At 68.2% G+C, this 50,094-nt stretch carries 45 protein-coding genes (1 of these 45 cut by a window edge); 15 read left to right on the top strand and 30 right to left on the bottom strand.

Annotation, left to right across the window (positions count from 1 at the left end; translation table 11 throughout):
* Positions 1 to 414: calcium-binding protein (locus tag LRH25_RS30005; RefSeq protein ID WP_310742451.1), on the top strand; the 414-nt coding region annotated here is incomplete at its 5' end.
* A gap of 75 nt (positions 415 to 489) precedes the next feature.
* Here the strand turns inward: LRH25_RS30005 and LRH25_RS30000 are convergent.
* The 8 genes from LRH25_RS30000 to LRH25_RS29965 all read right to left on the bottom strand — a co-directional run bounded on the left by LRH25_RS30000 (position 490) and on the right by LRH25_RS29965 (position 8,286).
* On the bottom strand, positions 490 to 1,620 hold the full coding sequence (locus LRH25_RS30000; protein WP_141291592.1) for an acyl-CoA dehydrogenase family protein: 1,131 nt from the start codon (positions 1,618 to 1,620) through the stop codon (positions 490 to 492).
* Positions 1,621 to 1,738: 118 nt separating this feature from the next.
* The gene (locus LRH25_RS29995) at positions 1,739 to 2,434 is read right to left on the bottom strand and encodes an SDR family oxidoreductase (protein ID WP_231013092.1); all 696 of its coding nucleotides are present in this window, start codon (positions 2,432 to 2,434) and stop codon (positions 1,739 to 1,741) included.
* Position 2,435: 1 nt separating this feature from the next.
* Positions 2,436 to 3,098: a phosphatase PAP2 family protein gene (locus LRH25_RS29990; protein WP_231013091.1), complete on the bottom strand. Its 663-nt coding sequence runs from the start codon at positions 3,096 to 3,098 to the stop codon at positions 2,436 to 2,438.
* Between the two features lie 40 nt (positions 3,099 to 3,138).
* Positions 3,139 to 3,801, bottom strand: a complete 663-nt coding sequence (locus tag LRH25_RS29985; protein ID WP_231013090.1) for a LysE family translocator — start codon at positions 3,799 to 3,801, stop codon at positions 3,139 to 3,141.
* A gap of 1 nt (position 3,802) precedes the next feature.
* Positions 3,803 to 4,981, bottom strand: a complete 1,179-nt coding sequence (locus LRH25_RS29980) for an acetyl-CoA C-acyltransferase (protein ID WP_231013089.1) — start codon at positions 4,979 to 4,981, stop codon at positions 3,803 to 3,805.
* A gap of 44 nt (positions 4,982 to 5,025) precedes the next feature.
* Positions 5,026 to 6,846 carry a bifunctional isocitrate dehydrogenase kinase/phosphatase gene (gene aceK, locus LRH25_RS29975; RefSeq protein ID WP_141287631.1) on the bottom strand — a complete coding sequence of 607 codons (1,821 nt, stop codon included), beginning with the start codon at positions 6,844 to 6,846 and terminating at the stop codon, positions 5,026 to 5,028.
* Positions 6,847 to 6,888: 42 nt separating this feature from the next.
* On the bottom strand, positions 6,889 to 7,653 hold the full coding sequence (gene can, locus LRH25_RS29970) for a carbonate dehydratase (protein ID WP_141287628.1): 765 nt from the start codon (positions 7,651 to 7,653) through the stop codon (positions 6,889 to 6,891).
* Positions 7,654 to 7,788: 135 nt separating this feature from the next.
* Positions 7,789 to 8,286 (bottom strand): MerR family transcriptional regulator, encoded by a 498-nt coding sequence (locus LRH25_RS29965; protein WP_141287627.1) that lies wholly within the window; start codon positions 8,284 to 8,286, stop codon positions 7,789 to 7,791.
* A gap of 160 nt (positions 8,287 to 8,446) precedes the next feature.
* On the opposite strand from LRH25_RS29965, the gene LRH25_RS29960 reads away from it, so the two are divergent.
* Positions 8,447 to 9,571: an MBL fold metallo-hydrolase gene (locus LRH25_RS29960; protein ID WP_141287626.1), complete on the top strand. Its 1,125-nt coding sequence runs from the start codon at positions 8,447 to 8,449 to the stop codon at positions 9,569 to 9,571.
* Here the strand turns inward: LRH25_RS29960 and LRH25_RS29955 are convergent.
* The 5 genes from LRH25_RS29955 to LRH25_RS29935 all read right to left on the bottom strand — a co-directional run bounded on the left by LRH25_RS29955 (position 9,496) and on the right by LRH25_RS29935 (position 14,573).
* Positions 9,496 to 10,287, bottom strand: coding sequence for a GntR family transcriptional regulator (locus tag LRH25_RS29955; RefSeq protein WP_141287625.1), 792 nt, complete (start codon positions 10,285 to 10,287; stop codon positions 9,496 to 9,498). The two genes, LRH25_RS29960 and LRH25_RS29955, sit on opposite strands and share 76 nt — an antisense overlap.
* Positions 10,288 to 10,351: 64 nt before the next feature.
* Positions 10,352 to 11,236 (bottom strand): ABC transporter permease, encoded by an 885-nt coding sequence (locus LRH25_RS29950; protein ID WP_141287624.1) that lies wholly within the window; start codon positions 11,234 to 11,236, stop codon positions 10,352 to 10,354.
* Positions 11,236 to 12,141, bottom strand: coding sequence for an ABC transporter permease (locus LRH25_RS29945; protein ID WP_141287623.1), 906 nt, complete (start codon positions 12,139 to 12,141; stop codon positions 11,236 to 11,238). Before LRH25_RS29945 ends, LRH25_RS29950 begins: the two co-directional genes overlap by 1 nt.
* Positions 12,142 to 12,157: 16 nt before the next feature.
* Positions 12,158 to 13,471, bottom strand: coding sequence for an ABC transporter substrate-binding protein (locus tag LRH25_RS29940; protein WP_141287630.1), 1,314 nt, complete (start codon positions 13,469 to 13,471; stop codon positions 12,158 to 12,160).
* Between the two features lie 82 nt (positions 13,472 to 13,553).
* Positions 13,554 to 14,573, bottom strand: coding sequence for an ABC transporter ATP-binding protein (locus LRH25_RS29935; RefSeq protein ID WP_231013088.1), 1,020 nt, complete (start codon positions 14,571 to 14,573; stop codon positions 13,554 to 13,556).
* A gap of 155 nt (positions 14,574 to 14,728) precedes the next feature.
* Between LRH25_RS29935 and LRH25_RS29930 the strand changes: the two genes are divergently transcribed.
* Positions 14,729 to 15,457 carry an aspartate/glutamate racemase family protein gene (locus LRH25_RS29930; protein WP_141289832.1) on the top strand — a complete coding sequence of 243 codons (729 nt, stop codon included), beginning with the start codon at positions 14,729 to 14,731 and terminating at the stop codon, positions 15,455 to 15,457.
* Positions 15,458 to 15,650: 193 nt separating this feature from the next.
* On the opposite strand, the gene LRH25_RS29925 is transcribed toward LRH25_RS29930, so the two are convergent.
* On the bottom strand, positions 15,651 to 16,367 hold the full coding sequence (locus tag LRH25_RS29925; protein ID WP_141289833.1) for a GntR family transcriptional regulator: 717 nt from the start codon (positions 16,365 to 16,367) through the stop codon (positions 15,651 to 15,653).
* A gap of 84 nt (positions 16,368 to 16,451) precedes the next feature.
* On the opposite strand from LRH25_RS29925, the gene LRH25_RS29920 reads away from it, so the two are divergent.
* Entirely contained in the window at positions 16,452 to 17,513 is a 1,062-nt protein-coding gene (locus LRH25_RS29920) for an aromatic ring-hydroxylating dioxygenase subunit alpha (protein ID WP_141289834.1), read from the top strand.
* An 11-nt stretch (positions 17,514 to 17,524) separates the two neighbouring features.
* On the top strand, positions 17,525 to 18,511 hold the full coding sequence (locus LRH25_RS29915) for a PDR/VanB family oxidoreductase (RefSeq protein WP_141289835.1): 987 nt from the start codon (positions 17,525 to 17,527) through the stop codon (positions 18,509 to 18,511).
* On the opposite strand, the gene LRH25_RS29910 is transcribed toward LRH25_RS29915, so the two are convergent.
* From LRH25_RS29910 to LRH25_RS29875, 8 genes are all read right to left on the bottom strand, one after another.
* Positions 18,508 to 19,443, bottom strand: a complete 936-nt coding sequence (locus tag LRH25_RS29910) for an alpha/beta hydrolase (protein ID WP_231013087.1) — start codon at positions 19,441 to 19,443, stop codon at positions 18,508 to 18,510. The genes LRH25_RS29915 and LRH25_RS29910 overlap by 4 nt on opposite strands.
* A gap of 17 nt (positions 19,444 to 19,460) precedes the next feature.
* Positions 19,461 to 20,588 (bottom strand): ABC transporter substrate-binding protein, encoded by a 1,128-nt coding sequence (locus LRH25_RS29905; protein WP_231013086.1) that lies wholly within the window; start codon positions 20,586 to 20,588, stop codon positions 19,461 to 19,463.
* Positions 20,589 to 20,598: 10 nt separating this feature from the next.
* Entirely contained in the window at positions 20,599 to 23,133 is a 2,535-nt protein-coding gene (locus LRH25_RS29900; protein WP_231013085.1) for an efflux RND transporter permease subunit, read from the bottom strand.
* Positions 23,134 to 23,148: 15 nt separating this feature from the next.
* Positions 23,149 to 24,174, bottom strand: coding sequence for a WD40/YVTN/BNR-like repeat-containing protein (locus LRH25_RS29895; protein ID WP_231013084.1), 1,026 nt, complete (start codon positions 24,172 to 24,174; stop codon positions 23,149 to 23,151).
* Complete coding sequence (locus tag LRH25_RS29890) at positions 24,174 to 25,538, bottom strand: DUF1329 domain-containing protein (RefSeq protein WP_231013083.1); 1,365 nt, start codon at positions 25,536 to 25,538, stop codon at positions 24,174 to 24,176. Before LRH25_RS29890 ends, LRH25_RS29895 begins: the two co-directional genes overlap by 1 nt.
* Positions 25,539 to 25,561: 23 nt before the next feature.
* A complete protein-coding gene (locus LRH25_RS29885) occupies positions 25,562 to 27,301 on the bottom strand; it encodes a DUF1302 domain-containing protein (RefSeq protein WP_231013082.1) in 1,740 nt (579 codons plus the stop codon).
* Between the two features lie 96 nt (positions 27,302 to 27,397).
* Positions 27,398 to 28,165 (bottom strand): coniferyl-alcohol dehydrogenase, encoded by a 768-nt coding sequence (locus LRH25_RS29880; protein WP_141290435.1) that lies wholly within the window; start codon positions 28,163 to 28,165, stop codon positions 27,398 to 27,400.
* A gap of 31 nt (positions 28,166 to 28,196) precedes the next feature.
* On the bottom strand, positions 28,197 to 29,660 hold the full coding sequence (locus LRH25_RS29875; RefSeq protein WP_231013098.1) for a benzaldehyde dehydrogenase: 1,464 nt from the start codon (positions 29,658 to 29,660) through the stop codon (positions 28,197 to 28,199).
* On the opposite strand from LRH25_RS29875, the gene LRH25_RS29870 reads away from it, so the two are divergent.
* On the top strand, positions 29,659 to 29,892 hold the full coding sequence (locus tag LRH25_RS29870; protein ID WP_231013081.1) for a hypothetical protein: 234 nt from the start codon (positions 29,659 to 29,661) through the stop codon (positions 29,890 to 29,892). The two genes, LRH25_RS29875 and LRH25_RS29870, sit on opposite strands and share 2 nt — an antisense overlap.
* A gap of 61 nt (positions 29,893 to 29,953) precedes the next feature.
* Positions 29,954 to 31,786, top strand: coding sequence for a sigma 54-interacting transcriptional regulator (locus tag LRH25_RS29865; protein WP_231013080.1), 1,833 nt, complete (start codon positions 29,954 to 29,956; stop codon positions 31,784 to 31,786).
* On the opposite strand, the gene LRH25_RS29860 is transcribed toward LRH25_RS29865, so the two are convergent.
* The 7 genes from LRH25_RS29860 to LRH25_RS29830 all read right to left on the bottom strand — a co-directional run bounded on the left by LRH25_RS29860 (position 31,787) and on the right by LRH25_RS29830 (position 39,846).
* A complete protein-coding gene (locus LRH25_RS29860; protein ID WP_231013079.1) occupies positions 31,787 to 32,725 on the bottom strand; it encodes a M48 family metallopeptidase in 939 nt (312 codons plus the stop codon).
* Positions 32,726 to 32,744: 19 nt separating this feature from the next.
* Positions 32,745 to 33,503 carry a lysophospholipid acyltransferase family protein gene (locus LRH25_RS29855; RefSeq protein WP_141291431.1) on the bottom strand — a complete coding sequence of 253 codons (759 nt, stop codon included), beginning with the start codon at positions 33,501 to 33,503 and terminating at the stop codon, positions 32,745 to 32,747.
* 34 nt (positions 33,504 to 33,537) lie between these two features.
* On the bottom strand, positions 33,538 to 34,176 hold the full coding sequence (gmhB, locus tag LRH25_RS29850; RefSeq protein ID WP_141291433.1) for a D-glycero-beta-D-manno-heptose 1,7-bisphosphate 7-phosphatase: 639 nt from the start codon (positions 34,174 to 34,176) through the stop codon (positions 33,538 to 33,540).
* 20 nt (positions 34,177 to 34,196) lie between these two features.
* Positions 34,197 to 36,338 (bottom strand): glycine--tRNA ligase subunit beta, encoded by a 2,142-nt coding sequence (glyS, locus tag LRH25_RS29845; RefSeq protein WP_231013097.1) that lies wholly within the window; start codon positions 36,336 to 36,338, stop codon positions 34,197 to 34,199.
* 5 nt (positions 36,339 to 36,343) lie between these two features.
* Positions 36,344 to 37,297, bottom strand: a complete 954-nt coding sequence (gene glyQ, locus LRH25_RS29840; protein WP_141290170.1) for a glycine--tRNA ligase subunit alpha — start codon at positions 37,295 to 37,297, stop codon at positions 36,344 to 36,346.
* Between the two features lie 84 nt (positions 37,298 to 37,381).
* The gene (gene lnt, locus LRH25_RS29835) at positions 37,382 to 38,935 is read right to left on the bottom strand and encodes an apolipoprotein N-acyltransferase (RefSeq protein ID WP_231013078.1); all 1,554 of its coding nucleotides are present in this window, start codon (positions 38,933 to 38,935) and stop codon (positions 37,382 to 37,384) included.
* The gene (locus tag LRH25_RS29830; RefSeq protein WP_375142191.1) at positions 38,932 to 39,846 is read right to left on the bottom strand and encodes a CorC family transporter; all 915 of its coding nucleotides are present in this window, start codon (positions 39,844 to 39,846) and stop codon (positions 38,932 to 38,934) included. Before LRH25_RS29830 ends, lnt begins: the two co-directional genes overlap by 4 nt.
* Before the next feature lie 339 nt (positions 39,847 to 40,185).
* Between LRH25_RS29830 and LRH25_RS29825 the strand changes: the two genes are divergently transcribed.
* The 6 genes from LRH25_RS29825 (at position 40,186) to LRH25_RS29800 (ending at position 47,109) form a co-directional block, all read left to right on the top strand.
* Positions 40,186 to 41,235 (top strand): CobW family GTP-binding protein, encoded by a 1,050-nt coding sequence (locus tag LRH25_RS29825; RefSeq protein WP_141290148.1) that lies wholly within the window; start codon positions 40,186 to 40,188, stop codon positions 41,233 to 41,235.
* A gap of 483 nt (positions 41,236 to 41,718) precedes the next feature.
* Entirely contained in the window at positions 41,719 to 42,198 is a 480-nt protein-coding gene (gene dksA, locus LRH25_RS29820; RefSeq protein ID WP_141290147.1) for an RNA polymerase-binding protein DksA, read from the top strand.
* A gap of 68 nt (positions 42,199 to 42,266) precedes the next feature.
* The gene (locus tag LRH25_RS29815) at positions 42,267 to 44,081 is read left to right on the top strand and encodes an STAS domain-containing protein (RefSeq protein ID WP_231013077.1); all 1,815 of its coding nucleotides are present in this window, start codon (positions 42,267 to 42,269) and stop codon (positions 44,079 to 44,081) included.
* A gap of 205 nt (positions 44,082 to 44,286) precedes the next feature.
* Positions 44,287 to 44,838, top strand: a complete 552-nt coding sequence (gene hslV / locus LRH25_RS29810) for an ATP-dependent protease subunit HslV (protein ID WP_141289822.1) — start codon at positions 44,287 to 44,289, stop codon at positions 44,836 to 44,838.
* Positions 44,835 to 46,187 (top strand): ATP-dependent protease ATPase subunit HslU, encoded by a 1,353-nt coding sequence (hslU, locus tag LRH25_RS29805; protein ID WP_141289821.1) that lies wholly within the window; start codon positions 44,835 to 44,837, stop codon positions 46,185 to 46,187. Before hslV ends, hslU begins: the two co-directional genes overlap by 4 nt.
* 97 nt (positions 46,188 to 46,284) lie before the next feature.
* Positions 46,285 to 47,109, top strand: coding sequence for a potassium channel family protein (locus LRH25_RS29800; RefSeq protein WP_231013076.1), 825 nt, complete (start codon positions 46,285 to 46,287; stop codon positions 47,107 to 47,109).
* Here the strand turns inward: LRH25_RS29800 and LRH25_RS29795 are convergent.
* Positions 47,106 to 47,876, bottom strand: a complete 771-nt coding sequence (locus LRH25_RS29795) for a type III pantothenate kinase (RefSeq protein WP_231013075.1) — start codon at positions 47,874 to 47,876, stop codon at positions 47,106 to 47,108. The genes LRH25_RS29800 and LRH25_RS29795 overlap by 4 nt on opposite strands.
* 470 nt (positions 47,877 to 48,346) lie before the next feature.
* On the opposite strand from LRH25_RS29795, the gene LRH25_RS29790 reads away from it, so the two are divergent.
* Together LRH25_RS29790 and icmF are read left to right on the top strand one after the other, a co-directional pair.
* Positions 48,347 to 48,745: a DUF2846 domain-containing protein gene (locus LRH25_RS29790; protein ID WP_231013074.1), complete on the top strand. Its 399-nt coding sequence runs from the start codon at positions 48,347 to 48,349 to the stop codon at positions 48,743 to 48,745.
* Positions 48,746 to 49,021: 276 nt separating this feature from the next.
* On the top strand, positions 49,022 to 50,094 hold the 5' end (the start) of the coding sequence (gene icmF / locus LRH25_RS29785) for a fused isobutyryl-CoA mutase/GTPase IcmF (RefSeq protein ID WP_231013073.1). Its footprint extends 2,221 nt past the window's final position; 1,073 of the gene's 3,294 nt are visible here — the first part of the coding sequence; it begins with the start codon at positions 49,022 to 49,024; its stop codon lies off the right edge, out of view.

The raw sequence follows: 50,094 nt of genomic DNA, 5'->3' as shown, positions 1-50,094 counted from the left end.
GGTCTGGGCAATGACGCCATCGACGGCGGCGCAGGCAACGACACCTTTGTCTTCGCCCGCGGCGATGGCGCCGACACCGCCTCCGACTACGACACCACGGCCGGCAATGTCGACCTCTTGTCGTTCGGAGCAAACATCGCCACCGATCAGCTTTGGTTCCGCAAGGTGGGCACCAACTTGGAGGTCAGTGTCATTGGCACAAGCGACAAAGTCTCGATTACCAGCTGGTATTCGAGCACTTCTTATCACATCGAGCAGTTCCAAACAGCGAACGGCGCAGTGTTGCTGGACAGTCAAGTGAACGCGCTGGTCGACGCCATGGCGGCATTCAGCCCGCCCGCGGCTGGACAAACAACGCTGCCTCCGGACTATCAGTCGTCTCTGACACCCGTCATCGCAGCCAACTGGCATTGAAGAGGCGCAAGGTCGTACCCTGCGACCACACAACCCAAGGCCGCGCTGAGTCAGCGCGGCTTTTTTCTGGGCATCTCAGACCAGTGCCCTCCCGATCAGGATCTTCTGCACTTCGGAGGTGCCCTCGTAGAGCTGGCACACGCGCACGTCACGGTACAGGCGCTCGACGGGAAAGTCGCTGACATAGCCGTAGCCGCCGTGCACCTGGATGGCCGCGGAGCAGACCTTCTCGGCCATTTCGCTGGCGAACAGCTTGGCCATCGCGGCTTCCTTCAGGCAGGGCAGACCGGCGTCCTTCAAGGTCGCGGCATGCCAGACCAGCTGGCGCGCGGCTTCAAGCTGGGTGGCGCAATCGGCCAGCTTGTGCTGCACGGCCTGGTGCTCGTAGATCGGCACGCCGAAGGCCACGCGCTCCTTGGCGTAGCGCAGCGCCGCTTCCAACGCGGCGCGCGCCATGCCCAGGCTTTGCGAGGCGATGCCGATGCGCCCGCCTTCCAGCCCGCCCAGCGCAATCTTCAGGCCCTGGCCTTCTTCGCCCAGCCGGTTCGCCGCCGGCACGCGGCAGTTCTCGAACAGGATTTGTGCGGTGTCCGAGCTGTGCTGGCCCATCTTGTCTTCGAGCCGCGCCACCGTGTAGCCGGGCGTTTTCGTGGGCACCAGGAAGGCGCTGATGCCCTTCTTGCCGGCGGCCTTGTCCGTGACCGCCATCACGATGGCCACGTCGCCGTTCTTGCCGCTGGTGATGAACTGCTTGACGCCGTTGATGACGTAGTCGTCCCCATCGCGCACGGCCATGGTCTTCAGCCCGCCGGCTTCGGAGCCCACGTGCGGCTCGGTCAGGCAGAACGCGCCCAGCATGTCGCCGCGCGCCAGCGGTTTGAGGAACCTCTGTTTCTGGTCCTCGTTGCCAAAGGCCATCAGGATGGAGCAGACCGGGCAGTTGTTGACGCTGACCACGGTGGAGGTGCCGCCGTCACCGGCGCCGACCTCTTCCAGGATCAGTGACAGCGCAAGGTAGTCCAGGCCCGCGCCGTCGTACTCGGTCGGCACCGCCACGCCGTAGCAGCCCAGCCCGGCCAGTCCCTTCAACTCTTCGGCGGGGAAATGGTGTTCCTTGTCCCAGCGCGCGGCGTGCGGGGCGATCTTGTCCTGCACGTAGGCGCGCACCGCCTCCTGCACCGCCTGGTGCTCTTCGCTCAGCAGCATGGTTCTTGTCTCCGGATGTGTTGTGTGCGGGGCAAATCAAGAAAGCGAGGGGCCGCTCCCGAGCTTTCTTGACCCCCTCGGGGGGCCTGACGCGCAGTGGCAGGTATGGGGGCACCATTTACCAGGGGATGGTGGCGCCGCTGTAGTCGTAAAAGCCGCCGTGGCGCTTGGCGTCCAGCCCGGTCAGCACCTGGCGGATGCCGGCGGCGCTTTCTTCGGGCGAGATGTCGGCGCCGCTGCCGCCCATCTCGGTGCGCACCCAGCCGGGGTGCAGCGCGCAGCAAAAGGCCTTGCCCTTGAGCGCCAGCGCGGTGTCGGCCAGCACCGAATTGACCGCCGCCTTGGAGGCGCGATAGAGCCAGCCGGCGCTGCTGGCCCGCGTGCCAATGGAGCCCATGCGCGACGACAGCACGCCCACGCGCGCGCCCGGCGCCAGCGCGTCCAGCATCTGCGGCAGCACCTGCATGGGGCCCAGCACATTGGTGTGCATGACCTGGTCGAAGTCCGCCGCGGTGGGCGACTGCAGGCCGCTGGTCTGCGGGCCGTAGACACCGGCATTGACGATGGCGACGTCGAAGCATTCGCCGTCGACCTGCCAGGCCAGGCCGGAGACGCTGGCGGCCGAGGTCACGTCCAGCCGAAGGCCCTTGGCACCCAGCGCGTGCAGCCTGGCCAGGCCGGCGTCATCACGCGCGGTGGCGACCACCTGCGCGCCGGCCTCGCGGTACTGGCGCACCAGTTCCAGGCCGATGCCACGCGAGGCGCCGATGACCAGCACCGCGCGGGGCGAGAAGTTCGAAACAGCAGAGGTCATGTCAGAGCCTGGCGGTGGGCAGATCCAGTGGCTCGCGCAGCGTGTGCAGCAGCTGGGCCCGGGTGTAAGGGTGCTCGTGGCCTGAGAGCCGCAGCGCGATGCGGGTCACCAGCGCATGCGTGGGGGACGGCGGTGCATAGGAGGTGGCACCGAACAGCCACAGCGCCATCGCCGCCAGCGCGCCGCCCTGCAGCCAGCGCTGCAGCCGCGGCGTGTGCCAATGTTCGGCGAACAGCACCGCCAGGCTCACCGCTCCGCCAACCACGAAGCCGGCGATGACCTCGCTGACCGAATGCGCATCCACCGCCAGGCGCGAGACGCCGACCACCAGCGCGATCACAGCGCCCAGCAGCGCGGCGGCCATGCGGCCCCGGCCCAGCAGCAGTTCGGCGCAGGCGGCGAGCAGCACCGGGTAGATCGCCGAGGCGTACATCGAGTGGCCCGAGACGCCGGTGAAGTTCAGGCTCGCCGAGCCGATGCCCCAGCCGATGAAGGCGATCTTGGTCAAGGTGGTGAGCCCCGTTGCCAGCACCAGCCCGGCCAGCCAGCGTGATGCGGCCGGCCGGCCCTCCGGGCGGCTGGCGAGCAGCAGGCCGACCAGCAGCGCGGCCGGCAGCAGGATCTGGGCTTCACCGAAGCGGGTCACGAAATGCCAGGCGTTCACAGCGGTATCAGTCAGTGCAGCGGAAGGCCCGCATTCTTCATCAAACCCTGTGCTCGACCAGCGCGAGCCGCGCCGCCAGGCCCAGGAACAACGCACCGCCCAAGCCGTTCAGCCAGCGCGACAGCGTGGGCGAGCCGCCCAGCCGGCGCAGCCGTGCCGACACGGCCACCAGCGCCAGCAGGAAGACTGTGCCCTGCGTCACCATCAAGGCGCCCAGCGCCAGGAAGGCCAGCGTCTTGTGCGGCGCGTCCGGCGCGATGAACTGCGGCAAGAAGGCCAGGAAAAACAGCGCCACCTTGGGGTTCAGCACGTTGGTGACCATGCCCTGGCGGAACACCGCGGGCAGCGAGCGCTGCCGCGCCTCGGCCGCCTGCGCGGCCTGCGTTTCGGCGGGCCGGGCTGCGCTGCGCAACATCTGCAGCGCCACCCACGCCAGGTAGGCCGCGCCGGCCCACTTCAGCGTCGCAAACGCGAGGCTGGAGACGGCCAGCAAGGCAGCCAGCCCAAACGCCGCGAGCAACGCATGCACCACGCAACCGGCCGACACCCCCAGCGCCGCGGCCACGCCGGTGCGGGCGCCGCCGGTCAGCGTGCGCGAGACGGTGTAGAGCATGTCCACGCCGGGCGTGGCGTTCAGCACCAGCACCGTCAGCGAGAACAGGCCCAGGCTGTGCAGGCCCAGCGCGGCGGCGAGTTCGCTCATGTCACAGCAGCTCGATGGCCATCGCCGTGGCTTCGCCGCCGCCGATGCACAGCGCCGCAACGCCGCGCTGCAAGCCCCGCTTCTTCAGCGCGCCCAGCAGCGTGACGACGATGCGCGCGCCGGAAGCGCCGATCGGGTGGCCCAGCGCGACCGCGCCGCCGTGCACGTTGACGATCTCGTGCGGCAGCTTGAACTCGGCCATCGCGGCCATGGTCACCGCGGCGAAGGCTTCGTTGACTTCCCACAGGTCGACCTGCTCGGCCGTCCAGCCGGCCTTCTTCAAGGCCTTCTGGATCGCGCCGACCGGTGCGGTGGTGAACCACTCCGGCGCCTGCGCGTGCACGGCGTGCGAGACGATGCGGGCAATCGGCGTGAGGCCACGCGCCTTGGCGGTGGACTCGCGCATCAGCACCAGCGCGGCGGCGCCGTCGGAAATGCTGGACGAGGTGGCGGCGGTGATGGTGCCGTCCTTCTTGAACGCGGGCTTCAGGCCGGGGATCTTGTCCAGTTTGGCCTTGAACGGGGCCTCGTCGCGCTTGAACAGGGTCTCGCCGCCCTTGCCGGCCAGCGCCACCGGGGCGATCTCCCAGTCGAAGCTGCCGTCTTCGTTGGCCTGCTTGGCGCGCTGGGTGGAGGCGATGGCGAACTGGTCCATGGCCTCGCGGGTGAAGCTGTACTTGCCCACGCACTGTTCGGCGAACACGCCCATGGCCTGGCCGCGCTGGTAGGCGTCTTCCAGGCCGTCGATGGCCATGTGGTCGTACATGGCGGTGGCGCCGTACTTCACGCCCTTGCGCGCGAACATCAGGTGCGGCGCGTTGGTCATGCTCTCCATGCCACCGGCCACCATCAGCTCGGCCGAGCCGGCGGCCAGCATGTCGTGCGCGAACATCATCGCGCGCATGCCCGAGCCGCACATCTTGCTCAGCGTGACGGCGCCTGTGCTGTCCGGCAGGCCAGCCTTGCGCAGGGCCTGGCGCGCGGGCGCCTGACCCTGGCCAGCCATCAGGCAGTTGCCCATCAGCACTTCGTCGATGGCGTCGCCCGGCACGCCGGCGCGCTCGACGGCAGCCTTGATCGCGACGGCGCCCAGTTCCCAGGCAGCCAGTGATGAGAAGTCGCCCAGCAGGCCCCCGATGGGGGTGCGGGCAGCGGATGCGATGACGATGGGATCGGCCATTTTTCGAGTCTCCTGTGATTGCCGTGATGAAAGAGCCGCGGCCCTCAGGCTGCCGCCTGGGCGCGCTGCACGGCGAAGCGCTTGCCCGGCTCATAGGGAAAAACGTCGTGCACATGGCCTGCGGCAATGCGCTGCTTGTGACCTTGCCAGAACGCAGCGTCCAGCAGGTCGGCATGGTGTTTCATGAAGACTTCGCGCACCTGCGGGTTGCCCAGCAGGAAAGGCGCGAAGGTTTCGGGGAAGACGTCCCGCGGCGCGACCGGCCACCAGACCTCGCCGGACATTTCCTCTTCCTCGTTGCGCGGCGCAGGCACGCGGCGGAAGTTGCAGTCGGTCAGGTACTCGATCTCGTCGTAGTCGTAGAACACGACCTTGCCCGCGCGGGTCACGCCGAAGTTCTTCCACAGCATGTCGCCGGGAAAGATGTTGGCCGCGACCAGGTCCTTGATCGCGTTGCCGTATTCGATCACCGCGTTTTCGAGCTGGATGGGCGTGGCGTCCTGCAGGTAGATGTTCAGCGGCACCATGCGGCGCTCGATGTAGACGTGCCTGATGACCAGTTCGCGCGGGCCTCCATGGCCTCCGTCGGACGCTCGCTCGGAAAACTCCAGCTGGCTGGGCGCGAAGTGGCGCAGTTCGGCCAGCAGCGCTTCGTCGAAGCGCGAGAGCGGGAAGGCCACGTTGGAGAACTCCAGCGTGTCGGCCATGCGGCCCACGCGGTCGTGCTGCTTGACCAGCAGGTACTTGCGCTGCACCTGCTCGCGCGTGGTGTCCTTCTGCTCGGGGAAAAAGTCCTTGATGAGCTTGAACACGAACGGGAAGCTCGGCAGGTCGAACACCAGCATCACCATGCCCTTGATGCCGGGCGCGATGCGGAAGCTGTCGCTGGAGTGCTGCAGATGGGCCAGGAAATCGCGGTAGAACAGGTTCTTGCCGTGCTTCTGCAGACCCAGCGCGTTGTAGAGCTCGGCGCGCGGCTTGCGCGGCATCAGCGAGCGCAGGAACTGCACATGGGCGCTGGGAATTTCCATGTCGACGAGGAAATAGGCCCGCGCGAAGCTGAACAGCATCTGCAGGTCGTCCTCGCCGAACAGCACCGCGTCGATCACCAGCTTCGGCGCGGCGCCCTCCGGCCGGTCCAGGTGCAGGATGGGCAGCGCAAACGGCGCTTCGCTGTAGCCGTTGACCACCTTGCCCACCACATACGCGCCCTTGTTCCGGTAGAACAGCGAGGACAGCACCTGGATCTGGAAGTTGGCCCGCGCACGGAACGGGCCGTCCTGGTCCAGCCGCAGCAGCATGGCGGCCAGCACCGCGTCCACGTCGCGCGCCAGGTCCTCGAACGCGACCTGCAGCCGGAAGTTGGTGATGACGCGCATCAGCGTGTCGCGCAGCGACTCGCGCGTCGGGTAGTAGCAGCGGTAGGTGGGCGTGGCGGCCGGCTCGTCGTTCTCGATGTATTCGGTCGAGATGGCGGGGCGCACGAAGATGAAGTCGTTGTGGAAGTAGTGCCGGTGCAGGATCTTGGTCGTGACCGAATTGAAGAAGGTCTCGGCCAGCTCGGGCTGGTGGTGATGGGTCAGCAGGCCGATGTAGTGCAGCTTGACCTGCTGCCAGATGCCCATCGCCAGCGTGCCGGCTTCGAACTCTGCCTGCAGCCGCTCGGCGGCCTCGGCCACGCGCAGGTCGTAGAACTCGATGCGCTCTCGCTGCGCGCGCTGCTGGCCGTGCCAGTCGGCCTGCTCGAAGCGCTGCTTGGCACTGGCGCTGGCCTCGCGGAACAGCCGGTAGTGCTTGTCGAAACCGTCCAGCAGCGCGCGGGCGATCTCATGGCCGCGGCTGTCGTCAAGCTGCTGCGGGAACAGGGTTTGACGGACAGGCGGGCGCATGCACGACTGAAGTTGCAATCAGCCCGCGGGCTGTTCGGCCATGTCGGGCGCGGCGCTGCTGTCTGCCGGCAATGCGGGCGACAAGGGCGCGGCAGCGGCCTGCGTTGACTCTGCCGCCAGCGGCGCGCCGAGGAAGCGGCGGTGGATGCCGGCCAGCGCCTTGGCATAAGCCTCGCCCACGTCAGTGGTGCCGGAGACGGTCATGCGCAAGTCGTCCAGCAGGCCGTTGTGCAGGCCGTAGACCCAGCCGTGCACGACCACTTCCTGCCCGCGCGCCCAGGCGTCCTGCACGACGGTGGTGTAGCAGGTGTTGCGGGCCTGCTCCAGCACGTTCAGCTCGCACAAGGCGTCCACGCGGTACTCGGCGGGCAGGCTCTCCAGGAAGCCATGGTGCATGCGGCGAACGTCCTTCACGTGGCGCAGCCAGTTGTCGACCAGGCCGTTGCGAGTGTCCAGCATCGCGGCCTTGACGCCGCCGCAGTTCGAGTGGCCGACGATGATGATGTGCTGCACGCGCAGGTGGTCGACCGCGAACTGGATCACCGAGAGCGCATTCAGGTCCGAGTGCGCCACCACGTTGGCCACGTTGCGGTGCACGAACAGCTCGCCGGGCAGCAGGTCCACCAGCTCGTTGGCCGGCACCCGGCTGTCGGCACAGCCGATCCACAGGTACTGCGGCGTCTGCTGCTTGAGCAGACGGCTGAAAAAGCCAGGCTCGCGGGCCTCGGTGGCGGCGGACCAGCGGCGGTTGCTTTCAAAGAGTTCTTCGAGGTGTTGGCTCATGGCAGGACGGCTTCAAAAGTCGATTCAGGCACAAGGCGCCAGCGGGACGGTGCCGGCTGGGCCACCGCGTTTGCTGCATTGCACCAAACGCCGGACGCGAGTGTAAGCACGGGGGCCTCTGGAAAGCATCAGGACTCAAACAGCCGCAGCACGGCGCGCAGCCTTGGCCCGGCCCGCCGGTTTCGCAACCGGCTCGGGCTTTGCCAGCAACTGCCGGCAACGGGCCTCATGCTGCTCGATTTCCGCCAGCGTGACCTGGATGTCCTCCAGTTGCTGGGCCAGCTGGCGCCGGTGTTCGGCCAGCACGCCGAGGAAAGCTTCCAGCTGCGGGCGGGCGTCTGTGCCGGAGTCGTACATGTCGACCAGCTGCTTGATCTCCTGCAGCGACAGGCCCAGGCGCTTGCCGCGCAGGGTCAGCTTGAGCCGGGTGCGGTCGCGCAGCGTGTAGACGCGGTTGCGACCGGCACGCGCCGGGGTCATCAAGCCCACGTCTTCGTAGAAGCGGATCGCGCGCGGCGTGATGTCGAACTCCTGCGCCAGCTCGGTGATGGTGAAGGTCGCAGCGGCTTCCGCACGGCCGTCGCCACCGGTGGCTTGGGCACGTGCGCGGGAGGGACGATCGGAAGCAGGCATGACGTGGATTGACGTTTACGTTAACGTGAACCGAAGTCTACGCGACTTGCCGTCTCGCAGGCGACAGGCAGGCTGGCAAAGTTGGCGGACCATCGCCTACCGCGCCGGGGCCTTGCCGTCGTGGTCGCGTCTCCAAGTTTTCTTTGTCGGATTCCCTGCCATGGCCAATGCCCTAGAAGCCCAGTTGCGCTACCCCTGGGGCGACACCCTGCCCGAGACCGGCCACGCGATGGAGGTGGCACCGGGGGTGCGCTGGCTGCGCATGCCGCTGCCGTTTGCGCTGGACCACATCAACCTCTGGCTGCTGCGCGACGAGGCCGAAGACGGCAGCCCCGGCTGGGCCGTGGTCGACTGCGGGCTGGACATTCCCGAGGCGCGCGAAGCCTGGACCCGGCTGTTCGCCCACGGGCTGGACGGCCTGCCCATCCTGCGCGTGATCGTCACCCACATGCACCCGGACCACCTCGGGCTGGCGCACTGGCTGTGCGCGCAATGGGGCTGCAGGATGTGGATCAGCGCCACCGATTTCTACTCCGCCGGCCAGGCCTGCCGCAGCGACCCCGAGCTGATGCGTGCGCAGGCCGAGAAGCTGTTCTCGCGCCACGGGCTGACCGACCCGCAGCGCCTGGCCGCCGTGCGCGCGCATGCCACCGGCTACGCGCACCTGGTGCCGCAGCTGCCCGATGAATACCGCCGGCTGCTGCACGGGCTGACGCTGCGCATTGGCCCGAACGACTGGCACTGCATCGTCGGCCACGGCCACGCGCCCGAGCACATCGCGCTGCACTGTCCTGCGCTGAACCTGCTGATCTCGGGCGACATGCTGCTGCCGCGCATCTCGACCAACATCAGCGTCTACGGCCACGAACCGGAGGCCAACCCGCTGCCGCTGTTCCTTCAGTCCATCGAGCGCTTCAGGCCACTGCCGGCGGACACGCTGGTGCTGCCCTCGCATGGCAAGCCTTTCACCGGCGCGCACCAGCGCATCGACCAACTGCAGGCCCACCATGCGCTGCAGTTCGACCTGCTGGTGGCCGCCTGTGCAGAAGCGCCGCGCTCGGCCGCCGAGCTGCTGCCGGTGCTGTTCAAGCGCACGCTGGACGTGCACCAGACCAGCTTTGCCATGGGCGAGGCGATTGCCCACCTGCACGCGCTGCAGGAGGCCGGCCGGCTGCGGGCGCTGCCGAGCGACGAAGACGGCGTGCTGCGTTACGTGCCAGTGCTGCCTGCAGCGCCCGCCATGCCTTCGCCGGCTGGCGCCGAGGTGTTGCTCGCTTCTCGATAAGGCGCGAACACATCGCGCAAGGCCGTGCCACCCTGCCCGCCGACCAGCGACTTCTCCAGCTCGGTCAGGTGGCGCCGCATCTCGGCGGCGGCCTGGGCGGGTGTGCCGACGGTGAGCGCGGCGATCAGCTCCTGGTGCCGGTGCGTGACGCAGCCCGGCCGGTCGCCGCGCTGGTAGAGCGCGATCAGCAGCGAGGTGGTGGGCAGCAGCTCGTCGATCAGGTCGATGAAGACAGGATTGCCAACCAGCTCGGCCAGTGCCTGGTGGAAGCGGCCGGACAGGCGGATGGCAGCGGCTGCGTCGCCGCGCACATGGGCCGCGGCTTCGGCCTGCACCAGACCGTTCAGCTCGCTGACCTGGGCAGCGCTGAGCTTGCCGGCGAGGCGGCGCGCGATGTCGCATTCGACGACGCGGCGCGCATCGAACACATGCGCCGCATGCGCCAGGTCCGGATGCGGCACCTGCGCGCCGCGGTTGTGCTGCAGCACGATGATCTGGTCGGCCGCCAGGCGTTGCAGCGCCTGGCGCACGACGGTGCGCGAGACACTGAAGCTCTCGGCCAGCTCCTCTTCGCGCAGCCGCGCGCCGGGCGCCAGCCGGTGCTCGATGATGGCTTGATAGATGCCCTGGTAGACCCGCTGGGTCGCCGTGTCGGCAGCTTCTGCCTTGCCGGCCTGGCGGCGGCGCGTGGCGCCATGGGCGACATGGGTGGGCATCTCGGCATTGTCCTCAATCACAAGCGCCCGGCGCAGCGCTTGGCTGGTGGCGCGCAAGGTCGCCTCAGGCCGCGCCACGGCGCCGCCAAAGCGCGACCAGCAGCAGCGTCAGGCCCATCACCGCAAACGAGATCACCGTGGTGACGGTGCCGAGTGCGTAAATCACCGGCGTGGTCACGGTCGTCGTCAGGCCCTGCAGCTCCAGCGGCAAGGTGTTCAGGTCGCCCATGACCTGCGAGCTGCGGGCGATCTCGTCCCAGCTCAGCGTGAAGCCGAACATGCCGATGCCGACCAGGCTGGGCGCGATCAGTGGCAGCACCACGTGGCGCAGCGCCTGCCAGGGCGTGGCGCCCTGGTCGCGCGCGGCTTCTTCGTAGGCCGGGTTGAAGCGGTTGAAGATCGCGAACATGATCAAGAGGCCAAACGGCAGCGTCCAGGTCAGCTGCGCGCCCAGGCCGGAACTGAACATGCCCAGCGTGCTGGTGAAGCCTTCGAGGAGGCTGGGCGCATGGGCTTCGAGCACGGTCTTGATGCCCGTGTCCAGCAGCCGGAACATCAGGCCCACGCCCAGCGAGACGATGATGCTGGGCATGATCAGGCTGGCGACCACGACATAGAACAGCGCGCTGCCGCCCGGCAGCTTCTTGCGGTAGGCCAGGCCCGCGAGCAGCGAGCAGACCACCGTCAGCACCATCACCGTGAGGCCCAGCGCCAGCGAGCGGCGCAGCGCGGCGCCGATGTCGATCACGCCAATGCCTTCCCACAGCTGCGCGAACCAGTGCAGCGACCAGCCGCGCATCGGGAAGGTCAGCCCGCCCTCGGGGCCCTGGAAGCTGAGCAAGAAGATGGCCAGCATCGGGCCGTAGAGGAACAGCACAAAGGCGGCGAAGACGGCGCCAAGCAGCCAGAAGCTGAGCGGTCTCGATTCACGACGCGGGACGGCGGCCATCAGAGTTCCTTCCTCAGGTTCACCAACCGCATCAAGGCCACGATCATCATCAGCACCACCGCCAGCAGGATCATCGCGTTGGCCGCGGCCAGCGGGAACTGCAGGTAGCTGGTCTGCACCTGGATGACCTTGCCGACCGAGGCGATCTGCTGGCCGCCCATCACGCCGACCGTGACGAAGTCGCCCATCACCAGCGCCAGCACGAAGATGGAGCCGATGATCAGCCCGGTCTTGGACAGCGGCAGCACCACGTGCAGCACCGTCTGCCAGGGCTTGGCGCCGTTGTCGCGCGCGGCCTCCAGCAGCGAGCGGTCGATGCGCATCATCGAGTTGAAGATGGGCACGATCATGAACATCGTGTAGAGGTGCACAAAGGCCAGCACCACCGAAAACTCAGAGAACAGCAGCCACTCGATGGGCTGCTCGATGACACCCATCGCGACCAGCGTGCTGTTGATCAGGCCGTTGCGGCCCAGCAGCGGCACCCACGAGATCATGCGGATCACGTTGCTGGTCCAGAAGGGCACGGTGCAGACGATGAACAGCACCGTCTGCATCAGCTGGCTCTTCACGTGGAAGGCCAGGAAATAGGCGATGCTGAAACCCAGCAGCGCCGTGATCAGCCAGGTCAGCAGGCTGAACTTCAGCGTGGAGCCATAGGTCTTCAGCGTGACGCAGACGTCTTCGCCGGCGGTGACCAGGCTGTGGCCGCAACCATTGAAGACATCGAGGTAGTTCTGGCCGGTGAAGGCCGGGATCAGTTCGTAGTCGGTCGCCTGCCAGGTGCTGACCATCGCGATCAGCGCCAGCGGCACGACAAAGAAGATGACGAACACCGCCGCCAGCGGCGCGGCCTGCAGCCAGGCCAGCAGGCTGCGGGACGAAGAGCGGCGTGTGCGAGTCATCTCGGTTCTCAGGACATCAGGCAGCCACGAACTCGTTCCACTTCTGAACCATGTACGTGTTCTCGTCCATGATCGCGTTCCAGCAGGCGATGCCGCCCATGCGGGCCTCGTAGCTGCCACCGTCACGCACCGCGCCGGCCTTGGCCAGCACGTCGCCGTTGGGCGACTTGATGTCCTGCGTGGCCGGCTTGCCTTCCATCCAGTAGGCCCACTCGTAGGCCTCCATCTTGGCCTTGGCGGTGTCCAGCACGGCGCTGTAGTAGCCCTGGCGGTTCAGGTAGGCGCCAGCCCAGCCGTCGAGGAACCAGTTGATGAATTCGTAGACGGCGTCAGCCTTCTTGCCGGTCACCGTCTTGGGAACGCCGAAGCCGGCGGCCCAGGCGCGATAGCCTTCCTTCAGCGGCTGGAAGGTGCAGGCAATGCCCTTGGTGCGCACCGCCGTGACGGCCGGGCTCCACATGGACTGGATCACCACTTCGCCCGAGGCCATCAGGTTGACCGACTCGTTGAAGTCCTTCCACAGCGAGCGGAACTGGCCGGCCTTCTTCGCCTCGATCAGGGTCTTGATCGTCAGGTCGATTTCCTTCTTGGTCATGTTCCCCTTGTCGGGGTACTTGTAGAGGCCCATGGCCTCGACCACCATCGCCGCGTCCATGATGCCGATGGACGGGATGTTCAGGATCGCGGCCTTGCCCTTGAACTCGGGGTTCAGCAGCTCCTTCCACGAGTCGATCGGGCGCTTGATCAGGTCCGGGCGGATGCCCAGCGTGTCGGCGTTGTAGACCGTGGGAATCAGCGTCATGAAGCCGGTCGCGTCCTTCGCGAAGGTCTTGCTGTCCGGCTTCTCCAGGTACATCACCTTCTTGGGCGCGGTGCCCTGGTCGCCGACCTTCTTGCCGGCGACTTCGCCCTTGGTGAACAGCGAGGTGATCTTGTCGGCGTTCTTGATGCGCTTCACATCAATGCCCAGCAGGTTGCCGGTGGGGATGATTTTCTTCAGCGAGAAGTACTCGGTGTCGATCAGGTCGAAGCTGTTGGGCGCGGTGACGGCGCGCTTGGTCACGTCATCGGTCGTGACCGGGATGTACTGGATCTTGATGCCGGTGTCGGCCTCGAACTTCTCGGCGATCTTCTTGTCCTGGTTCACCGCGGTGCCCAGGTAGCGCAGCGTGATCTTTTCCTGCGCGTGCACGTAGGGGAAGCCGGTGATGCCGACCGCTGCAACGCTGGCGTTCTTCAGGAAACTGCGGCGGCCGGCCGACGAGGCCTCGCCGGTCTGGGGCGTCGCGTCGACGGACGGCGTGACGGGCTGCGGCGGGGTCTGGTCCATATCGCTCATCGGGTTCTCCAGCAAACAGGCTGTGTGTGGGTGGGACGGAAAAGAGGGATCTGAATTCAGGCGGCCAGGCGAATCAGGCCGCCAGCGAGTGCGCGTCGGCCTCGGTCCAGTGCAGCGAAAGCTGCTGGCCGGGCGCGATGGGCTGCTGGTGGAACTTGGCGTCGGGCATGCTGGCGACCCAGGCGGCGGACGGCGCGTCGTCGTCCGCGGTCTCGGTGGTGCCCGGCTGCACCAGGTGCACCAGCACATGGTTGCCCTGGTATTCGATGGCGCGCACGACCACCGGCAGGCCACCAGCCGACGCTTCGCCGCCCGAGAGTTCGCAGCGGTCGCTGCGCACCGCGAGCTTGCCGCCGGGTGTGGTGATGACGTTGTGCGCGCCGATGAAGCGGGCCACGAATTCGGTGCGCGGGCGCTCGAAGACTTCGCGCGCCGGGCCGGCCTGCTCGATGCGGCCGTGGTTCATCACGACCACCAGGTCGGCCAGCGCCATCGCCTCCTCCTGCGAGTGCGTCACATGGACAAAGGTCATCCCGAGTTCCCTGTGCCAGCGCTGCAGCTCGGCGCGCATCTTGATGCGCAGGAACGGGTCCAGCGCCGACAGCGGCTCGTCCAGCAGCAGCACGCGCGGCTGCGTCATCAGCGCGCGGGCCAGCGCCACGCGCTGCTGCTGGCCGCCGGAGAGCGCGGCGGGCAGTCGCTGGGCGTAAGGCGTCATCGCCACCAGTTCCAGCAACTGCCCGGCCTTGGCCTCGCGCTCGGCCTTGGCCACGCCTTTCATCTGCGCGCTGAAGGCCACGTTCTGCAGCACCGTGAGGTGCGGGAACAGCGCGTAGCTCTGGAACATCATCGCGGTGCCGCGTTCGGCCGGCGAGAGCTCGGTGATTTCACGGCCGGCCAGCAGCACGCTGCCTTCGGTCGGCAGCTCGTGGCCGGCGATCATGCGCAGCGTCGAGGTCTTGCCACAACCCGAGGGCCCGAGCAGGCAGCAGTAGGCACCGCCGGCAATCTTGAGGTCGATGCCTGCCACCGCCACGGCATCGCCGTAGTGTTTGACAAGGCCCACGAGTTCCAAGTCGGTGCGTGCATTCATGTGCCACTTTGTATGCAATGCGTGTGCCAGCTTGTGCACCGCCCGGCCCATGTCTTGCTGCACCAGGGCAGTGAGACAAGGGCCACGGCCCGGCCCGCACCAGCGCCAGCCGGTTTGGTGCGTCGCCCTCATTTTGTATGCAAAATCGCACCACCATGAAGCTGCTGCTGATCAATCCGAACACCACCGCGGCGATGACCGCGAACATTGCCGAGGCCGCGCGCGCTGCCGCTTCGCCAGGCACCGAGGTGCTGGCGGTGCAGCCCAGCTTCGGCCCGGCGTCCATCGAAGGCTTCTTCGACGAGGCGATTGCCGCGGCCGGCGTGGCCGAGCAGATGCGCCTGGCCGGCGACCGCATCGACGCCGCGGTCATCGCCTGCTTTGGCGACCCGGGCCTGGACGCCGCACGCGAGGCCACGCGTGCGCCGGTGCTGGGCATTGCCGAGGCGGCCTTCCATATCGCGTCGATGATCTCGACCGGCTTCTCTGTCGTGACGACGATGACCCGCACCTGCGTGATCGCCGAACACCTGCTGCACAAATACGGCTTCGAGCGGCGCTGCCGCGGCGTGCACGGCACCGACATCCCGGTGCTGGCGCTGGAAGACGGCGGCCTGGGCAGCATGGCGCAGATCGAGGACTGTGCCCGCCAGGCGCTGGCACGCGACCGCAGCGGCGCCATCGTGCTGGGCTGCGCCGGCATGGCGGGCTTGTGCGCCGCGCTGCAGCAGAAGCTGGGCGTGCCGGTGATCGACGGCGTGGCCGCCGCAGTGCAACTGGCGCAGGCGCTGCATGGCCTGGGTTTGAAGACCAGCGCGGTGGGCGACTATGCACCGCCGCTGCCCAAGGCCTACACCGGCTGGGCAGCACCGCTGGGCTGGTGAACGAAAAAGCCGGGCGAAAAAATAGGCCGGTCAGAAACCTGACCGGCCTGACTCAGTGCGACCTTCCCTGATCACGCTTATTCGCGGTTGACAGCGATGTTTGTACTTTGCCTGTAAGACCTGTTGCGAACCATCCCCCTTTGGAGGGTTCGGTAATCCTCACACTCGATGATGGCAGCGCATTTCAGCAAGCTCACGCAGCCGAGGCGCCCTGCAGGCCGAACAGTGGCGCATACCGCAGGCCGACGTAGGCATGCTCGCGCATCAGCATCTCCGCCCGGGCCGACTCGCCGCGCGCCAGCGCATCCACGATCAAGCGGTGGTGCACCTGTGCCAGGCGGATCTTTTCGTATTCGCCGGCCAGCGCCGAGCGATCGATGACGATGGAGTCGGCCGAGGCAAACGGCAGGTGGTTGTTGCGGGCAATTGCATCGGCAATCACCTGACTGCCGACGGCATGCACGATGGCGCCATGGAAGCGCTCGTTGAGACGGGACCAGCGGTCGATCTCGGGCTCGCCCAGCGTGCCGCCAGCCAGCACCGCCTCGCCCTCGGCCAGGCAGGCCTCCAGCGTCGCGCGGGTGACGGGATCCAATCCCCGCTCGGCCAGGCGGCGCGCCGCCAGCCCTTCCAGCACCCCGCGCACCTCGATGCCGCACAGCACGTCGGCTTCCGAAAACGCCCGCACGACAAAACCCCGCTTGCCCGCAGGCTGCAGCAAGCCCTCCTGCGCCAGCGTGCGGAAGGCCAGGCGCACGGGCGTGCGTGAGACCCCCAGCAGCTCGGCCACCGCCACCTCGGCCAGACGCGTGCCGGCGGCATAGCGCCCCGCCATGATCAGTTGGCGCAGCGAGGCCACCACGCTGGGCGCGCCACCCGAGGGTAAATCCCGAGTCTCAATTGGATCCATCGAAAGCCTTTTACCTTGCTGTCAACCCATCGTTTCTGCACAATTGGATCCATTCGAATGGATCCAATTGAACAGGAGACCGCCATGTTCCCTCAAAACGCCTGGTATGTGGCCGCCACCTCGGCCGAGCTGGCCGGGCAGCCGCTGGGCCGCACGATCTGCAACCAGCGCCTGGTGTTCTATCGTGGCGAGCAAGGCCAGGTGCATGCGCTGGAGGACTTCTGCCCACATCGCGGGGCGCCGCTGTCGCTGGGCCGGGTCTGCGAAGGCAAGCTGGTCTGCGGCTACCACGGACTGGAGATGGGCTGCGATGGCAAGACCGTGGCCATGCCGGGCCAGCGGGTGCGCGGCTTCCCGGCGATCCGCAGCTTCCCCGTGGCCGAGCGCCACGGCTTCGTCTGGATCTGGCCTGGCGATCCCGCGCAGGCCGACCCGGCGAAGATCCATCGCCTGCACTGGGCGGAAGATCCAGGCTGGGCTTACGGCGGCGGGCTCTATCGCATCGGCTGCGAATACCGGCTGATGATCGACAACCTGATGGACCTGACGCACGAAACCTATGTGCATGCCACCAGCATCGGCCAGAAGGAGATCGACGAGTCGCCCTGCACCACCCGGGTCGAAGGCGACGAGGTCATCACCAGCCGATTCATGCACGGCATCGAAGCCCCGCCCTTCTGGAAGATGGCGCTGCGGTCCAATGGACTGCCCGACGATCAACCGGTGGACCGTTGGCAGATCTGCCACTTCACGCCGCCCTCGCACGTGATGATCGAGGTCGGCGTGGCGCTGGCCGGCCGCGGCGGCTACGACGCGCCGGACGACTGCAAGGCCTCCAGCATCGTGGTGGACTTCATCACACCCGAAACCGATCACTCGCACTGGTATTTCTGGGGCATGGCCCGCCACTTCCGGCCTGACGACAAGGCACTGACTGCGCAGGTGCGCGAGGGCCAGGGCCGCATCTTTGCCGAAGACCAGGAAATCCTGGAGCGCCAGCAGTCCAACCTGCTGCGCTGGCCCGAGCGCAAGCTGCTGATGCTCAACATCGACGCCGGCGGCGTGCAGTCGCGCCGGGTCATCGAACGACTATTGGCCGCCGAGCAGGCCCAGGCCGCGGCCGGCCAGCCGGCCAACGCAGCCTGATGAGCGCCGCGATGAAAACCCCGGATCTGCCGCTGCTGCACGTCAGGGTGGCCCGCAAGCAAGCCGTGGCGGCCGACATCTGCGCCTTCGACCTGGTGCCCTTGGACGGCGGCACGCTGCCGGCCTTCGGCGCGGGCGCCCACATCGACGTGCACCTGGCCCCGGCCGGCGCCAGCGCATTGGTGCGCCAGTATTCGCTTTGCAACGCACCGGGCGAAACCCACCGCTACCAGATCGGCGTGCTGCGCGAGGCCAGCTCGCGCGGCGGTTCACGCACCCTGCACGATGATGTGCACGAAGGCCAGTTGCTGAGCATCAGCGCGCCCAGGAATCACTTCCCGCTGGCGCCGCAGGCCAGCCACAGCCTGCTGCTGGCCGGCGGCATCGGCATCACGCCCATGCTGGCCATGGCCGAACATCTGGCGGCCACAGGCGAAGCCTTCGCGCTGCACTACTGTGCCCGTTCACGCAGCCGCGCGGCCTTCCTCGACCGGCTGGACAGCGCACGACATGCGGCCCAGGTTGCGCTGCATTTCGACGACGAAGCGCCGGCGCAACGGCTGCAGCTGCCGGCCTTGCTGGCCGGGCAGCCGCCGGGCACCCACCTCTACGTCTGCGGACCCAAGGGCTTCATCGACGCGGTGCTGGGCACCGCACGATCGCAAGGCTGGCCCGAGGCCCAGCTGCACTGCGAGTTCTTCAGCGCCGATGCCGGCCCGCGCGACAGCGATGCCGGCTTCGAGGTTGAACTGGCCAGCAGCGGCCGGGTGGTGCAGGTGCCCAAGGGGCAGAGCATTGCGCAGGCCCTGACAGCCGCGGGCGTGCCAGTGATGGTCTCGTGCGAGCAAGGGGTCTGCGGCACCTGCCTGACCGGCGTCAAGTCCGGCCTGCCGGACCACCGCGACGCTTACCTGACACCCGAAGAGCAGGCCGCCAACGACCAGATGCTGATCTGCTGCTCGCGCTCGAAATCGGCCTGCCTGGTGCTGGCGCTTTAGGGCAATGCCTGCCGCAGCGCTGCTGCCAGCTGCAACTGCGCCAGCCGCGCCGCGGCGACGCCGCCGCCCATGCTGACGAAACCGTGGGCCAGGCCGTGGTACTCGACGATGCTCACCGCGCTGCCGGCCGCGAGCAAGGCCTGGCCATAGGCCATGGCTTCATCGCGCAGCGGGTCGTGGGCGGCCAGCTGCAGCAGCGCTGGCGGCAGGCCGGCCAGGCTGGGCGCCAGCAGCGGCGCGCCGCGGTAGTCGGCCGCCTTGGCCGCGGCACCGAAGTACAGCTCGTTGAAGGACGCCACCGTGCGCAGCGTCAGCGTGGGGCCGGCCGCGTGCGCCTCGCGCGACGGGAAGTCGCCATCGTGGCCACCGGCTGCCGCTGGGTACATCAAGGCCTGGTAGGCGATGGCGGGGCCTCTGGCATCGCGTGCCCGGATCGCCGCCACCGTGGCCAGCACGGCACCGGCGCTGTCGCCGGCCACGGCCAGGCGGGAGGCGTCGCCACCGAAGCGATGCGCGTGCTCGGCCACCCAGTTCAACGCGGCCCAGGCATCTTCCGGCGCCGCCGGGAAGGGGTGCTCGGGGGCGAGACGGTAAGCAGCCGAGGCGACGATCACGCCGGTGTCGTGGCACAGCTGCCGGCAGACGGCGTCGTATCCATCAAGATCGCCCAGCGCATAGCCACCGCCATGCCAGTACACGACGACTGGCAGCGCGGCGGTGGCGCCGTGCGGCGTGTAGACGCGCAGGTGCACCGGCGAGTCACCGAGCTGGTCGCGAAACTCGCTCACGCCCACATCGGCCGGCGCCACATCGGCGGACGCCAGGATCTGCCGGTACAGGCCGCGCGCGGCCTGTACCGGCAGATCGCACAGGTCCGGCATGCCGGCGGCCTGGGCCTGCGCCATCATGGCGCCGAGTTGAAGATCAAGCATGGGGTTCTTTCCTTTGTTCAACGTCTCAATTTGCCGTCACGGCCACGCAGGCCGATCTCGACGCGGTCGGATCCCTGGTGCTGGCCAGGGCCGAAATGCAGCGGCCAGCCCCCCAGGTCCACATGGCCGAGGGACTCGATGGCCTCGGGCAGGCCCGAGCCGTCGGCAGGCGGCCGGGCGCGGCGCAGGGCTTCCGCGCAGACACGCAGGGTCAGGTAGGCCGCCAGGCCCTCGAAGCTGAAAGCCTCCGGGCCGACGAAGGCCTCTGCGTCGCGCTCGAATTCGCGCGCCAGCGGCAGTTGCGACAACTCCGGCACGGGCACGACGCTGGTGAAGCCGATCACGCGGTCGCGCAGCAGCCGGGTGAGCTGGGTCAGGCCCGGCGACGACAGCGCCGCAAGGGTGCCGGGCATGGCCTGGCGCGCCGCCTCCTGCTCGTTGGCCAGCAGTTCCAGCGAGGCCGGGCCAAGGTTGAGAACCAGCGCCTGCGGGCCGAGATCGGCCAGGTCATGCAGCGCGGTCAGCAGAGCGGCGCGCTGGGGCGTCATGGTCAGGCGTTGTGCAGCGATGCCGGCCGCCTGCAGCGCATCGGCCAGTGCCTGCTCACGCGCCGGCTCGTCGCCATCGACCAGCAGGGCCACGCGGCCGATGCCCACGGAGCGCAGCTGGCGCACCAGTGCATCGGCCTCGGCGCGGTCGTCGGGCCTGAGCGTGAAGACATGGCGCAGCATCGGCGCACGCAGGGCCGCCGCACCGGAGAACGGCCCGATCAAGGGCACGCCCAGTTCGCGGGTCACCGCAGCGGCCTCCAGGCAGGCGCGCTCGCCCAGACAGTTCACGACCGCAACGGCGCCCTGTTCGCGCACCAGCTTGCCGAGGTTCGCCGCGAGGCGTCGGCGGTCTCCGCCATCGTCGAGCGTCAACAGATCCAGCCTGCGGCCGTGGATGCCCCCGGTCGCGTTGACCCGGTCGACCAGCGCCTTGGCCCCGGCCTGCACCCGGTTGGCAACCGGAAAGCCAGGCCCCGTCAGCGGCAGCGACTGGCCAATGACGATGGCCGATGCCGCCTGCGCGGCCTCCACCGTGAGGGCAGCGACGGCCCACAGCAACAGCAGGCTCAGCAGGCGGAAACAGCGCATCCGCATGGCGTGCACTTCAGGCCACCGCACAAGCGGGCAGCGCCGCCACGGCGCGAGCAGCCGGACGCAACAGGAAGTGCGCCAGGGCCGGCAGCAGCACCAGGGCACCCACCATGTTCCAGACGAACATGAACGCCAGCAGGATGCCCATGTCGGCCTGGAACTTGATGGGCGACAGCGCCCAGGTGCCCACCGCCAGGGCCAGCGTGACGCCGGTCAGCATCACCACGCGCCCGGTGAAGCGCAACGCGTGCAGGTAGGCCGACGAAAGCGTCTCGCCTGCGCGCAGCCGCGCCAGCATCACGCTGAGCACGTACAGCGCATAGTCCACGCCAATGCCCACGCCCAGCGCGATCACCGGCAGCGTGGCCACCTTCACGCCTATGCCGAGGCCGACCATCAGCGCCTCGCACAGGATGGAGGTGAGCACCAGCGGCAGCACCGCCACCACCACCGCCCGCCACGAGCGGAAGGTCACCCAGCACAGCAGCACCACCGCGCCGTAGACCCACCACAGCATCTCGCGCATGGCCTGCTTGACGACGATGTTGGTGGCCGCCGCAATGCCCGCCGGGCCCGCGGCCAGCATAAAGCGTTCAGGTGGCGCCCCTTGCCCCGCGAATACGCGGGGCGATCCCCCGAGGGGATCGGGCCTTGCTTGGGGCGGCCCGGCGCGGCGGCCCGCCTCCGCGGCGTCGTTCGCGATGAAGTGTTCGACTTCTTCGACCACGCTGCTCAGCGTCTCGGCCTTGTGATCCTTCAGGTAGACGTACAGCGACAGGAACGAGCAGGCCTGGTTGAACAGCTCGCGCGGCGCGCGGGTCTGCACGCCGCCCAGCGCGCTGTCGTTGGGAATCAGCTCGAACCACTTCAGCTGCCCTTCGTTGTAGCCCACCATCGCGAGCTTGGACAGCGCGGCCATCGAGTTGGTGGACTCGACCCCGGGCAGCTGTTCCAGCCGCCAGGCGAGCCGGTCCACCTGGGCCAGCGTGCCGTAGCGGGTGCACTGGTCCTCGGGCGTCGAGACCATGACCACCAGGATGTCGCTGGAGGCGGCGTAGTGGCTGGTGACGTAGTCGTTGTCGCGGTTGTAGCGCGAGTCGGCCCGCAGCTCGGGTGCGCCTGGGTCCAGGTCACCCACGTGCAGCCGGGTGCTGACGGCGTAGCCCGCCAGGGCCAGCCCGCCGGCCACGGCAAGGGCGGCCAGCGCCGGGCCGCGGCGGGTGAAGGCGTCCAGCAGCGACCAGAGCCGCCCCGAGGCGGGGCCATCGCCGGCTGCCTTGCCGGCCTCGCCGACTTCGTCGCGCAGGCTGCGCAGCGCCGCCTTGGGACTCACGCCGATGTACGACAGCAGGATGGGCAGCAGCACGAGGTTGGTGAAGATCAGCACGGCCACGCCGATGCTCGCCACCAGCGCCAGCTCCTGGATGGCCTGGATGCGGATCAGCGCCAGCACGGCAAAGCCCACCGCGTCGCACAGCAGCGCAGTCAGGCCCGCCACGAACAGGCGCCGGAAGGTGTAGCGCGCGGCCACCACGCGGTGCGTGCCGCGGCCCACGTCCTGCATGATGCCGTTCATCTTCTGCGCGCCATGGCTCATGCCGATGGCAAAGACCAGGAACGGCACCAGCACCGAGTACGGGTCCAGCGCATAGCCCAGCAGCGCCAGCAGGCCGGCCTGCCAGACCACGGCAATGAGGGAGCAGGCCACCACCAGCACCGTGCTGCGCACGCAGCGGGTGTAGCCGTAGAGCACGCCGGCGCAGATCACCAGGGCCACGCCAAAGAACAGCAGCACCAGCTTCAGGCCTTCGATCAGGTCGCCCATCACCTTGGCAAAACCGGTGATGTGTATGCCGATGGCGTCACTGTCGTACCTGGCTCGCAAGGCTTCGAGCTGGCGGCCGAGTTCACCATAGTCCAGCGCCTGGCCGGTCTTGGGGTTGCGGTCCAGCAGCGGCACGAAGACGATGCTGGACTTGGCGTCGCCGGCCACGAGTTGCCCGATCTCGCCCGAGCGCTCGACGTTGGCGCGCACTTCGGCCAGCGCCTTGGGCGAACCGTCGTAGCTGTCGGCCATCACGGTGTTGCCGTCCAGCCCGTCTTCGGTCACGGCCACCCAGCGGGTGTTAGGAGTCCACAGCGATTTCATGAACGGCCGGTCAACGCCCGGCATCACGTAGAGCTCGTCGCTGATTTTCTGCAGCACGGCCAGGTAGTGCGGGTCGTAGATGGTGCCGGCCTTGGCCTGGGCCGTGGCCTTGGCCTCCACCACGATGCGCACCGCATTGCCCTGCCCACCCAGGTCGGCCTGGTGGCTCAGCGCATTGGCGATGTAGGGGTGCTGCGTGGGGATGGTCTTTTCGAAGCTGGCGCTGAGCGTCAGGCGGGTGGCCTGCCAGCCCAGCAGCAGCGTGGCCAACAGGCACACCAGCATCACCCAGGGGCGATGGTTGAACAGCAGCCGCTCAGGGGCTGAACCGGAGGCGGTGTCGAAGTCTTCGAGCCGGGCCACCACCGGTGGGGCGGCCAGCGTGTCGGGGGCGTGCATGAGGGTATCCGTTGTTCAGGGCGCGGCGCGGCGGATGCCGCGCAGGCTGGCGATGACCCAGGCGCCGTCAGGCGCAGTGGCCAGGCCGGCGGCAGGCAAGGGGCCTGCGGGGGTTTTGAGCGAAGCGAAGCTGCGGCCGTCGTCCTGGCTGGCGAAGAGCTCGCCGGTCTGGCCGAGCAGCACCAGTTGGCCCGGCGCACGCTCGATGCCGGCCTGCAGCGTCACGGCGCTACCGAGTTCGATCCTGTCCCAGCTGTTTCCGGCATCGGCCGAGCGCCAGGCGCTGCCGCGCAGGCCATAGGCGATGAGGGCCCCCTCGCGGGTGGCCAGCAGGCCGAAGAAGCTACCTTTGTAGGGCGAGGCCAGCGGCGCGAAGCTGGCGCCGCCATCGGTCGAGTGCAGCAGCAGGCCTTGCTCACCGGCCATGAACCAGCGCTCGCCCTGTACCCGCACGCCGTAGAGGTGCAGGCTTTTGGGGTTGGCGGATGCGGTGGGCAGCGGCGCCCAGTGCGCGCCGCCATCGGAGGTGGCGAAGGCCAGGCCGTAGGCGCCCACCGCCACGGCGTGTCGCGCATCGATCACCTCCAGGTCGAAGAAGGGCTTGTCGGGCCCCTCCTCCACCATGCGCTGGGCCTGGCGCTGCGCACGGTCGTCGGCGCCCGCGGCGGCCTGCAAGGCCGCGGCAGCCTGCACGCCATCGAGCTGCCTGGCCCAGCTGCGGCCGCCGTCCTCGGTCTTGAGGATCACCCCCAGGTGCCCCACGGCCCAGCCCGCCCGCGCATCGGCAAAGCGCACCGCCGTGAGCGCGGCCTGCACCGGCACCTTGGCCTGCTGCCAGCGTGTACCGCCGTCGTCGGACCACAGCACCGTGCCGCGTTCGCCCACCGCCACCAGCCGCTCGCCGGCCCGCGTCACCGCCAGCATCGCCGCGCCCAGCGCCTTGGGCGTGACCAGCGCCGGTTCGGCAAGCGCGGCCGGCGCTGCGGCTTGCGCAAGCGCGGCACATGCCGCCAGCGCAATGGCCAGCACATGCCGCTTCATCACCGTGCTCCTTCGTTGGCGAGTTCTTCTGGGCTGAAGAACGAGCGCGGCAACGGCGGCACAGGCTTGTACTGCGAGGCCAGTTCGTTGCTGGCCATGTTCAGGTAGTAGGCGCCGGTCTGCAGGTCGTAGCCGCCCCAGAACATGTTGCCCACCAGCGCCGGAATGTCGGGCGCCAGCAGCGTGAGCGTGTAGTTGGTGCGCCAGAGTTCACCCTTGGCGTCCCAGCCGTCGAACAGGATGATCTGCCAGGAATCCTCGTCGACGTAGTACTTGCGCTTGGGCACCACGTGGCGCTTGCCCTCGGCCAGCGTGGCCTCGACCTCCCACACGCGGTGCAGTTCCCAGCGCACCAGGCTCGGGTTGAGCGTGTTGGGCGTGACGAGATCCGCGACCTTGGCGGAGGCGGCGCGGTTGTTGTTGTAGGGGATGTAGAGCTCGCGCTTGCCGACCAGCTTGAGCTTGTGCTTGTCGTTCGGGCCGAAGAGCATGAAGGCTTCGTCGAACAGGCCGATGCCGGAGGTCACCGAGTCGGGCGTGTCATAGGCCACGGACGGCGCCTTGCGCACGCGCCGCTGGCCCACCAGGTATTGCCACAGGCCGCGCGGGTTGCTGGCGTTCAGGTTGTCGTGCGCCAGGATGGCCTCGCCGGCCTTGGAGCCCGGCTCGCTGACGGAGAACTTGCCGAGCTGGGAGTAGCCGTCGAATTTCTCCAGGCTGCCCTCGGGGTCGTAGAACTGTTTGCGAAAGCTTTGCGTGCCCCCGGAGGCCATGGCGCGGCGGCCATCGGCGGTGACGACCCAGACCCGCACCGGTGCCTGGATGTAGGTGCCGGTCCAGGCCAGGCGGTGGTTCTGGAACACCTCGTCGCCATCCTTGGGAATGGGGAATGGCGTGCCGCCATAGGCGCCTTCGGTGCCCTGGCCATCGTCGACCAGCTTGGCCCGCGTGGCGTTCTTGAAGGTGTTGTCGTAGACCCATTGCGGCGCTGCGGCGCTGCGGTGCGTCGGGTAGACGTCGATGCGGAAGTCGGGGTAGCGCTTCATCAGCGCCTTGACGCCGTCGCTCAGCCGCGCGTCGTATTGCGCCATGTTCTTCGCGCTGATGGCGTAGAGCGGCTTCTCGCCGGGGAAGGGGTCTGGCCGGGGTTCACCAGGCTTGTAGCCTGCGGGTGCCTTGGTCACGCCGCCGTCCCAGGCGGGGATGCTGCCGTCCTTGTTGCCGGCGCGCTCGGCACCCAGCGGGGTCAGCGTGGTCTTGAGGCGTGCGGCTTCGTCGGCCGAAACGGCGGCGCCGGCATTGCCGGCCCAGGCCAGCGCCACAGCGGCGGCCAGCAGGGATGCGTGGAATTGCTTGCGGATCATGCGAATACTCCGTGGAGCGCGGTTCAGAAGGTGCGCGAAACGCTGAAGGCAAGGTAGGCCCGATCCTTCAGCGACTGGCCGAAGCTGAGCTGGCGCGGCGTGCCACTGCCGGCAACCAGCGTCTCGGTGAAGGTCTTGGCGGTACCGAAGTAGTCGGTGCAGGTCAGCGCCAGCTTCCAGTCGTTCTGGTAGGTGCCCTTCAAGCCGATGCTGTAGTCGCCGGCGCTGCTGGCACCGCCGGCGAAGTTGAAGATGGCCGACGAACGGCCGCCGAAGTTGTAGCCCACGCCCACAGGGATCGACAGGTCCAGTCCCGGCAGCACCTGGAAGTACTGCGGCTCGAACAGCATGCGCAATGCGAAGGCGCCCTTGGTGGTGTTCGGGTCCAGCCCGCCAATGCCCTGGCTGCTGCCGTCGGCCGCCGCGAAGATGTCGCGCGTGACGGCCAGGGTGCGGTTGTAGGCCAGCTCGGCCACCACCGCACCGCCGCCCCACAGCGGGCCTGGCTGCAGCACGTAGATGCCGGAGACCTGCGCATGCGCGGTGCGGCCGACGGCGAAGCACGGATCGGCGCTGGTGCTGCCGCAGCTGGCGACCGGCCCCAGGCCCAGCACCGCCGGGTCGCTGGTCAGCGGTGCGTTCCAGCGCAGCGAGGCCTCGGCCGCCCAATTGAGCTGGCCGAGCGACGAGGTGACGCTGGCGCCCACTGTGCGCACGTCTTCTGCATAGGCCAGGTGCACATTGCCGCCCACGAAGTCGAACACCGGCACGGCCGGCGTCTTGTCGTGGTATTGCGCAGCGTACAGGCCGAACTCGTAGTCGCTGCCGGTGGGGCTGAAGCGCAGCTGCAGGCCGCCCTGGCCGTTGTTGCGCGGCCGCAGGTCCTGGTGCTTGTCGTAGGCCAGCAGGATGGGGTTGCCATTGCCATCGACGCCGAAGTTCACCGTGCCGGTGCCGACGTAGTCCTGGTTGGAAAAATAGCTGCCGACGCCGGGAATCCTGCTGGGCCGCCAGCGCAGTTGGTAATAGGCCCCCAGCGACACGCCCTCGGCCACCTGCAGCGAGCCGGAGACCTGCTCGACCGGCAGCAGCACTTCCTTGAACTGCCAGCCCGGCACCGAGACGATCTTGGCCACGTCCACCGGCCCCTGGGCGTTGGCAATGCCGTTCTGGCCGAAGAACACGCTCTCGCCCCACTGCAGCGTGTGGCGGCCGACACGCAGCGTGGCCTTCATGCCGGCGAGGTCGCCTTTGGCATAGACGAAGGCGTCCAGCAGCTCGCTGCCGCGGCCGTGCTGGCGCACCGTGTCGGGCAGGAATTCGTTGGCAGCCTGGTCGCTGAAGTTGTTCGAGCTCGAGGTGCTGGCGCCAATGGGCACGCCGCCTGCATAGATCGGGGTGCCGCCGTAGCTGCTGGGGCGCAGGTAGACGCTGTCGTGCCAGGCGCTGCCCGACAGCCGCATGCCGTAGCTCGGCCCGGTCAGGTCCAGTTCGCCGAGCAGGTCCCAGCGGCTGGAGATCAGTCCCTTCTTGAAATTGTGGTCGCCATCGTCCTCGTTGACGGTGCCTGGATCGGCCGCCACGTCGAACCGGGTCAGCGCGGCCGAAGGGTCCTTCAGCCGGTAGCCGGCGCTGTACTTTGGCGTCAGGTCCAGGCGCAGCTTCAGCTCGCTGTCGTCCGGCATGTCGATCTGGAAGGCGTGGCTGGCAGCGGGCAGCGCGAGCGCGGCCGCCACCGCGATCACGCGACGGGTGGGTTGCATGGGAGTCTCCGTGGTTTTGAGTCGAACGGCTTCTGGTGCGCCGCTTGCTTCGGCCGGGTGCTGGTGCGCCGGCCTTGTTCCGTCCCTGGCCTGGGATCAGAGGTAGGTCGAGGCGAGGCCGCCGTCGACCGGCAGGTTGACGCCGCTGACCCAGCGCGATTCATCGGCGCACAGAAAGGCCACCACCGGCGCGATCTCGTCGGCCAGGGCCGGGCGCTTCATCCGGTGCGCGTCCTTCTGCACCCGTTCCTCGCCCAGCATCTGCACGAAATCGCCCAGGATGGGTGTCATCACCGGCCCGGGGGCGACACAGTTCATGCGCACCCCCTTGCTCAGGAACCATGGCTGCGACTGCACGGCGTTCCAGACGATGAGCGCTTCCTTGAAGTACTGGTAACAGCTTTCCTGCGGCACCGGGTGCCGGGCCAGGAAGGCCAGGCCGGCCTCGAAGCTGGTGGCCTCGGCCAGCGCCTTGTGCTGCGCCAGACGCGCAGGCCATTCGGCGCCGAGGATGGAGGCGATGTTGACGATGGCGCCGCCGGCCGGCAGGCGCTCCAGCGCCAGGCCGCAGAGGTGGCGCAGGCCCAGGTAATTGACGCGCGCCACCAGGTCGACCGGCGCGGTGCCAGGCACGCCGGCCACGTTACACAGCGCGTCGAAGCGTTCGGGCAGTTGCCGGAAGGCCGCATCGATCGCGGCCTGCTCCGCCAGATCGACCTTGATGAAGCCGTCCAGCGTGAGGGTCGGCGCATTGCGGTCCATGCCGATCACGCGGGCGCCCTTCAGACGCATCAAACGGGCGGTCTCGGCGCCGATGCCGGAACAGGCGCCGGTGATGACGATGGTCTTGCCTTGGAAATTCACGGCTATCTCCTTGGAATGTGTGGGCGAGGCATCAGAACGGGAACGGCGTGGCGGCGTCCTTCACCGTCAGCCATTGCCAGGTGGAGAACTGCTCCCAGTCGCCAGGGCCGCCGTGCGAGCTGCCATTGCCGGCGATGCCAGGGCCGCCGAAGGGGTTCACCGCGTCGTCGTTCACCGTCTGGTCGTTGATGTGGACCATGCCGGCGCGCAGCTGCCGGCCCAGCGCCAGTGCCCGGCCCACCGAGGCCGAGATGACGCCGGCCGCCAGGCCGCCCTGGCCGAGGTTGGCCAGGGCCACCGCCTCTTCGTCGGTCTGGAAGCTGACCAGGTTGACCACCGGGCCGAAGGTTTCGTGGTCGAAGGTGGGCATGCCGGGCCGCACGCCGGCCAGCACCGTGGGCTGGTAGAACAGCTGCTCGTACTGGCCACCGGCCAGCAACCGGGCACCGGCCTGCACGCTGGCCATGACCGCGGCGTGCACCCGGTCGCGCTGGCGGGCATCGATCAGCGGGCCGATGGCGACCTGGCCGGTGGCGCCATTGCCCACCGGCAATTGCCTGGCCTTGGCCACCAGGCGCTCCGCAATGGCAGGCGCGATGGCGGCGTGCACCAGCACCCGGTTGCTGGCCATGCAGATCTGGCCCTGGTGCAGCCAGGCGCCCCAGGCGATGTTGCTGGCGGCGATGTCCAGGTCGGCGTCGTCCAGCACGATCAGCGAATTGCTGCCGCCCAGTTCCAGCGACACCTTCTTCAGGTGCTGCCCCGCCAGCTGGCCGATGTGGCGGCCCACGCCGACCGAGCCGGTGAAGGAGATCATCGCCACCTGGGGATCGGTCACCAGCGCCTCACCGACCTCGGCCCCGCCCGGCAGCACATGCAGCACGCCGGCTGGCAGCCCGGCCAACTCGAAGATGCGGGCGATCAGGAAGCCGCCGCTGACAGGCGTGCGCGGGTCCGGCTTGACGATCACCGCATTGCCCGCGGCCAGCGCTGGCGCCACCACGCGCAGCGTCAGGACCAATGGGAAATTGAACGGCGAGATCACGCCGATCACACCGTGCGGCACTCGCCGGGCCAGGCTGAGGCGGCCTGGCGTGGCGGGCAGCACCTGGCCCTGGGCCTGCAGCGGCATCGCAGCGGCAATCTGGCAGAAGGCCACTGCTTCACGCACTTCATGCTGGCCCTTGGGCAGGATGCCGCCGGTTTCGCGGGTGACGTAGAGCGCCAGCTCATCAAAATGCTGCTGGAACAGCGCCGCGGCCCGGTGGAATACCGCAGCGCGCTCGCGCGGCGCCATCGCGGCCCAGGACTGCTGGGCGGCTGCGGCAGCCTGTGCCGCACCGGCCACGTCGCCGGGCGAGGCCAGGCCGACACGGACCAGGGTTTCGCCGGTGGCCGGCTCGACCACGTCGGCCGCCGCCGAGGCCTCGCGCCAGCCACCGCTGAACACATGCTCGCGCCACGGCGCAGCTTGAAGAAGAGAGGTCGTCGTCATGGTCATGGGTTGGGGCTTCCTGGCGCTTGGCTGGTGCAGGCGAGGCACGGCTCGCTCAAGCCCAATTTGCAACGCCTGTGCCATGGACCTGCGCTGCGGCAGCCGCAGCGCCGGCATGGCCGCCCTGCCGCGCTTTGCTTTCACAGTGAAACTATTACCCAACCAGGCACTTACCCTTGTACCCAGTATTGCGGCGCATCAAAGGGTTTTACCGGAGGCTGAATATTTATGAAATGAAAACAATTTCAGCTCGCCGCGACCCGCGGTATTGATGATTTGATGAACAGGCAAGCATGGCCAAGCCCCCGCGCATTTCCCTCGCCGAGGTGGCCCGGCAGACCGGCGCGATGCTGCGGCGCGGCGACAGCGGCCACTACGTCGACGACCAGGCGCCCACGCTCGCCGACCTGACCGAGTCCTTGTTCTTCTCGCCCGGCGATGGCCGGATCTGGCTGAACGACCAGCGCATGCTGTTGATGCACAGCTCGGCCATGGGCCACATGCGGCGCGAGTTGATCGACACGCTGGGCACCGAGCGGGCCCGCGGCCTGCTGACCCGCGCGGGCTACGTGGCCGGCGCCCGCGACGCGCAGCTGGTGCGCGAGCGCTGGCCGCAGGGCGAAGCCGCCAATGTCTTCATGGCCGGCACCCGGCTGCATGCGCTGGAAGGCGCGGTCAAGGTCACGCCGCTGAGCTTTGCCTTCGACATCGACGGCGGCACCTACGAAGGCGAATTCCTCTGGGAGCATTCCAGCGAGGACGACGAGCACATCAGCGCCTACGGCATCGGCACCGAGGCTGCCTGCTGGTCGCAGGTGGGCTATGCCACCGGCTATGTGACCAGCCTGTTCGGCCAGCTGGTGGTCTTCCGCGAGATCGAATGCCGCTCGATGGGCGCCAGCGCTTGCCGCGTGGTGGGCCGCCATGCCGCTGCCTGGGGCGACGTCAGCGAAGACTTGCGCTACCTGGAGGCCAAGGACTTCCGCCGGCTGGGCGCCGCGCAAGCTGGCTCGGCCGACGAAACGCGCCCGCTGGCCAACATGATGGCCAGCCAGGCGCCGGCCGCAGCCACCGGCGACGACCACCACCAGATCGTCGGCGCGTCTTCGGCCTTCAACTCGGCCTGCCACCAGCTCGCCCGCGTGGCCGCCACCCGCGCCACGGTCTTGTTCACCGGCGAGTCAGGCGTCGGCAAGGAGGCTTTTGCACGCCGGCTGCACCGCATCAGCGCGCGCGCCGAGCAGCCCTTTGTCGCGGTGAACTGCGCCGCCATCCCCGAAACCCTGATCGAAAGCGAGCTGTTTGGGGTCGAGCGCGGCGCCTTCACCGGCGCCAGCCAGTCGCGCCCCGGCCGTTTCGAGCGCGCCGATGGCGGCACCCTGTTCCTCGACGAGATCGGCACGCTGAGCCTGGTCAGCCAGGGCAAGCTGCTGCGCGCGCTGCAGGAGGGCGAGGTGGAACGGGTGGGCGGCACCCGCACCCTGCGCGTGGACGTGCGCGTGGTGGCGGCCACCAATGTCGACCTGCAGGAGGAGGTGCGCGGCGGGCGTTTTCGCGAAGACCTCTACTACCGGCTGAACGTCTACCCGATCCACCTGCCGCCGCTGCGCGAGCGGCGCGACGACGTGCCGCTGCTGATGAACCACTTCCTGCGCCGCGAAGCCGCGCGCCACGGCCGCCACCCGACCGGCTTCACGCAGCGCGCCGTGCGCGCAATGCTGCACTACGCGTTTCCCGGCAACATCCGCGAGCTGCAGAACCTGATCGAGCGGGGCGTGATCTCGGCCGAGGACGGCGCCGCCATCGACGTGGCCCACATGTTCCGCCGCGAACAGCTCAGCGACGCGGCCCTGCTGGCCATCGGCGCACATGGCACGCTGACCACGGCCAGGGACGGCGGCGAACCGCGGCAACTGCTGGCGTTGCTCAGCGGCGCGCTCAATGGCAGCACCGGCGACGGCGCAGGCGGCGGCCCGTTTTCGCTCGAGGCGCTGGAGCGGCGGCTGCTCAACGAGGCCGCCGAGGCAGAACATGGCAACCTGGCAGCGGCGGCGCGCCGGCTGGGCTTGACCCGCGCGCAGTTTGCCTACCGGCTGGAGCGGGCACGCGACCCCGCCGCCGGCTGATCAGTCCAGCAGCGGCACCACCGGCGAGCGCAACTGCGCCTTGCGCTCATCCAGGTCCGGGATGACCGAACGCACCACGTCCCAGAAGGCCGGGCTGTGGTTCATCTCGCGCAGGTGGGCGAGTTCGTGCGCCACGACATAGTCGATCACCGACAGGCCGAAGTGCACCAGCCGCCAGTTCAGGCGGATCGAGCCATCGGCCGAGGCGCTGCCCCAGCGCGTCTGTGCCGACGACAGCCGCATGCGCGTGACCCGCACGCCCAGGCGCTGCGCGAAGTGGGCGCAGCGTTCTTCGAACAGCTTGCGGGCTTCGCGCTGCAGCCAGGCCTGCACCGTGTCGCGGATCTGCTCGGCGCTGGCGTTGTGCGACAGGCCCAGGTGCAGCGTGAGCCGCGGCACGCCGGGCAAGGCCTGGGCGTCGCTGTTCAGGCGGGCACCGGTGGCGCGCGGGTCCAGCACGACGATCAAGGTCTCGCCGAGGTAAGGCAGGCTGGTGCCGTCATGCCATTCGATGCGCGCAGCCTGCAGCCGGCGGCCGCGCTCGCGCTGCTCGGCCAGCTTGCGCAGGATCCAGCCGGACTTGTCGCGCAGCGCCTGCTCGATGTCGCCAATGCCGACCCAGCGCGGCGCGCTGACGGCCAGCCCGTCCGGCCCGATGGAAAAGCCGATGGATTTTCGGCGCGCACGGCGCAGCAGGTAGCCCACCCGGCAGTCGCCCAGCCGGATCTCGCGGTCGGCCTTGGCATGGGTGTAATCGAACGGCCGCGGGCCGGGGGGCGGCGCAGGCGGTGGGGGCTGGACAGCTGGGGGCTGGGACAGCGCGGCTGGTGCCGGGGTTGACGGCGCGGTGAACGCACCGGTCAGCGACGGGAACGCCGCGTCGATCAGGTCGAACAAGGACATCTGGCGCGGCAAGGCGGCGTCACGGCGTGGGGCCATGAGCGGCGATTCTAGTGACTCAACGGCTTGCGTAGGCTTCGGGGTCGATGCGCCGCATCTCGGTTTCGATCCAGGCTTCGACTTCGCGCATCAATTCGTCGGGCTTGCGGCCAACGGAGGGGATGGGCGGGCCAATGGAGACGTCGATCATGCCGGGGCGCAGCAGGAAGCTCTTGCGTGGCCAGCACTTGGCCGAGCTGACGGCAATCGGCACGACAGGCACGCCGGCCGTGATGGCCAGCCGCGAGGCACCGGTCTTGTAGTCGCCCTGCTCGCCGCGAGCCGAGCGTGTGCCCTCCGGGAACATGATGACCCAGTTGCCCTTGGCCATGTGCTGCTGGCCCTGCTCGGCCACCTTGCTCCAGGCCTGGTTGCGCTTGCTGCGGTCGATGTGGATCATGTCCAGGCTGCCGATGGCCCAGCCGAAGAATGGGATCCACAACAGCTCGCGCTTGAACACATAGCACAGCGGGTGCGGCATGATCGCCGGGAAGGCGAAGGTCTCCCAGGTCGACTGGTGCTTGGGCGCCAGGATCACGGCAGCCTTGCTGTCGGCCGCGGTCGGCACGTGTTCCATGCCGGTGATGCGGTACTTCACGCCGCAGATCACCTTGGCGCCCCAGATCGCAGTGCTCAGCCAGCCGGCGCACATCCAGTACAGCGGCGTGCCCTTCATCACCACCGAGACCAGCACCACGGCCAGCGCCCAGGGGATGACCGTGACGGTCATCCAGAGGAAAAACAGGGCCGATCGAATCATCCATCCCAAACGTTGCATGTACTTCCAGGCTCCTGCCTTGCGGGTTCTAATTTCAAACGCTGGGCTTCAGGCCCGCGGCGGGCGCCCGCTGGCCGTGCGTGCCGGCCGGGTGGAGCAGCTTTTGGGCAGCTTCTTTCGCGAGCAGCCAGCGAGCGAAGGAGGCCAGGTCGTCATGCACCTCGGTGCTGGGCACCGCGGCCATCCACTGCGCCAGTTCGGCCTCGGTCACCAGCGTGGCGCGCCCGCTGCGCACCAGGTGCGGCGGGCAGCCAGCGGCGCGCGCTGCTTCGAGGTCGCGCAGCGTGTCGGCCACCATCGGCACCAGCTTCAGGTCCACGCCGTAGCGCAGCGCAATGTCATGCATCATGCCCGGCAGCGGCTTGCGGCAGTCGCAGGCCTCTTCGGGGGCGTGCGGGCAGAAGAAGACCGCATCAATGCGGCCACCCTTGGCCATCAGCAGCTTCATCATGTGCTGGTGCACCGCATTGACCGAAGCCATGTCGACCAGCCCGCGGCCGATGCCGGACTGGTTGGTCGCCAGCACCACGTGCCAGCCGGCATGGTTGAGCTGCGCCACCGCCTCCAGCGCGCCGGGAATCGGCTCCCATTCGTCGGGCTCCTTGACGTGGTCCTCGCGGAAGCGATTGAGGATGCCGTCGCGGCCGATGATGATGAGCTTGGGCGCTTGCATGGTGATGAAGGTTCAGTCGCTCAACTCGCCAGGCGCGACAGGTCGGCCACGCGGTTCATCGCCGCGTGCAGCCGGCCCAGCAAAGCCAGGCGGTTGTTGCGCAGCGCCAGGTCTTCGGCGTTGACCATCACGTCATCGAAAAACGCATCCACCGGCGCCTTCAGCCCGGCCAGCGCCTGCAGGCTGGCGGCGTAGTCGTGCGCGTCGAACAACGCGTCGGCCTTGGGGCCCAGCTCGGCCAGCGTGGCGGCCAGCGCCTGCTCGGCAGGCTCCTTCAGCAGCTCGGCGGAGACCTCGGTCGGCAGCGTGCCTTCGACCTTCTTCAGGATGTTGCCGACGCGCTTGTTGGCCGCAGCCAGCGAAGCCGCTTCCGGCAGCGCGGCAAACGCGCGCACCGCTTCAAGCCGGCGCGGCACGTCGCCCAGGCGCGCAGGCGCGAGCGCCAGCACGGCGTCCACCTCCTGCGCGCTGTAGCCCTGGTCGCGCAGGCCCACGGCCAGGCGGTCGGCCAGGAAGGTGCCTAAAGCGGCGCTCGGGTCCTGGATCAGCTCGCCGAAGACCGGCACCGCGGCCTTGACCAGTGCCGGCAGTTCCAGCGACAGGTTCTTCTCGATCAGCAGCCGGATCACGCCCAGCGCATGGCGGCGCAGTGCAAACGGGTCCTTGTCGCCGGTGGGCAGCTGGCCGATGCCGAACAGGCCGATCAGCGTCTCCAGCTTGTCGGCCAGCGCCAGCACCGTGCCGGTGTGGTTGCGCGGCAGCGCGTCGCCGGCAAAACGCGGCTTGTAGTGGTCCTCGATGGCGATGGCCACGCCGTCGCGCAGGCCCTCGGCCCGGGCGTAGTAGCCGCCCATGATGCCTTGCAGCTCGGGGAACTCGCCGACCATGTCGGTCAGAAGATCGGTCTTGGCCAGCAGCGCAGCTTCGTGGGCCTTGTGTTCGAGCATGTCCAGCTCGTCCTTGGCCAGCACGGTGTACGGGTACACGGCCATGCGCAGCTGCTGCACGATCTCGTGCGCAATGCGGGCCACGCGCTCGCTGCGCTCGCCCTGGGTGCCGAGCTTGCCGTGGTAGACGACCTTGGCCAGGCCCGGCACGCGCGAGGCCAGCGTCTTCTTGCGGTCCTGGTCGAAGAAGAACTTGGCGTCGGCCAGGCGCGGGCGCACCACGCGCTCGTTGCCACCGATCACCGCGCTGGCGTCTTCGGGGCTGATGTTGCTGACCAGCAGGAAGCGGTTGGTCAGCTTGCCGTGGCCGTCGAGCAGTGGGAAGTACTTCTGGTTGGCCTTCATCGTCAGGATCAGGCATTCCTGCGGCACGGCCAGGTACTCGGCCTCGAACTGGCAGGTCAGCACGTTCGGCCGCTCGACCAGCGCCGTCACTTCGTCCAGCAGCGCGTCGTCCTCGATGGGCTTCAGGCCGAGCTTGGCGGCGGCGGCATCCAGCTGGCGGCGGATCTCGTCGCGCCGCTCGTCGAAGCTGGCGATCACTGCACCCTGCTCGCGCAGCTGCGTGGCGTAGCTGTCGGCGCTGTTGAGCACCACCGGGCTGACGGCAGCCTCGAAGCGGTGGCCTTGCGTCTCGCGGCCGGCCGTGAGGCCCAGCGCCGCGAGCTTCAGCACCTGTTCGCCATGCAGCGCGACCAGGCCGTGGGCCGGGCGCACGAACTTGACGTCGCTCCAGCCGTCGGCCAGCTGGTAGGTCATGACCTTGGGGATGGGCAGCCTGGCCAGCGCTTCGTCCAGTGCCTTCTGAAGGCCGGGCTCCAGCGCCACGCCTTCGGCCTGCATGTCCAGGAACAGGGTTTCGGCCTTGCCGTCCACCCGGCGCTGCAACTGGGGCAGCACCTCGGCGCCCAGGCCCAGCGCCTGCAGCTTCTTCAGCAGCGCGGGCGTGGCTTCGCCCGTCGCCGTCAGCGCGACGGCGACCGGCATCAGCTTGTGCTGCACCGGCTTGTCGGCCGCCTTGGCAGCGACTTCCGTCAGGTGCAGCGCCAGCCGGCGCGGCGAGGCATAGGCGGTGGCCACGCTGGTGGCCGTGGCCAGGCCTTGCGCCTTCAGGCTGTCGGCCAGCGTGCCGGCAAAGGATTGGCCGAGTTTCTTCAGCGCCTTGGGCGGCAGTTCCTCGACGAAGAGTTCGACGAGCAGGTTCTGGGTGGTCATGGTGCTCAAGCCGCCTTCTTCGAATCGTTTTTCCTGGCTTCCGCTTCGGCCTTGGCCACCAGCTGGGCCTGCACCTCTTCGGCCCAGGCCTTGGGCGCCATCGGGAAGCCCAGGCGGGCGCGGCTGTCGAGGTAACCCGCGGCCACGGCGCGCGCCAGGTTGCGAATGCGGCCGATGTAGGCGGCGCGCTCGGTCACGCTGATGGCGCCACGCGCGTCCAGCAGGTTGAAGGTGTGCGCCGCCTTCAGCACCTGCTCGTAGGCCGGCAGCGCCAGCTTCGCGCCGATCAGCTGCTGGGCATTGCCCTCGTGCGCGCCAAAGGCGGTCAGCAGGAACTCGACGTTGCTGTGCTCGAAGTTGTAGGTCGACTGCTCGATCTCGTTCTGCAGGAACACGTCGCCGTATTTCAGGCCGTCCGTGTACACCAGGTCATAGACGTTCTCGACGCCCTGCAGATACATCGCCAGCCGCTCCAGCCCGTAGGTGATCTCGCCGGTGATGGGTTTGCAGTCGATGCCGCCGACCTGCTGGAAGTAGGTGAACTGGGTGACTTCCATGCCGTTGAGCCAGACCTCCCAGCCCAGTCCCCAGGCGCCCAGCGTCGGGTTCTCCCAATCGTCCTCGACGAAGCGCACGTCGTTTTTCTTCAGGTCGAAGCCCAGCGCTTCGAGCGAGCCGAGGTAGAGCTCCAGGATGTTGGCCGGTGCGGGCTTGAGCACGACCTGGAACTGGTAGTAGTGCTGCAGCCGGTTCGGGTTGTTGCCATAGCGGCCGTCCTTGGGGCGGCGGCTGGGCTGCACATAGGCGGCCTTCCACGGCTCGGGGCCGAGCGCGCGCAGGAAGGTGGCGGTGTGGCTGGTGCCGGCGCCAACCTCCATGTCATAGGGCTGCAGCAAGGCACAGCCTTGCTGGCCCCAGTAGTCCTGGAGGCGAAGAATGAGTTGCTGGAAGCTGAGCATGGTGGGCACAGGAAGCGGCGGCCACGCGCGCCGCAGCGCATGACCAAGCCTAGGAGCCGCAGGACGGCATCAGGAGAATCGATTCTAAGTGTCGGCTGCAGAGGCGCGAGTGGGGGATGTGCCCTCCCGCCGCGGCATCACGCGAGCCGCCAGCAGCACAAGCGCCACCAGTGCCCACAGCGGCCACAGCCCGCAGCGGCTGAGCCAGCGCGCATACGGCGTGTCGCCCTGGCGGCCCTGCACCGTCACGTCCAGCACGCCGGTGGTCCAGCCGGGCAGCGCCTGGGTGACGACGCCGTGGTGGTCGATGGCCGCCGTCATGCCGGTGTTGGTCGCGCGCACCAGCGGGCGCTGGAATTCCATCGCCCGCAGCTGCGAGAACTGCAGGTGCTGCTCCTGCATCATGTGCTTGCCGAACCAGGCCAGGTTGCTGGCGTTGACGAACATCGTGGCCGACTGCGGACCAACGGCGCTGCCGGCAAAGTCCTCGCCGAACAGGTCTTCGTAGCAGATCAGCGGCCGCACGCGCTGGCCGCCGACCTCGAACACCGCCTCGTTGGTGCCGTGCGCCTGGTCGCCCAGGGGGATCTGCATCAGCTCGACGAACCAGCCGAAGCCCGGTGGGATGAATTCGCCAAACGGCAGCAGGTGTCGCTTGCCATAGCCGTAGAAGGAACCGCTGGCGAGTTGCCGGGCCGAGACACCGGCCATTGAGTTGACATAGCCTTGCTGCGCGTCACCCAGGAAGGTGCCGATCAGGGCGGCGCGCTCGCCCTGCGAAAACGGCTGGACCAGCGAGGCCCAGTAGGCCGGGTCCAGGTCGGCCCGCGGCACCGGCAGCACGGATTCGGGTGTGACAACCAGTTGGCCGGTCGCGCTCAGCAACTGCGCCTGCAGCGAGGCCATGTTCTCGCCAAAGCGCTCGGGGTCGAACTTGATGTCCTGCGGCACGTTGGGCTGCAGCAGGCTGACCGTCAACTCGCCGGCGGGCTGGGTGAAGTCCTTCGGCGCCAGCCAGCCGAACACCGGCAGCAGCAGCGCTGCAACCAGCAAGGCAGGCGCGCGGCGCGGTGCCATGACCAGCCCGGCCAGCGCCGCCGCCAGCAAGGCCGCCACCGCGCCCATGCCGTAAACACCCACCCACGGCGCGAGCGGCGCCAGCAAGCCCTCGCTGTGGGCATAGCCCGAGGCGATCCACGGGAAGCCGGTGAGCAACTGCGCCCGCGCCAGCTCGGCCATCAGCCAGCAGGCGGCGAACACCAGGCCGCGCAGCAGCGGCGAGTGCCCGCGGCCCAGCCACGCAGCCGCGGCCATTGCCAGCGCGAGGTAGAGTGACAGCAGCCCGGCCAGCAGCAGCACCGCAAGCGCGGCCAGCGGCATGGGCATGCCGCCAAAGTCGTGCATGCTGATGTAGAGCCACCACAGGCCGGCCACCAGCCAGCCCAGGCCGTAGCACCAGCCGGCCCAGGCGGCGCGGCGTGGCGTGGCACGCTGCACGGTCCCTGCCAGCAAGGCCAGGCACAGCGGCTGCAGCCACCACCAGCCCAGCGGCGCAAACGACGCGACCTGCAACGCGCCCGCGGCCAGCATCAGCAGACCCGGGCGCCACGCAGGCGCGGCCAGCCGGCCCCGGCTCACGCGGCGTCTTCGGCGATGACGCCGTTCGGCGCGCGGCGCACCTTGAACCAGCGCACCGCGCCGCCGCGGGTCAGCATCACGCTGAAGCTCAGGCCGTGGGTCATCACCGTCTCGCCGCGCTGCGGCACATGGCCCAGCTCGTGGGCGATCAGCCCGCCGATGGTGTCGAAATCCTGCTCCGGCAGCGTCAGCACCAGGGCTTCGTTGACGGCGGCGATCTCGGCGTCGCCGGCCACGCGGTAGCTGCCGTCGGCCAGCGTGTAGACGCCGCTGGGCGCGTCTGCATCGTCGAACTCGTCCTCGATCTGGCCGACGATGACTTCCAGCACGTCTTCGATGGTGATCAGCCCTGCCGTGGTGCCGAACTCGTCGATCACGATGGCCAGGTGATTGCGGTTCGAGCGGAAGTCGCGCAGCAGCTCGTTCAGGCTCTTGGACTCCGGCACGAAGATCGCCGGGCGCAGCAGGGTGCGCAGGTTCAGCTCGGGCGCCCGCTGCAGCTTGAGCAAGTCCTTGCTCAGCAGGATGCCGATGATGTTGTCGCGCCCGCCCTCGGTCACCGGGAAACGCGAGTGGCCGGTGGCAATGACCTCGGCCAGCAGGGCCTCGTAGCTCATGCCGATGTCCAGCACGTCCATGCGCGGGGCGGCGACCATCGCGTCACCGGCGGCCATGTCGGCCAGGCGCAGCACGCCTTCCAGCATCGCCCGCGACTGCGGCTCGATCAGCTCGCGCTGCTCGGCGCTGGCCAGGGTTTCGATCAGCTCGGCCCTGGAGTCCGGACCAGGAGAGAGGAATTCGACCACGCGCTCGAACAAGCTGCGGCCACCGCTTTCGGAGCCGGTGCGCTGGGCGGCGCCGGCAGCGGCATGACCCGGCCGCGGGGGCCGGGGAGACTGGGGTTCGGACACAAGGGGTGCCGGCAGTGGAGGAAGCGGGAGAATACTCGATTCGTTTTTCAGCCGCAGGGCAGCGGCGCGAGTTCGGCTTGACAGCGCCGGGGTCAGGCCTCAGAGTCCGCCCCCCGCGCCAGGCAAGGCAAATGCAAGCAAGAAACAAGCAAGAAACGGGCAATCTTTCAGCGTTGAAATCGGCGCTGTCCACGGCTGGCCCTGCCGGCCAAACCCCGGCGCCAGCGCAAACCCGGCAGGGCATTGAAAATGCCAGACTGACCCCAAAGTGACGCCGATCCGGGGCCTGCTCCGCGAGAAGCCCCGCGACCGAAACCCTTCACCTACAGAAGCGCCGCCATGTCCCTGATTCCTGCGACCATCCTCACCGGCTTCCTCGGCTCGGGCAAGACCACCCTGCTCAAGCGCGTGCTGACCGAAGCCCACGGCCAGAAGATTGCCGTGATCGAAAACGAGTTCGGCGAGGAAAACATCGACACCGACATCCTGGTCACCGAAACCAAGGAGCAGGTGATCCAGATGAACAACGGCTGCGTCTGCTGCACCATCCGCGAAGATTTGCGCACCACGCTGGCCGACTTGGCAGCGCGCCGCCGCAAAGGCGAGCTGGATTTCGAGCGCGTGGTGATCGAGACCACCGGCCTGGCCGACCCGGGCCCGGTCGCCCAGACCTTCTTCATGGACGACGAGGTCGCCGAGAGCTACCAGCTGGACTCCATCCTGACGCTGGTCGACGCCAAGCACGCAGACCAGCAGCTCAACGACCGCGTGGAAGCCCAGCGCCAGGTCGGGTTTGCCGACCAGATCTTCATCAGCAAGACCGACCTGGTCGACGAAGCCTCGGCCGATGCGCTGGCCCACCGGCTGAAGCACATGAACCCGCGCGCGCCGCAGCAGCGGGTGCACTTCGGCGAAGTGCCGCTGGCCAGCGTGTTCGACCTGAAGGGCTTCAACCTGAATGCCAAGCTGGACATCGACCCGGAGTTCCTGAACGACGGCGGCCATGACCACGCGCACGATCACCACGGCCATGACCACCATGACCACGAACATGGCGAGCACTGCGACCACCCGCACCACCACCAGCACGACGACGACGTGAAGTCCTTTGTCTTCCGCGCCACCAAGCCGCTGTCGCCGACCAAGCTGGAAGACTTCCTGGGCGCCATCGTGCAGGTCTACGGCCCCAAGATGCTGCGCTACAAGGGTGTGCTGAACGTCAAGGGCAGCGAGCGCAAGGTCATCTTCCAGGGCGTGCACCAGCTGATGGGCAGCGACCTGGGGCCGAAATGGGCGCCAGGCGAAGCCAAGGTCAGCAAGATGGTGTTCATCGGCATCGACCTGCCCAAGGAAATCCTGCTGCAAGGCCTGGAAGGCTGTGTTGCCTGAGGCCGGCCGCGGCTGCGTTGCCGGCAGTTTTGACACGGTCCTCGCCAACACATGGCCGTTGCTTGAAAGCAGTGGAAAAAGGTCTTACCGTGAACTCAGACCGCGTGGCTACAATCCGCGCGCCCCGACCCGGCCCGTGACGTGGCATGTGCACCACAATCAAGCGCTACCGCGGGGTATAACCGCCCTTTCACGTGCGTTGTGGTGAGGAGACCGACCGTGAGCAAGACCCCGGCCAAGACTTCCGATTCCAGTCTGGCGTCCGATGCGGAATCCGCCAAGAAGCCAGCAGGTGCCAAAAGCGCTGCCGGCAAGAGTGCTGACAAGGCGACCGAAAAACCCGCCGCCGTGAAAGCTGCGGTGAGCCCGCCGGTGTCCTCCATCAGCCGCCCGCGCAGTGGCAGCGGACCGGTCAGTTCCACCGCCAGTTTTGCTGAGCGCTTTTCTCCTCCCAAGCCTTCGGCTAAACCCTATCCTGAACCCATGAATGCTGTGAAGCCTGCCGCGAAAGCAGACCCCAAGCTGGCCAACGCCTGGAAAACCAAGGCGGGCCGCGACCTGACCGAACCCGAGCTGATGGCCATGCCAGAAGCCGAGTACATGAACGAGAAGCAGCTGGAGTTCTTCCGCGCCAAGCTGCAGGAGCAGAAGGACGCGCTGCTGTCGAATGCCGGTGAAACCACCGAGCACCTGCGCGAAGACACCTCCATCGTGCCGGACCCGGCCGACCGGGCAACGATCGAGGAAGAGCACGCACTGGAGCTGCGCACCCGCGACCGCGAGCGCAAGCTGCTGAAGAAGATCTCGCAGTCCATCGCCCGCATCGACGCTGGCGACTACGGCTTCTGCGACGAGACCGGCGAGCCCATCGGCCTGGGCCGGCTGCTGGCCCGCCCGACGGCCACGCTGTCGCTCGAAGCGCAGCAGCGCCGCGAGCTCAAGCAGAAGATGTTCGGCGACTGAGCCGGCACTTGCGCTTTCCCAAAGCCGCCCTTCCCCTCGCGTGATCCTTCAGCCGGGCAAACCGCACCATGGCCAGCAGTAACGACAACGGTGGCGTGCTGCGCCGCATGGTGAAGATGGTGTCTTCACCGGCGCGCGACCTGATGGGTCTGCCCACCGATGCCGGCGCCAGCCAGTTTGCCGACGTCGAAAAGGCCGAGCTGAAGGCCATGATCGAGCGCAAGCGGCGCAACGATTTCGTGCGCAAGCGCGAGCTCGACATGTTGCGCCGCATCCGCCGCGAAGGCCTCAGCCCCGAACAGGCCAGCGCCTTGGGCGCCAGCTCCCGGCTGGACGACTCCGACGTGCGGCCCACGCACCTGCCCGGCGCCCCTGACCCGGGCATGAAGGCCAAGATCGACGCGATCGAGAAGCAGATGGTGGGCAGCAGCGGCTCGGCCCGGCTGCCACGCGGCGTGACCATGCCGCCCACGCTGACCACGCCGATCGAGAGCCAGACCACCGTGCCGGTGCCCGGCTCGGGCAGCATGCCGATGGACCCGACCCGGCCGATGTCGCTGTTGCCCGAACGGCTGGAATTCCGCGTCGCGCCTCCGGTGGCGGCACCGAATGCCGCCGCGGGCGCCGCCGCCAGCGCCCGCCCGGCGGCTTCGGCCGCCAGCCGCTTGATGGCCGCCCCGCCGATGACGGGCGTGATCAACAACCCGCCGGTGCTGCAGCAGCCGGTGGGCCTGGGCAAGGCGCCCGAGCTTGCCGCGCAGCCGCCGGCCTCCGCCGGGGCCATGGACGCCGGCGTGGTCGAGGTGCAGGAAATCACCCACGACCACGAGCTCGACGAAGCCGTGATTGCCTTTGCCAATGCCGACTTCGCCCTCTGCGAACGCGCGCTGGTGCAGCTCACCGCCGCTGGCGGCGCAAGGCAGAACCACAACGACACCTGGCTGGTGCTGTTCGACCTGTTCCGCGCCACCGGCCAGCAGGCCAGCTTCGACGCGCTGGCCAATGAATACCTGCAGCGCTTCCAGCGCTCGTCGCCACAGTGGTTCTCGCTGCCCAAGCTGGTGGCCGAAGCCGCCAGCCAGGTACCTGCAGCAGCCAGCACCGGCGCCGAGGTGGCCTGGGTCTGCCCGGCGCACCTGGACGTGGACGCCGTCACCCAGCTGAATTCCCAAACCCTGCAACTGCCGCAGCCCTGGGTGCTGGACTGGACACAGCTGCAGAAGATCGACCCCGACGCCGCCGCGCGGCTGTACCGGCTGATGCAGGGCTGGGCCCGGCAAGTGCTCGAGATGCGCTGGCTGTCGTCCGACCGCCTGTTCATGACGCTGCAGGACGCCGCGCCCGTGGGCGTGCGGGACGCCGATCCGGCCTACTGGATGACGCGGCTGGAAGCGCTGCGCATGATCAACCGGCCGGACCAGTTCGACGAAGTGGCCATCGACTACTGCGTGACCTACGAAGTGTCGCCGCCCAGCTGGGAGCCCACGCGCTGCTCGGCCCTCGTGGGCAGCTCGTCGGCCAACACCCAGTCGGCCCCGATGTCGGTGCTGAGCGAGCCCATCACCACCATCCAGGGCGCCAGCGAAGGCAAGAGCGGCTACAGCGTGACCTCGCTGGAACTCTCAGGCCAGCTCTCGGGCGACATTGGCCCGCTGCTGGGCATGCTGGACAACCGACTGGGCACTGCGCGCATGGTGCACATCTCCTGCGCGCTGCTGATCCGCGTGGACTTCATTGCCGCGGGCGACCTGCTGAACTGGGTCATTGCCAAGCGCGCCGAAGGCCGCAACGTGCGCTTCACCGAAGTGCACCGGCTGGTGGCGCTGATGTTCGGCGCGATGGGCATCGTCGAGCACGCCTACGCCCAGCTCCGTCAAGCTTGAATTGGCGCACCCGGTCTCGCGGGTACGCGAGACCACCCGCCGAGCGGGTTGCGCAGGCCGCTTGGGGCGGCCCGGCGCTGCCTGCGCTCCGCGCTGATCCAACTTGCTGTCGGTTTCGCATTCCCTGTCTGAGAACTTGCATGGCGGCTTGCATTCCAACGTCGGTGCCCTCAGCTAACCCTCGTTTTCGCTTCCAAAACAATCCATGGACTCTTACCACGGCACCACGATCATCAGCGTGAGGCGGCGCGGGCCGGACGGCCAATGGCAGGTTGCACTGGGCGGTGACGGTCAGGTCACGCTGGGGCACATCGTCGTCAAGGCGAGTGCGCGCAAGGTGCGCCGGCTGCATCACGACAAGGTGCTGGCCGGGTTTGCCGGCGCGACGGCGGATGCCTTCACGCTGTTCGAGCGCTTCGAGTCGAAGCTGGAGAAGCACTCCGGCCACCTGGTGCGCGCGGCCATCGAGCTCACACGCGACTGGCGCACCGACAAGGTCCTGCGCAACCTCGAAGCCATGCTGGCCGTGGCCGACCGCGATGCCTCGCTGATCATCACCGGCAATGGCGATGTGCTGGAGCCCGAGCTCGGCCTGGTGGCCATCGGCTCCGGCGGGGCCTACGCGCAGGCCGCCGCCCGCGCACTGCTGGCCCACACCGAAATGGGCGCAGCAGAGATCGTCAAGAAGTCGCTGGAAATTGCCGGCGACCTGTGCATCTACACCAACCAGAACCACACGATCGAGGTGTTGGAATGAGCATGACACCCCAGGAAATCGTGTCCGAGTTGGATCGGCACATCGTTGGGCAACAGGGTGCGAAACGCGCCGTCGCCATCGCCTTGCGTAACCGCTGGCGCCGCCAGCAGGTCGAGGACAAGCTGCGCGCCGAGATCACGCCGAAGAACATCCTGATGATCGGGCCGACCGGCGTGGGCAAGACCGAGATCGCGCGCCGACTGGCGCAGCTGGCGGACGCGCCGTTCATCAAGGTCGAGGCAACCAAGTTCACCGAGGTCGGCTACGTTGGCAAGGACGTGGACACCATCGTGCGCGACCTGATGGACATCGCCATCAAGCAGGAGCGCGAAGCCGCACTCAAGCGCGCCCGGCTGAAGGCCGAGGACGCCGCCGAGGACCGCATCCTGGACATCCTGGTGCCGCCGCCGCGCAGCAGCCAAGGTGGCGACGCCTTCGGTTTCACGCCGCCGCCCCCCGCGCCCACGCCGGACAACACTGCGCGCCAGGTCATGCGCAAGCGCCTGCGCGAAGGTTCGCTGGCCGACAAGGAGATCGAGCTGGAAGTGGCCGAGCCGCGCGCCAACCTCGACATCGTCAGCCCGCCCGGCATGGAGGCCATGGCCGAGCAGTTGCAAGGCCTGTTCTCGCAGATGGGCCAGCAGCGCAAGAGCCAGCGCAAGCTGAAGATTGCCGAGGCGCTGCAGATCCTCACCGACGAGGAAGCCGCCAAGCTGGTCAACGAAGACGAGATCCGCAGCAAGGCACTGCACAATGCCGAGCAGAACGGCATTGTCTTCATCGACGAGATCGACAAGGTCGCCTCGCGCAGCAACACCCAGGGCGCAGACGTGTCGCGCCAGGGCGTGCAGCGCGACCTGCTGCCGCTGGTCGAAGGCACGACCGTGAACACCAAGTACGGCATGGTCAAGACCGACCACATGCTGTTCATCGCCTCCGGCGCCTTCCACCTGGCCAAGCCCAGCGACCTGATCCCCGAGCTGCAGGGCCGCTTCCCGATCCGGGTCGAACTGCAGGCCCTCAGCGTGGACGATTTCGAGGCCATCCTCGGCAGCACGCACGCGAACCTGGTGCGCCAGTACCAGGCCCTGCTGGCCACCGAAGGCGTGACGCTGGACCTCGCACCCGACGGCATCCGCCGCCTGGCGCAGATCGCCTTCGAGGTCAACGAACGTACCGAGAACATCGGCGCGCGCCGACTGGCCACGGTGATGGAGCGGCTGCTGGAAGACCTGAGCTTCGACGCGCCGAACCTGTCGGGCCAGACTGTGCAGCTCAACGCCGAGTCGGTGAACGCCAAGCTGGGCGAACTCGCGCACAACGAGGACTTGTCGCGCTACATCCTGTGAGCTGCTTCTCGCGAACAGGGCTTGCGTGAAGGGCTGCATCGGGCGCTCTTGACCCAGCGCAAGTGGCGGCGCGAGCGCGCGGCTAGTCTCGCGCCTCATGGCGCCTTCTTCCCCAGCCCTCGAGCCCGTCAGCGCGACGATCCTGCGCCACGCCAGCTGGGGCTTGCGCGCCGCACCTCGCGAAAGCCCGCTGGCCGGGCGCATCGAGCGGCGCTGGCGATGGCCGGTGGTGGCAGCGCTGCTGGCCACCATTCCTGCCTTCTATGCCGAGCTGCTGCTGCCCACCGGCAGCACCTGGGCCCCCTCGGCCTACCTGGTGGCGGCCGTGGTGCTGGCCTGCGCCCTGATCGCGGTGGCCTGGCACACGCCGTCCCCGCGCCAACACCTGACAGCCAATCCAGGCGAGTGGCTGCTGATCGCCGGCCTGTTCAGTGCTGCGCTGCTGCCCACCAGCCAGGGCTCGGGCGCGGCACTGTCGCTGCGCCTGGCTGTGGCACTGCTGACCTTGCTGCGCATGGTCTGGGCACTGAAGCACTTGCTGAACCGCGGCGGCCTGACCTACCTGCTGGCCATGGCGCTGATGGTGCTGATGGGCTGTGGCCTGGGGTTCTGGTGGCTGGAGCCCACGGTGCACACGCTGGGCGACGGCCTGTGGCTGGCGTTCACCACGGCCGCCACCGTGGGCTACGGCGACCTGGTGCCCACCACGCCCGCGTCCAAGATCTTCTCGGTCTTCGTGGTGCTGCTCGGCCTGGGCGTACTCACGCTGGTCACCGCGGCGATTGCCACCAGCTGGATCGAAACCGGGGAGCGCCGCATGGAGCGCGAGATCCTGCAGGACATGCGCCACGAGATGGCCCGCTTGCGCCATGAGCTGCAGGCCTTGCGGGAAAGCCTGCCAGGGTCGGCGAAAAAAGACTAGAGCGCCAGCCTGTGCGACTGGATGTGCAGCAGGCCGTCGAAGATCAAGGATTCGACCAGTTCGTGCGGCACGTCCAGGTAAGGCGCCACTTTCCAACCTGCGCCACCGGTCATCAGCAGCACCGGCTCTTCACCACCGCTGCGCGCCGCCAGGTGGGCGCGCATGCGGGCAATGGCGCCGGTGATGGCATAGGTGCCGCCGCTGGTCAGTGCGTCGGACGTGTTGGCCGGGAACGGCATCACCTCGCCGGTCGGCACGCGCAGGCCGGCGGTGCCGCTTTCGAGCGCGCGCAACATGATGCCGTGGCCCGGCAGGATCAGCCCGCCGAGGAACTTGCCGTCGCGGTCCAGTGCGTCCACCGTCACCGCCGTGCCGACCATCACCACCAGCGCTGGCCGGGCCGGGCCGCGCGCCAACACATGGCCGCGCGCACCAATGAGCGCGACCCAGCGGTCCGCACCCAGGCGCATCGGGTGGTCGTAGCCGTTCGTCACGCCGGCCTCGTGGTTGCCCGGCACCACCCAGCGCGGCGTCAGGTCCCACAGCTCCAGCTGCTCCTCGACCCGCCGCCGCACCGCCTCGCCGGCGACCACGCAGCCCAGCATCGTGGACGGTACGGCCAGCGAGCGCCAGTCCTGTTCGGCCAGCGTGTCGATGGTCTCCAGGAAGCGTGCGCCATGCGCCAGCACCGCGGCGCCGGGCTGCGGCGACGCGTACTGCGCCCATTTCAGCCGGGTGTTGCCGATGTCGATCGCCAGAAAACTCATGAAGCGAAGCGTAACAGGGCGGGCACGCGCAGCGTGTGCGGGTCATCGGCTGCGAAGCAGGTGTTCGCAGTGAAGGCAATCAAGTTCCCCTCACCTCGACTGCGCCACTGCTGCCTTTGCAGCTTGCAGACAAGCAATTGCCCTAACGCGCTTCGACCAAGCGGCCGAACGGCTCACCCGGAATACAATTCGACACAAAGCCGGATTCACCGGCAATACCGAAATTTTGATTGGCCGCCGGCCTCGTCGGCGGCTTGGATTGCCCGCCCCAGGGAGCGCGATCCAAAGAGGGAAGTTGCCCGCGGCCACGCTGCGGCGGGCAATGGAGGGACCCTGTCGTCATCCGGCAGGGTATAGCCGTCGACGGGCGTTAAACGTCGTATTCAACGTTTCAGGGTAATGCAATGAAATTAATTTCTATCTTGGTCGCCGTCGCTTCGCTCACGCTGGTGGGATGTGCATCCGTCAACATGGCACCCAAAGAGCAGTCCGAGAAGGCCAAGCAATTCGTCACGCCGTCTGCCGGCAACGCCGGGGTCTACTTGTATCGAGACAGCATGGTCGGCCAAGCCCTCAAGAAGGACTTGTGGGTGGACGGCAAGTGCGTGGGAGAAACCGCTCCAGACGTTTTCTTCTACACCGAAGTGGAAGGCGCGAAGTCGCACAAGTTTGACACCGAGTCTGAGTTCTCGCCCAACACGCTGGAACTGACCACCGAAGCCGGCCGCAATTACTTCATTCGCCAGTACATCAAGATTGGCGTCTTCGTGGGTGGTGCCGCACTGGAACTGATCCCGGAAGAACAGGGCAAGACCGCGGTGCGCAAGCTGAACATGGCCGTCCCCGGCAAGTGCAGCGCGGCACGATGAGGCCTGCGGCACGCATTGCATAAGGCGTGCCTTGATGGTCCTTTTCGCCAAGGCCCTCCATCCAGGGGCCTTGGCGAGCCACTACCTGAAGGCCGCTGGGTCGAGGTGGGCTCGGCCTCGAGGTGGAGATCATTCCGCGGCATTCAGAGCCGGCCAAGGGAAACCCCCAGGGTGCGCCAAGGGTTTGGCGAAGCGGCTGAGAGCCGGTCGGTGGCATGATTTCGATTGACGTTTACGTTAACGTCAATCGAGCCTTCAACCCACAGGCCCCACGAGATGACCGACCTCTCTGCCACCCACCAGGCACTCGCCCACTACAAGCCCACCCACAAGGTGCGCATCGTCACCGCCGCCAGCCTGTTCGACGGGCACGACGCCGCGATCAACATCATGCGGCGCATCCTGCAAGGCATGGGCGCCGAGGTCATCCACCTGGGGCACAACCGCTCGGTCGACGAAGTCGTCACCGCAGCGCTGCAGGAAGACGTGCAGGGAATCGCCGTCTCCAGCTACCAGGGCGGCCACACCGAATATTTCCGCTACATGGTCGAGCTGCTGAAGGCCCGCGGCGGCGAGCAGATCCAGGTGTTTGGCGGCGGCGGCGGCGTGATCGTGCCGCAGGAAATCAGCGCGTTGGCCGACGTCGGCGTGCGCATCTTCAGCCCGGAAGACGGCCAGCGCATGGGCCTGCAAGGCATGATCGGCGAGATGCTGATGCGCTGCGACCTGCGGCTGTCGGCCGACGCCGCAGGGCTGCTCGAAGCGCTGCAGTCCACCGACACCGCGAAACGCTGGCGCGCCCTCGCCCAGCTGATCACGCTGCTGGAAAACGGCGAGGCCGCCCCTGCCGTCGTGGACGCCGTGCAGACCGCGGCCGCGCGGCGCCACGCGCCGGTGCTGGGCATCACCGGCACGGGGGGCGCCGGCAAGAGCAGCCTGACCGACGAGCTGATCCGCCGGCTGCGGCTGGACCAGGACGATGCGCTGCAGATCGCCGTGATCAGCATCGACCCGTCTCGCCGCAAGAGCGGTGGCGCGCTGCTGGGCGACCGCATCCGCATGAACGCGATCCAGCCCTGGGGCAAGGGCGCGAAGGTTTACATGCGGAGTTTGGCAACGCGCGACACCGGCTCGGAAGTTTCCGCGGCGCTGCCCTCGGTGCTGTCAGCCTGCCAGGCGGCCGGCTTCGACCTGATCATCGTCGAGACCTCCGGCATCGGCCAGGGTGATGCGGCCATCGTGCCGCTGGTGGACGTGCCGATGTACGTGATGACGCCGGAGTTCGGCGCCGCCAGCCAGCTCGAGAAGATCGACATGCTGGACTTCGCCGAGTTCGTTGCGATCAACAA

Origin of the sequence: Ideonella azotifigens (assembly GCF_021043325.1) — a bacterium.
GTDB lineage: Bacteria > Pseudomonadota > Gammaproteobacteria > Burkholderiales > Burkholderiaceae_C > Ideonella > Ideonella azotifigens.
This window is presented reverse-complemented; position numbering and strand designations above follow the sequence as displayed.

Bases quoted from the DNA above. Each gene is read 5' to 3' on its own strand.
- LRH25_RS30000 (WP_141291592.1), bottom strand. From the start codon at position 1,620: ATGCTGCTGAGCGAAGAGCACCAGGCGGTGCAGGAGGCGGTGCGCGCC.
- LRH25_RS29995 (WP_231013092.1), bottom strand. From the start codon at position 2,434: ATGACCTCTGCTGTTTCGAACTTCTCGCCCCGCGCGGTGCTGGTCATC.
- LRH25_RS29985 (WP_231013090.1), bottom strand. From the start codon at position 3,801: ATGAGCGAACTCGCCGCCGCGCTGGGCCTGCACAGCCTGGGCCTGTTC.
- LRH25_RS29980 (WP_231013089.1), bottom strand. From the start codon at position 4,981: ATGGCCGATCCCATCGTCATCGCATCCGCTGCCCGCACCCCCATCGGG.
- can (WP_141287628.1), bottom strand. From the start codon at position 7,653: ATGAGCCAACACCTCGAAGAACTCTTTGAAAGCAACCGCCGCTGGTCC.
- LRH25_RS29965 (WP_141287627.1), bottom strand. From the start codon at position 8,286: ATGCCTGCTTCCGATCGTCCCTCCCGCGCACGTGCCCAAGCCACCGGT.
- LRH25_RS29960 (WP_141287626.1), top strand. From the start codon at position 8,447: ATGGCCAATGCCCTAGAAGCCCAGTTGCGCTACCCCTGGGGCGACACC.
- LRH25_RS29955 (WP_141287625.1), bottom strand. From the start codon at position 10,287: ATGCCCACCCATGTCGCCCATGGCGCCACGCGCCGCCGCCAGGCCGGC.
- LRH25_RS29950 (WP_141287624.1), bottom strand. From the start codon at position 11,236: ATGGCCGCCGTCCCGCGTCGTGAATCGAGACCGCTCAGCTTCTGGCTG.
- LRH25_RS29945 (WP_141287623.1), bottom strand. From the start codon at position 12,141: ATGACTCGCACACGCCGCTCTTCGTCCCGCAGCCTGCTGGCCTGGCTG.
- LRH25_RS29940 (WP_141287630.1), bottom strand. From the start codon at position 13,471: ATGGACCAGACCCCGCCGCAGCCCGTCACGCCGTCCGTCGACGCGACG.
- LRH25_RS29935 (WP_231013088.1), bottom strand. From the start codon at position 14,573: ATGAATGCACGCACCGACTTGGAACTCGTGGGCCTTGTCAAACACTAC.
- LRH25_RS29930 (WP_141289832.1), top strand. From the start codon at position 14,729: ATGAAGCTGCTGCTGATCAATCCGAACACCACCGCGGCGATGACCGCG.
- LRH25_RS29925 (WP_141289833.1), bottom strand. From the start codon at position 16,367: ATGGATCCAATTGAGACTCGGGATTTACCCTCGGGTGGCGCGCCCAGC.
- LRH25_RS29920 (WP_141289834.1), top strand. From the start codon at position 16,452: ATGTTCCCTCAAAACGCCTGGTATGTGGCCGCCACCTCGGCCGAGCTG.
- LRH25_RS29915 (WP_141289835.1), top strand. From the start codon at position 17,525: ATGAAAACCCCGGATCTGCCGCTGCTGCACGTCAGGGTGGCCCGCAAG.
- LRH25_RS29910 (WP_231013087.1), bottom strand. From the start codon at position 19,443: ATGCTTGATCTTCAACTCGGCGCCATGATGGCGCAGGCCCAGGCCGCC.
- LRH25_RS29905 (WP_231013086.1), bottom strand. From the start codon at position 20,588: ATGCGGATGCGCTGTTTCCGCCTGCTGAGCCTGCTGTTGCTGTGGGCC.
- LRH25_RS29900 (WP_231013085.1), bottom strand. From the start codon at position 23,133: ATGCACGCCCCCGACACGCTGGCCGCCCCACCGGTGGTGGCCCGGCTC.
- LRH25_RS29895 (WP_231013084.1), bottom strand. From the start codon at position 24,174: ATGAAGCGGCATGTGCTGGCCATTGCGCTGGCGGCATGTGCCGCGCTT.
- LRH25_RS29890 (WP_231013083.1), bottom strand. From the start codon at position 25,538: ATGATCCGCAAGCAATTCCACGCATCCCTGCTGGCCGCCGCTGTGGCG.
- LRH25_RS29885 (WP_231013082.1), bottom strand. From the start codon at position 27,301: ATGCAACCCACCCGTCGCGTGATCGCGGTGGCGGCCGCGCTCGCGCTG.
- LRH25_RS29870 (WP_231013081.1), top strand. From the start codon at position 29,659: ATGGTCATGGGTTGGGGCTTCCTGGCGCTTGGCTGGTGCAGGCGAGGC.
- LRH25_RS29875 (WP_231013098.1), bottom strand. From the start codon at position 29,660: ATGACGACGACCTCTCTTCTTCAAGCTGCGCCGTGGCGCGAGCATGTG.
- LRH25_RS29865 (WP_231013080.1), top strand. From the start codon at position 29,954: ATGGCCAAGCCCCCGCGCATTTCCCTCGCCGAGGTGGCCCGGCAGACC.
- LRH25_RS29860 (WP_231013079.1), bottom strand. From the start codon at position 32,725: ATGGCCCCACGCCGTGACGCCGCCTTGCCGCGCCAGATGTCCTTGTTC.
- LRH25_RS29855 (WP_141291431.1), bottom strand. From the start codon at position 33,503: ATGCAACGTTTGGGATGGATGATTCGATCGGCCCTGTTTTTCCTCTGG.
- gmhB (WP_141291433.1), bottom strand. From the start codon at position 34,176: ATGCAAGCGCCCAAGCTCATCATCATCGGCCGCGACGGCATCCTCAAT.
- glyS (WP_231013097.1), bottom strand. From the start codon at position 36,338: ATGACCACCCAGAACCTGCTCGTCGAACTCTTCGTCGAGGAACTGCCG.
- glyQ (WP_141290170.1), bottom strand. From the start codon at position 37,297: ATGCTCAGCTTCCAGCAACTCATTCTTCGCCTCCAGGACTACTGGGGC.
- LRH25_RS29825 (WP_141290148.1), top strand. From the start codon at position 40,186: ATGTCCCTGATTCCTGCGACCATCCTCACCGGCTTCCTCGGCTCGGGC.
- dksA (WP_141290147.1), top strand. From the start codon at position 41,719: ATGAATGCTGTGAAGCCTGCCGCGAAAGCAGACCCCAAGCTGGCCAAC.
- LRH25_RS29815 (WP_231013077.1), top strand. From the start codon at position 42,267: ATGGCCAGCAGTAACGACAACGGTGGCGTGCTGCGCCGCATGGTGAAG.
- hslV (WP_141289822.1), top strand. From the start codon at position 44,287: ATGGACTCTTACCACGGCACCACGATCATCAGCGTGAGGCGGCGCGGG.
- hslU (WP_141289821.1), top strand. From the start codon at position 44,835: ATGAGCATGACACCCCAGGAAATCGTGTCCGAGTTGGATCGGCACATC.
- LRH25_RS29800 (WP_231013076.1), top strand. From the start codon at position 46,285: ATGGCGCCTTCTTCCCCAGCCCTCGAGCCCGTCAGCGCGACGATCCTG.
- LRH25_RS29795 (WP_231013075.1), bottom strand. From the start codon at position 47,876: ATGAGTTTTCTGGCGATCGACATCGGCAACACCCGGCTGAAATGGGCG.
- LRH25_RS29790 (WP_231013074.1), top strand. From the start codon at position 48,347: ATGGCACCCAAAGAGCAGTCCGAGAAGGCCAAGCAATTCGTCACGCCG.